Here is a 56934-nt window from a genome sequence, read left to right on the forward strand (position 1 = left end):
TCACCCGGATTTCGGAAAAAGCGGTGTTGGATGCGATGTTTGTTCGAACCGCGCTGGAATTGGAATGTCTGCGCGCGGCGAGCGTGCGGCTGACACCAGAGTATTCTGCCCGACTGCACGCCAATCTGGACCAGCAAACCGCGGAGCTGGACGGACCGGATCATGCGGAATTTCACGCTTTGGATGACGCATTCCATGCGCTTCTCTGCGAGATTGCCGGCCAGCCCCAGGTTTGGCGGCTGATCCAGGAACAAAAGGCGCATATGGACCGGGTCCGCTATTTGACGTTGTCGCATATGCGCAAGGCCGAGGTGCTGGCGGATCACATCGCAATTGTCGACGCGCTAGAGGCCGGGGACAGCGCAATGGTTGACGCCCGGTTGCGGATGCATCTGGGCGATATTCGCACGGCCTTGGTCGGAATTCGCAAAGATAATCCGGATTATTTCGAAATCGACGGTTAGGCGGCTTCTGCGCGGGCGGGGCGAATGGCCACACCGGCGGGGGCGGACGGCCCTATGCTGTGCCGCTTCCCGCGCCTTTGTCTGCCATGCGATACCAATCCGCCGCATATTGCGCCAGATCTTCGGCCAGCGTGCGGTCAAGCCGGGGTTCGAAATTCAGTGAGCCAGACACATCTGGGTTGGCGCTGATGGTGTCGGTCCGGGCCAAAAGCGCCGCGCCCTGGCTTGTGCCTGTTGCGCTTTGCATCGCGGCGACATCGCAGCCGGCAATCTCTGCCAAACTTTGGCAATATAATCTGTTGCGCGCAAACGGGCCTTCTACAATCACCGGCCCGCTGTGCCCGATGTTAGAGAGGCACCTGCCGGTGATCAAAGCCAGATAAAGCGCCACCGCCGCGCCGCGCCGCGCGCTGCCGATTGCCGGTTCCGGCCCGATCCAACGTGCGGTTTGGCCGCGAAATGGCCCCGTGTCCGGCACCACCGCGGGCAACAGATGGATGCCAAGCTGCACCACATCCGCCAGATCAGCCTCGGTTGGCGTGGCATAGGCCCCGTCGGTGGCCAGATCATGCTCGCGTCCGCCCATGAAGCGGGCCGACGGCACCGGCGCGCCCAGGGCGTTGACGTTGATCAACACATCCTGCGTCGGGTCAAGCGGCACGGGTTGCGCACCAATGGCCATGGCAATGGTCCAGGTGCCGCTGGAAATCACTGAAAACGGCGCGGTGTTGCCCAGAATATGCGGCAAGAGCGACGCGTTGCTGTCATGCACGCCGCAATAGACCGGGGTCATTTGCGACAACCCGGTGCGGCGGGCCACATCGGGGCGCAGCGGCCCCAGAACATCGCCGGACTGGCGCGCCGGTGCGATCTTGTCTGCAATCCCCAACCGGTCAACCAGCGACGAAAACTGCCCTGAATGCGGGTTCCACAGATCGGTGTGACATCCAAGGGATGTCACATCCGTTGCCACACATCCCGTCAACCGATGGCCCCAGAATTGCGGATAGGTCACAATGTCCTGTGTGCGCGCCCGCAGATCCGGGTCTTTGGTAAATTGCCAAAACAGCTGCGCCCCGACATTCAGACCAGCCGCCAATCGCGGCGCGCCGGTTTCGGAAAACTCCGGGCGTATGGCATCATAGGCCGCTGCCGTTTCGTCCGGGCCGTTGTATTCATAGTCCAGGATCGGCGCCGCCAGATTGCCATCCGCATCCAGCAGCGCAACACAGGCACCATGCGTGGTGATGGAAATCGCATCCACACCATGATCGGCATGAAACGCCGTCAGCGCAGCAAGCAGAAATTCCCAATGCCCGTCGATGTCGAAATGTGGCCAGGGGGCGCCGGACAAAACCTGATTTGGCCGTGTGACCACAGCGATTTCGGTCAGGCCCTCAAGCGCGACCAGCGCCAATTTGGCATTGGTCTTGCCGATATCAATTACCGCAACATGGGTCATGGCATGTGAAACACTGGCACCAGATCGGCCACCAACGGCGCGTTGTCCGGGCCGGTTTCCATGATGTCGGCCATATGGGTCCACCATTTCTGCATGATGTCGGTCGTGGGCAATGCATCCATTCCGTGATCGTCCTTGCGCCACAACACACCAAAAAGAATATCGGTCTCTGGATCGAGATGGATTGAATAATCCGACACCCCCGCCGCGCGCAGCAAAGTCACCAGCTCTGGCCAGATCTCGTCATGGCGTTTGCGGTATTCCGCTGCGCAGCCCGGGTTCAGCCGCATCTTGAAAGCATATTTCTCCATCAGCGCGCCCGCCACATCGCCCAGAGCCGGGGCAGGGCAATCACCCCGATCAACAGAGCACCAATCACGATCGACATCACAATGCCCGGCACGTTCAACAGACCCAGACCAAAGGTCACCAGCCCCATGACAAAGGCGGCAATCACCACACCGGGAATGGTGCCGGATCCGCCAAGGATATTGATCCCGCCCAGCACAACCATGGTCACGACCTCCAATTCCCAACCGAACCCGATAGAGGGCCGGGTGGAGCCAAGCCGCGATGTCAGGCAGATCGCCGCAATCCCGGCCATCAAACCGGTCAGCATGAACAGAATGAACTTGATCCGTGCCACGCGGATCCCGGAAAACAATGCCCCGGTCGGGTTGTTGCCAATGGCATAGATGGCGCGGCCGAAATTGGTCTTGTGCAAGACAACCGCATAGATGACCGCCAACAGCGCGAACAGGACCAGCTCGAACGAAATGACCCAGAACACGTAGCCCTGGCCAAAATATGCGAAATCGATCGGATAGTTGTTATAGACCTGATCACCCAGCACAATGTAGCTGATGCCGCGAAACAGGCTCATCGTGCCGATGGTGACAACGATGGATGGCAAGCCCAGGCGCGTCACCAGAACGCCGTTGAACGCCCCGCACAGCACACCGGTGGCAAGCCCGACAAGGATCAGACCCGGCGTTCCGGCACCTGCTTCGGCGGCGGCGCCCATCGCGGTCGACGCCAGCGCAATGATCGACGCGACAGACAGATCAATTTCACCCGAAATGATCAACAGCGCCATGGCAAAGGCGATCATCGCCTTTTCGGTGAAGTTGAACGTCGCGTCCGAGAGGTTCCAGGCGTTGAGGAAATACGGCGAGGCAAAGCTGTTGGCGATGAATATCGCCACGGCCACCGCCAGCAACAGGGTTTCCCAGCTTTTCAACCGCCGCTCCAGCGGTGATTTCAGCCGGTCGGGAATATGGCGTTCCATCGTGCTCATGTCGCATGCTCCGCTGATTTCAGGATAATCCGGCCCTTTTCGCGATTGGCGCGTGCGTTCAGGGCGACCGCAATGATGATGGCGCTGCCGGAAATTGCCAGCTGCCAGAAGGGCGAGATATTGACCACCGGCAGCGCGTTCTTGATCACGCCAAGGAACAAGGCCCCCAGCACCGCGCCGCCCACCGATCCAATGCCGCCGGCAATCGAAATGCCGCCGATCACACAGGCCGCAACCACATCCAATTCAAACCCGCCGGCAATATCGACATAGGCCACCGCATAGCGCGACACCCAAAGATATCCGGTCAATCCCGCCAGCGCCCCCGACAGGGTAAAGGCCCAGAATTGCGTGCGCCCGACATTGATCCCGGTATAGGTCGCAGCATGGGGATTGCCGCCCACCGCATAGGCCGCCCGGCCCAGCGTCGTGCGCGACATCACCACGGTGAACACAATCACCGCAAGGATCGCACACCAGCTCAGCATCGGCAGGCCAAGGATTTCAGCGCGCGGAAAGGCCTTGAACGCGGCGCTCATCTCGTGGCTGTTGACCCATTTGCCGTCGGAAATCAAAAAGATGATCCCGCGAAAGATGGTCATCGTGCCCAATGTCACCACAATCGGCGGGATATCCAGTTTCCACACCAAAACCCCGTTCACCATACCCAGGGCGGTTCCCAGCGTGATGGCAATCACCACGATCAACACAACCGGCAGCCCCGGCGCGGCGACATTGATCATCGCCACCACCATGCCGGTCAGCGCCAGATTGGCCGCAACGGACAGGTCGATGCATTTGGTCAGAATCACGATCATCTGGCCAATCGCCAAAAGGATCAGTGGCGATGTATCGTTGAACACCGAGGCCAGATTGGCAGGGGCGACAAAGCCGGGAAACCGCAGTGCGATCAATCCCAGAAGTACCGCAATCGCCCCCAGCAACAGCGCTTCGCGCGAGGTCAGTAATCGTTGCAACATGGCTCTACCTCATATTCCCGCCGCATGGCGGACAAGCGTTTCCGGGCTCAGGTCTTCGCGGTTCAGTTCCGCCGCCATGCGGCCTTCGCGCATGACGATCACCCGGTCCGACATCCCCAGGATCTCTGGAATTTCCGAGCTGACCATAATGACGGCCAGCCCCTCGGCCGCCAATTCCGCCATGAATTCATGCACGGCGGCCTTCGATCCGATATCAATGCCCTTGGTGGGTTCATCCAGAATGATCACCTTGGGCTTGGTGGCCAACCACTTGGCAATCACCACCTTTTGCTGATTGCCCCCCGACAGGTTGCCAACATTGGTGTCCAGTGACGCCGCCCGCAGATCCAGCCGCCGGGTATATTCCCGCGCCAGGGCAAATTCTTCCGCCAATTGCAGGAACCCGTTCCGCGACGTGCGCCCAAGCGAGGGCAATGTGACATTCTGAAAGATCGGCAGGGCGGTAATCGCCCCCTGTTTGCCGCGATCTTCCGGCACATAGACAATGCCATTGGCAACCGCATCCGCAGGCGAGCGGATCTCAACCGCGGTGCCGTCAATCTTGACCTGTCCGGCAGACGGTTTGGTGATGCCAAACAACGCCTGCATGAACTCTGATCGACCCGCGCCGACCAACCCGTAAAACCCAAGGATTTCCCCCTGTTTCAGGGTAAAGCCAATATCGGCAAATTCGGTTGGGTGGCTCATGCCCGCGACATCCAGCACCTCGCGGCCCATCTCATTGTCCCGCGTCGGGAAAATCTGTGCCACATCACGCCCGACCATCATCTTGACCAGATCGGCTTCGCTGACATCGGCAATCTTGCCATCGCTGATGAACTGGCCATCGCGAAACACCGTGTAGCGGTCGGCAATCCGAAAGATTTCGTCGAACTTGTGGCTGATGAACAGGATCGCCTTGCCCTGCGCCTTCAGCTTGTCGACCAGCTCATACAGCTCTTGGATCTCTTTGTGCGACAGGGCGGCAGTGGGTTCATCCATGATGACCACACGCGCATCAATCGACAGCGCACGGGCAATGGCCACCAGATGTTTGTTGGCAATGCCCAGATCGCGCAGCTTGTGACGGGGGTCAATCTCGGCGCCGATCCCGCTCAGGATCTCCGCCGCGCGCCTTTCGATCGTCTGCCAGTCAATCAATCCGAACGCGCCACGCGGCGCATGCCCAAGAAAGATGTTCTCGGCGACCGACAATTCATCAAACAGCACGGTTTCCTGATGGATGGCGGTGATCCCGGCCCGTGCCGCATCTTGGGGCGTGGCAAAGCGGGTCGCCACACCATCGACCAGGATGTCGCCGCCGTCGGGCTGATAGATCCCGGTCAGGGTCTTGACCACGGTGGATTTGCCCGCGCCATTTTCCCCGATAAGGGCGGTGACCTCACCGGGATAAAGCGCCAGTGACACACCATCCAGGGCCTTGACCCCGGGAAAGGTCTTTGTGATCCGATCAAGTGCAAGAACGGGATTATCTGTGCCACCTGCCAGGGCAGGTGACCGCGCCACTGCGTTGCTGGACATACCTGTCTCTTCTTCTGTTTGGAAATATCCTGGGGTGTCTGAGGGGCTAGCCCCTCAGCTCTTTCTGCGCCGGGGGCATCGCCCCCGGCCTGTCGACGCGCGCAAGCGCGGCGAAACTCAGAAGATCGACTTGAAGTCGTCGATGTTCGAGCTGTCGTAGACAAAGGGGTCGGCCATCGCGGCGGAATTTGTCTCGTCCAAGGTGATGGTGCCCATGCGGCCAATCTCGATTTCCGCACCCGGTTCCGCTGTGGCGCCGGACGCCAGGGCATGTGCGATCATTGCCGCCGAATAACCCAGATCAATCGGGTTCCAGATGGCAAAGCTCTTGGATGCGCCGCTCTCGATGGCGCCTGCCATTTCCGACGGCAGGCCCAGACCGGTCACATTGACCTGACCGATTTTGCCCGCGTCTTCAACCGCTTGTGCTGCGGCCACGATCCCGACCGACGTCGGTGCAATGATCGCATCCAGATCGGGATAGGATTGCATAAGGCCCTGAGCCTCGCGATAGGATTTGTCCGCAAGATCATCGCCATAGACCGTGGCAACAACCTCGATACCGGGGTAGTCGCCCATCACCTTGTTCATTTCTTCGATCCAGATGTTCTGAATTCGTCGATGTGGTGGTCGCCGACAGCAGCGCAACTTCACCACCCTCGGGCAGGTGATCCGCCGCCAGTTTGATGATCATATTGCCGATCAGCGGGTTGGACGAGGGGTTCAGGTGAACCTGGCGGCCTGCTTCGGCGACGCCGGAGTCCCACGAGATCACTGTGATGCCGCGCTGCATCGCCTTCTTCAGCGTTGGCACCAGCGCGTCGGTGTCATTGGCTGAAACGGCAATCGCATCAACACCTTGCGCGATCAACGAGTTGATGACCTCAATCTGGCCTTCGGCGGTGGTGTCTGTCGGGCCGGTATAGATGATTTCGACATTGCCCAGCTCGCCTGCGGCCTCTTCCGCACCTTTTGCTGCAGCTTCAAAGAAGCCGATACCAAGCGCCTTGACCACCAGCGCGATGCGCATGTTGTCCTGCGCCATGGCCGATGTGCCCATAAGCGATGCACCAAGGCTGAGGCCGACGGCCAGTTTGGTAAAGTTACGACGTTTCATGATGGTTTCCTCCCAAAGAACATGAAGTATGAGGCGGTTTACGAGGCCGCTTCGTCCTCGTCCTGCGCCGCGCCCGATTGCGCGACGATCAGTTTGATGTCGGCGGCCTCCAGCATGGCGGCGGCCTTGTCGGTGATGCCCTCATCGGTGATCACCGTGTCGATCCGGGCCAGCGGGCAAAGCACCAGGCTGGAACGGTTCGCGAATTTCGTGCTGTCGACCAAAACCACCAGCTCATCGGCCTGACCGATCAGCTTTTGCTCGGCCTGAATTAGCAGCGGGTCGGCCTCCATCAGCCCGATGGGCCCAAGGCCCTGCGCCCCCATGAACATCCGCTTGGCATAGAAATTGCGGGTCACGTCATTGTCGAAGGGCGACAGAATGATGTTCTGTTCGCGGTAAATCGCACCGCCCGACAGCATGATGGTGTTTTTGGAATGCTTGAGCAGATGCTCGGCAATCGGAAAGCTGTTGGTGAAAATCTGGCAGCGCCGCGAGGCCAGCGGATGCACCATCTGGAACGTCGTTGTGCCACCGTTGATGATGATCAACTCGCCGTCCTGGCACAGGTCTACCGCCGCACGGGCAATCGCCTGTTTCTGCTTGCTTTGCATCGTCTGATTGACGGAAAACGGCCGCCCGGCGAGGCCGACGAATTGTGGCGGGCTGATCGCCTCGGCACCACCGCGCACACGGCGCAGCTTCTTCTGCATATGCAGGGCGGCGATGTCGCGGCGGATCGTGGCCTCGGAGGCCTCGGTCAGGTTGCACAGGTCCACCACCGTCACCATCGGCCGGTCTTGTACTGCGGATAGAATGATCCTGTGGCGTTCCGTTTCGTGCATGTCGTCCTCCCTTGGTTTCACAACATTGTTCAAAATCGCCAGCTGTGTCAATCATAAATCGTCAAAAGCAATCATGCTGCACTGCACTATGATTGAATATGATCGTTTATGATTGACAATTGCGCGCACCAAGGGCAGTGTCCAGCGCAAGTCAACATGCAGGACGCACCGCGTCATATGGGAGGACACCATGCTGAAAACCGTTGAAACTCAGTTGCTTGAAAACCGCTGGAGCGAGGCCGAAGCCGCAGGCATGAGCGAGTTGGAGCTGCTGCTCTATCGCTCGAACATTCTGGGCGCTGACAAACGCGTGACCAATTATGGCGGCGGCAATACCTCGGCCAAGGTGATGGAGGTTGATCCGCTCACCGGTAAAGAGGTCGAGGTGCTTTGGGTCAAAGGTTCGGGCGGCGATATCGGCTCGATCAAGATGGATGGTTTCGCGACGCTGTATATGGAGAAGCTCGAAGCGCTGAAGGGGCTGTACCGTGGTGTGGACTTTGAGGATGAAATGGTCGGCTATCTGCCGCATTGCACCTACAAGCTGAACCCGCGCGCGGCCTCGATCGACACGCCGTTGCATGCCTATGTGCCGCGCAAACATGTCGACCACGTGCATGCCGACGCGATTATCGCCATCGCGGCGTCGAAAAATTCCAAGGAACTGACGCAAGAGATCTTCGGTGACAGCATCGGTTGGTTGCCGTGGAAAAAGCCAGGCTATGAACTGGGTTTGTGGCTGGGCAAATTCTGCGAGGACAACCCCGAGGCCGATGGCGTCGTGCTGGAAAGCCACGGGTTGTTCACCTGGGGCGACACCGCGAAATCCTGCTATGACAAGACAATCGAGGTGATCAATACCGCCACCAAATGGCTGGGCGAAAAGACCGACGGTGTCGCGGCCTTTGGCGGTGCGCAACATCAGAGCCTGTCCGAGGGTGAGCGCCGTGCCGTGGCCGCCCGGTTGATGCCCGCCATTCGCGGATTTGTTTCCGGCAACCAACATATGGTCGGCCATTTCAACGACAGCGACGCGGTGCTGGAATTCGTCAACGCCAAAGGGATGGCGCCGCTGGCCGCACTTGGCACATCCTGCCCCGACCACTTCCTGCGCACCAAGATTCGCCCGCTGGTGGTGAATTTCGACCCGGCAAAAGGCAATATTGATGAGGTGATGGCCGGTCTGCCCGACCAGATCGCCGCCTATCGCGACGATTACAAAGCCTATTATGATCGCTGCAAAAAAGACGACAGCCCCGCCCTGCGTGACCCCAATGCGGTGGTCTATCTGGTGCCAGGCGTCGGCATGATCACCTTCGCCAAGGACAAGGCGACGGCGCGGATCTCGGGCGAGTTTTATGTCAACGCGATCAACGTGATGCGCGGCGCGTCTTCGGTCAGCGAATATGTCGGCCTGCCAGAGCAAGAGGCGTTTGACATCGAATACTGGCTTCTGGAAGAGGCCAAGCTGCAACGTATGCCGAAACCGAAATCTCTGGCTGGTCGGGTGGCGCTTGTTACCGGCGGCGCTGGCGGGATTGGCGCGGCCACGGCGGAACGGTACCTGCGCGAAGGCGCCTGTGTCATGCTGGCCGACATCAATGACGATGCGCTGGCCGCCACCGAAAAGAACCTGACCGGGCGCTTTGGGGCGGATGTGGTGCGCACCGTCAATATGAATGTGACCGACGAAACCGCAGTGGCACAGGCCTATGCCGAGGTGTCGGTGGAATTCGGCGGCGTTGATATCCTTGTGTCCAATGCCGGCATCGCCTCTTCCGCGCCGGTGGAAGACACCACATTGGCGCTGTGGAACAAGAACATGGAAATCCTGTCCACCGGTTATTTCCTGGTCTCGCGCGAGGCGTTCAAGCTGATGCGGGTGCAGGACATGGGGGGCGCGATTGTGTTCGTGGCGTCGAAAAACGGTCTGGCGGCATCGCCCAACGCCAGCGCCTATTGCACGGCGAAGGCATCGGAAATCCATCTGGCGCGTTGTTTGGCGCTGGAAGGGGCCGAGGCCGGTATCCGGGTCAATGTGGTCAATCCTGATGCGGTGTTGCGCGGATCGAAGATCTGGGAAGGTGAATGGCTGGAACAACGGCAGGCACCTATGGCACCGACAAGGAAGGGCTGGAGGAAATGTATCGCAATCGGTCGATGCTGAAACGCTCTGTCCTGCCGGAAGATATTGCCGAAGCGGCCTATTTCCTGGCGTCGGATCTGTCGGCGAAATCGACCGGCAATATCCTCAACGTCGATGCCGGCAATGTGCAGGCCTTCACGCGTTAAGACGACACTTTCGAAAAGTTATGGCCCGGTCACAGATACCGGGCCACACGCCAAGGGAGGACACCATGGCAGATACCTATACCCCCGCAAAACAAGCCTTTGCCGATTGGGGCGTCGATACGGAAGCCGCGCTTGACCGTTTGAAAACCATCCCGATTTCAATGCATTGCTGGCAGGGCGATGATGTGGTCGGATTTGAACAGCAAACCGGATCTTCTGGCGGTGGCATTCAGGCGACGGGCAACCACCCCGGTCGGGCCCGCACGCCAGACGAGCTGCGCGCAGATCTGGATTTTGCCTATTCGATGATCCCCGGATCGCATCGGCTGAACCTGCATGCCATGTATCTGGATACCGACGAGACCCCGGATCGGGACGAAATCGAATACAAGCATTTCGCATCCTGGGTCGATTGGGCCAAAAGCGGCGGCATCGGGCTGGATTTCAATCCAACCTTTTTTGCCCATGAAAAAGCCGACGACAATCTGACATTGGCCCATCCCGATGCCGGTATTCGCGCGTTTTGGATCGAACATGGCAAACGGTCGCGTGATATTGCGGCGCGCTTTGGTCAGGAGCTGGGGACCGCTTCGGTCAACAATATCTGGGTGCCTGATGGCTATAAGGATACGCCAATTGATCGGATGGCGGCGCGGGCGCGGCTTAAATCCTCGCTTGAAACCATGTTCGCCCCGGCACAGGACCGCGCCCATATGCTGGACGCCGTTGAAAGCAAGCTGTTCGGTATCGGGGTCGAGGCCTGTACCGTGGGCAGCCATGAATTCTACATGGGTTATGCGATCCGCAAGGGCACGTTGCTTTGTCTGGATATGGGGCATTTCCATCCGACCGAAAACATCGCGGACAAGCTTTCGGCCGTCGCTTTGTCGCTGGATAAGATCCTGTTGCATGTGTCGCGCCCGATGCGGTGGGACAGCGATCATGTGATTTTGCTGAATGACGACATTCAGGCGATGGCCAACGAATTGGTCAGTGCCGATCTGTTGGCGCGCACCCATATCGGGCTGGATTTCTTTGACGCCACCATCAGCCGCACGGCGGCCTGGGTGATTGGCACGCGCAATATGCAGCGGGCTTTGCTGCGGGCGTTGTTGATGCCGATGGATCGGCTGAAGTCCGCAGAAGCGGCGATGGACAATACCGCGCGTTTCACCCTGACAGAAGAGTTCAAGGACCTGCCGTTTGGCGCGGTCTGGGCGGAATTCTGTGCCCGTGCCGACATGCCGGTTGGTCTGGATCTGATCCGGGAGCTGGACAGCTATCAGGCAGGGGTCGCCGGTCGCGGATAGGCGCGCCGCGCTGCTGGAAACCGGCGGCCCACGTCGGTTGAAAGGAATCTTGGCCCTTTTGCAAAGCGCAATTGGGCCAGATTCACGCATTGTATCAGGTGCTTGGCCTTGGATGTTGCCGGTCCTGCCAGTGCCGCAGGTCAAAATGCCCAGACCCGAGCCGTCAAAATGTTTGACAGCTGTGGATCGCCCCCATAACCTACTAATTGGTAGCTAATGGAGGAGGAGACCATGACAGCACTGACCAAATTCGCGTGTCTTGCGGCGATTGCCGCACTTGCCACGCCGGCCATTGCAGAAGATTACAGCTGGAAACCGGATCGCCCGATCAACATCATCGTTCCATGGTCGGCGGGGGGGTCTACCGATCAGGTGACCCGCGTTGTTGCACCCATTCTGGAAGAGGCGCTTGGGACCGAAGTTGTGGTCGTGAACCAGCCGGGCGCATCCGGGTCAACCGGCACCAAGGCCGCGCTGGATGCGCCGCGTGACGGGTATACCTGGACCGCGAACGCCATTGCCAACAATGCCACCTATGCCGTGACCGGTCTGGTGGAAAACACATCAATCGACGATTACGCCATCTATCTGCACGTGGCCAATGTGCCGCTTGTTAGCGTGAACGTCGATGCGCCCTATCAAAGCTTTCCCGAACTGCTGGAGGCCATGGAAAGTGGCTCTGTGACGGTGGGCACCGCTGGCATCAACTCTTCCGGTGGGATGGCGCTTGCCGCGATCAAGGAAAGCGCCGAAGGCGAATTGTCTGGCGCGCGCATGATCACCTATGACGGTGGCAACCCCGCCGTGATCGCCGCCGCTAGCGGCGAGGTGCAGGTGACCACGCAATTGGCCGTGGAACAGACTGAAATGATCCGCGCAGGTCGTCTGCGGGCGCTGACCGTCTTGTCCGATACCGCCCTCGTGGTCGAAGGCATCGACCCGGTGCCACCAATCACCGAATTCCTGCCGGATTTCAAAGTTGCGGCAGATTATTTTGGTGTGTTCATCCCCACCGGCGCCCCGCAAGAGGTCTATGACACTGTCGATCAGGTTTGGCAGGATCATGTCATGTCGTCCGACGCGTTGCAGACCTATGCAAATGACCGTGGTGCGGTCTTTGCCCCCAGCTATGGCAAGGCCGCCTATGACAAGGCGATGCCGGTTGTCATCGCCGAGGCCTGTGCACGGGTCACCCGTGGCGAGGCCGTGATGGATCCGTCCGAAATCGGCATCGACTGCCCGGCGGAATAAACGCATTCTTCGGGCGGGGCGGCATGTCCCGCCCGAAGCGCGTAACCAGAGGTAAATGACATGCAAATGGCTTTGGCGGATCGTCTTATGGCGATCGTATTCCTGGCGCTTGGGCTGGCCTTGTTGGTTGGCGGCTACACGATGGAGCGGTTGGAAATCCGCCAGATCCATCCGGCGTCAATCCCCGGATTGGTGCCAATGATCCTTGGGGTGTTGCTCAGCATCTGTGCGGCGCTGTTGTTGATGACATCCTTTCGAAGCGCGGATGCAGACGGGGTCGACCCCGACCTTGTGCTTTCCGGCGGCTCCTGGACCCGGCTTGGCCTGACGGTCGTGGTCTGTACGGTCTATGCGCTGGGGCTTGTTGGGTGGCTGCCGTATTTCTGGGCGACGTTCCTGTTTACATTGACGTTTTCGTTGATCTTTTCCTTTCCGGTCACCGGTGACATCCGGGCGCAGGTGATCTCTGCCGCTGGCAGTCTGGCGCTTGCGGTTGCGGTGGCCCTGGGCACCATGTTGCTGTTCCGGGATCTCTTCTTGGTGAGGTTGCCATGAGCGGACTTTTCGATCTTTTCAACGGTTTCGCGACGCTGCTGACGCCGACGATGTTGTTTCATGCCGCCTGGGCGACCTTGCTGGGCATTGTTGTGGGCTCCTTGCCGGGGTTGACCGCGACGATGGGCGTGGCGTTGATGACGACGTTGACCTATTCGCTCGACTCGACCACCGCGATCCTTGTGTTGATTTGCATGTATGTCGGGGCGATTTATGGCGGGTCGCGCAGCGCAATCCTGTTGAATATTCCCGGCACCCCCGCCAGCGCGGCCACCGCTTTGGACGGCTATCCCTTGGCCAAGGCCGGGCGCGCCGGATATGCCATGGGGCTGGCCACCGCCGGGTCGGCACTGGGAACGCTTGCCGGTGTGGTGATGCTGGTGCTGATCGCGCCGCCACTGGCCGAAGCGGCGTTGAACTTTGGCAGTTTTGAATTCTTTTGGCTGGCGGTGTTCGGCATTCTGATTTCCGGCCAGCTGACGGCAGATACTACACCGCTGAAAGGTTACATTGCCGGGATTCTGGGTCTGGCGGTCGCCATGATCGGATCCGAAGGCATCCACGCCCATGTGCGGTTCAACATGGGCATTTCCGATCTGAATGCCGGTATCGCGCTGATCCCCGCCATGGTCGGGGCCTTTGGGTTTGCCGAGGTGCTGACCGCGATGTGGAACAAGGCCGGCGAACTGGCCACCAAGAAGGACAAAAGCGACCGCACCATTCCGCATATGGTGGATCTGTGGCGGTATAAATTTACCATCGCCAAATCCGGGTTGATCGGCACCATGGTCGGCATCATTCCCGGCGTGGGCGAGGATATTGGCGCCTGGGCCAGCTATGCCACCGCGCGCAAATCTTCGAAAGAAAAGGAAAAGTTCGGCCATGGCAGTTACGAAGGTCTGATTGCCGCGGAAACCGGCAATTCGGCAGTGGTGCCCGGATCTCTGATCCCGGCGATCACGCTGGCGGTGCCGGGTTCGGCCAGTTCTGCGGTGCTGATCGCCGCGCTCTTTATCCATGGTATCCGGCCCGGTCCGCTGATCATGATTGAACAGCCACATTTTGTCGGCCTGATCAGCGCCATGGTGGTGATTGCCACCGTGTTCATGGCGATTTACGGCCTGACCCTGACCAAGGCCTTTGTCCAGGTGTTGCGCGTGCCCTATTCCTATCTGATGCCGGTGGTCTTTGTGCTTTGTGTGATTGGCACCTATGCCCTGAGCCAGCGGATTTTTGACATCTGGATCATGGTGGCCTTTGGCGTGATCGGCTTTGTCCTGCGGCAGATGAAATACCCGATGGCGCCGCTGGTGCTGGGCATTATTCTGGGGGATCTTCTGGACAAAAGCCTGCGGCGCGGATTGACGCTGAGCGATGGCGAGCTGGCACCGTTTTTCGCCCGGCCTGTGTCTGCCGGATTTGTGGCGCTGATTGTGTTGTCGATTGCGATGAATATCCCGGTTGTGCGGCGCGGCGTTCTGGCGCCATTCCGATGGATCGGGGCGCGGTTCAATGCCTGATATGGTGTGCGGCATCATGGTCGCCACCACCACACTGGCAGCACGCGACACGGGCTGATAGGATTGCCGGATCGCAGCACGCCGGATGCGCAAAGAGGATAGATGGCCAAAAACGTTTCCCCGATCCGCAAGAACAAGAAGCGTAACCCGCAAGTGACCCGCGCCGCGATTCTTCAGGCCGCTCTGGAAGAATTCAGCACCGTCGGCCATTCCGGCGCGCGGGTTGATCGCATCGCCGAGCGGGCGGGTGTCAGCAAGCCAATGATCTATGATTACTTTGGCGACAAGAACGCGGTCTATGCCGCCGCCCTGCGCGAGGCCTATGTCCAGATTCGCCACGGTGAAACCGCCCTCGACCTCGACAGGCTTGCGCCCGACGAAGCAATTGGCGCTCTGGTGCATTTCACCATGAACCATTTCTGGAACAACCCCTGGTTCCTGCGGATGTTGAACACCGAAAACATGATGGGCGGCGAAACGATCCGTCAGGTCGATGACCTGGCAGAGATTCAATCGGTGCTGTTGCGCCGGGTCGAGGAAATCCTGCGCCGTGGCCATGCGGCGGGCCTGTTCCAAAAGCAGATTACACCGGTCGAACTCTATATATTCATCGCCTCGGTGTGCTGGTTTCCGATCTCCAACATGCACACTTTGCGCGTGGTGTTTCGCGCGCCAATTGCCGAAGATTGGCTGGAAACCCATGCCAACAAAGCCGCAGACATGATCGTGAGCTATCTGAAAACCAACGACATTTAATCTATTCGGCATGCCCCGGCAGTAGGGCAGTTGCCCCCGCGCCGGGGGCGGAAAATCTTTCGTCTTCATCAGACCCACCCGTCAAAATCACCGATCTTTGGCTTGCGTCGCTTGACAGAAAAATCATAACCTACTAATTAGTAGTTTATGGATCGTCGGGAGGAGGACCACCATGTCGCACGCATTTGCCGACGCCCCACCACGGGGGACATCCCCCGAGGGCAATCACCACTTCAGCCAGACCGCAGGAATAAGGAACCACAGACAATGACCACACAGCGTATTGGCATCATCATGCACGGCGTCACCGGACGGATGGGCATGAATCAGCATTTGATCCGTTCGGTTCTGGCGATCCGGGATCAGGGTGGCATGCTGTTGAAAAACGGCGACCGGTTGGTGCCGGATGTGATCATCGTTGGCCGCAACGAAAAGAAGATCGCCGAACTGGCCGCCAAACATGGCGTTGACCGCTACACCACCGATCTGGATGCGGCGTTGGCCAATCCCGACGACACGATCTTTTTCGATGCCGCCAGCACCCAGATGCGCCCCGGCCTTCTGCGCAAGGCGATTGATGCCGGCAAACATGTCTATTCGGAAAAACCCGTTTCCGAAGGTCTGGAAGAGGCGATTGCCATCGCCAAACACGCCAAGGCCGCAGGTGTGAAAAACGGCATCGTGCATGACAAGCTTGACCTGCCCGGATTGTTGAAGCTGAAGCGCCTGCGCGACAGCGGCTTTTTCGGCAAGATCCTCTCTGTGCGCGGCGAATTCGGCTATTGGGTGTTCGAAGGCGATTGGATGCCGGCCCAGCGCCCGTCGTGGAACTATCGCAAGCAGGACGGCGGCGGCATGGTGTCGGATATGCTCTGCCACTGGCGCTATGTGCTTGATAATGTTGTTGCTCCGGTCAAATCGGTGTCCTGCAACGCCGTCACCCATATCCCCGAACGCTGGGACGAAAACGGCGAACGGTATGACGCCACCGCCGATGATGCGGCTTATGCGACCTTTGAGCTGGAAGGCGACATCATTGCCCAGCTCAACAGCTCGTGGTGCACCCGCGTGCGTCGCGATGACCTTGTGACCTTCCACATCGACGGCACCCATGGCAGCGCCGTGGCCGGTCTGCACACCTGCTATTCCCAGGCACGCGCAAACACGCCCAAGCCGGTCTGGAACCCCGATCAAAAGCAGACAATGAATTTCTTCGATGATTGGGTCGAAGTGCCGGACAACGCGGATTTCGACAATGGTTTCAAGGTGCAATGGGAACAATTCCTGCGCCACGTGGTCGAAGATGCCCCATGGTCCTACACGCTGGAAGAAGGCGCCAAAGGCGTGCAGCTGGCAGAACTGGGCTATCAAAGCTCGCAAGAGCGTCGCTGGCTCGACGTTCCGGCGCTGGACATCTGAGGGGGGAGCGACATGGCACAATTGATCCTTCCCACCCCCGGCGGGGGCACCGCCTCGCTTGATCTGACCGCAGGCCCGGTTCCCGCACCGGGCGGCGGCTGGACCCGCACGGCCTATGCCGCGGCGCATGTGGTCGCCGATCCGCTGGCGGATCTGGACCCCGGCGATGGTGTGGCCGTCGATTGGGACCGCACGCTGGCCTTCCGGCAGCACCTCTGGTCGTTGGGTCTTGGCGTGGCCGAGGCGATGGACACCGCTCAGCGCGGCATGGGCCTTGACTGGGCCACGTCGCTGGAGCTGATCCAGCGCAGCATGGACGTTGCCCCCGACGGCGCGCTGATCGCCAGCGGCGCCGGGACCGACCATCTGGTCCCCGGCCCGGATGTCACCATCGACGACGTGATCGCCGCCTATGAAATGCAGTGCGAGGCGGTCGAAGCCACCGGCAGCCGGGTTATCCTGATGGCCAGCCGGGCGCTGGTACAGGCTGCGAAATCGCCCGACGATTATGCCCGCGTCTATGGCCGCGTGCTGTCGGGATTGAAGCAACCGGCGATCCTGCACTGGCTGGGCGAGATGTTCGACCCGGCGCTGGCGGGATATTGGGGCAATGCCGATCATATGACCGCGATGGAGACCTGTCTTTCGGTCATCGCCGACAATGCTGACAAGGTCGACGGCATCAAGATTTCGCTGCTTTCGGCGGAAAAGGAAATCGCCATGCGCCGCGGCCTTCCGGCGGGTGTGGTGATGTATACCGGCGACGATTTCAACTATCCTGAGCTGATCAAAGGCGACGAACAGGGGTTTTCCCATGCGCTGCTGGGAATTTTTGATCCCATCGCCGGGGCCGCCTGTCGCGCGTTGAACGCCCTCGCCGAAGGCGACAATACGGCCTATCACGCCGCCTTTGACACCACGGTGCCGCTCAGCCGCCATATCTTCAAGGCGCCAACGCGGTTCTATAAGACCGGGGTGGTGTTCATGGCCTATCTGATGGGGCATCAGGATCATTTCACCATGGTCGGCGGTCAGGAAAGTGCCCGCTCGACCCTGCATCTGGCCGAGGCGATCCGCCTTGCCAATGCCGCGCAATTGTTCACCGACCCGGACGAAGTGGTCCGCCGCGCAACGCCGGTCTTTCAGGCACGCGGGGTATCGGTATGAGAACGCTGAGCGCCGCAGATCTGTCGCTGAACACCGCAACGGTGTCAAAGCAATGGACCCTCGAAGAATGTATCGAGGGCTGTGTCCGCCACGGCATCGGTGGCATTTCCCCTGGCGGGACAAGCTACAGGAATGTGGTGTGGACCGTGCCGCCAAGCTGATCCACGACGCGGGGCTGGGGGTTTCCGGCCTGTGTCGTGGCGGGTGGTACACGGCTGAGGGCGCTTTGACGCAAAAGGTCATCGACGACAACAAACGCGCCGTGGATGAGGCCGCCGCCATTGGCGCCGAATGCCTCGTCATGGTGGTGGGTGGTCTGCCCGAAGGGTCCAAGGATATCGTCGCCGCGCGCGATATTGTCACCGAAGGGCTGGGCAAGACGTTGGAATATGCCCGCACCGTCGGGGTAAAGATCGGCATCGAGCCGCTACACCCGATGTATGCCGCTGACCGTGCCTGTGTGAACACCACCGGGCAGGCGCTGGATATCTGCGACCAATTGGGCGACGGTATCGGCGTGGCGTTGGACGTCTATCACATCTGGTGGGATCCGGCGATTGCGGCCCAGATAAAACGCGCGGGCAAGGACCGGTTGTTGGCCTTTCACGTCTGCGACTGGATGAACCCGACGCAGGACATGCTGACCGATCGCGGCATGATGGGGGACGGCGTGATCGACATCCCCGCCTTTCGCCAAATGGTCGAAGCCGAAGGTTTCGACGGCTTGGTCGAGGTCGAGATCTTTTCAGCGGATAACTGGTGGACCAAACCCGCCGATGATGTGCTGAGCGCGATGAAATCGGCCCTGCCGGTGATCTAGGGGCTGATCTGCGAATATTGGCGGCACTGGACCATGTTGTTGGGTCCGGTGCCGCCCTTTGTTTTTCAAGATCTGGCAGGATCTGATCGCCACGCACCGCTTTTTCCGGCCATTGGCCGTGTCGGGCGCGCGGTGCGGACCCTAGCGCAACCCGTTGCGCGCGATTTCATAGGCCAGATCCTGAACCGCACGCGCCAGCGCAGCGGCGATGCTGGCCGCGCCCAATTCGCCTTAAATCGGCACCTCAAGATCGAACAGTTTCGCGCGGTTGCGACCGTTTTCGGAGGTCACGAAATACTGGCCGGACAGACGGAATATGCCATCGGTGCCTGCCAGCATATCCTCAACCCGCAGCTCGACGGTTGCCTGTGGCAAGTCTTCGAACGGCCAAGGTTCCGAGGCGACGCGCGCGCCGCTGATTTGCGTCAGATGCCGGGTCATTTCCAGCGTGATCGCGCGGGTGGGATCATCGGCCCAGAATATGCCTTCGCTTTTGCTGAGCAGGCCGAATTCATTGACAATGAACACCTCCTCTGCGCCGCCATAGGTCGGCAACGACACTTCGCGCAGCGCCACAGAGCCAAAAGCAATGCGCTGTTTCTGCTGCACTTCTGCCACCGGGATCGTGACCCGCTGTTCGACTGTGGATGCACATGCGGCCATAACCGCAAGCAGGCTAAGGGCAGCAATGGGTCGGATTTTCAACATGGGCTTCATCGTCCTGTGAGCAGAGAATTCGGATTGCGTTCAATCGCTTTGGCCAGCGATGCAACGGCTTTGGCAGCTTTTTGTATTTCGGCCAGCGCCAGTCGGGCTTCGCGGCCCAAACCGCCATTGGCCTCATACCCTTCCAATGTGGTCAGGGCCTGTGCGACGACACCCTGCATCTGTTTGATCAATGCCGGCAATGCCTTGCCGCCTTCGGCGAAAGTATCCGCGGCCTTGCTGGCGGACACAAGTGTCGTTTCGGCGTTCTCGATGATCTTGCTGTTGCCCAGCTTGGTCAACAACGCGCTCAGATCGGCCAATGCGACATTCAATTGACCGGGCAGGGCCTTGGTTTCATCCGACGCCAGCAGGGTTTCGGTGGTCGCCAGAAGTGCGCTCAGATCGTTGCCGATCGCCTCGATCCCCAGCTTTTCGACATTGGCGGCAATGGCATTCATCCGGGTGATCAGATCGGGCACGCCGGCCACGGAACTGTTTACGGATTGCGCGGCGGTGGTCGCCTCGGCCAGGGCGGCGGTCAGCTGCGCGGCGACGGCGGCCTCGTTGAATTGCGTGATCAGCTTGTCCAACTCGGTTACGGTGGCCCCCAATTCGGCGGCAATGCCCGCAGATCTTCGGAATTGACCAGACCACGGGCATCGCTGAGCAGATTGTTCACATTGCCCGGCACCGCCCGGGTGTCATCACTGCTGATCAAGGCGCTGGCATTGGCCATCAGGTTTATGGCCTGTTGCATCACCTCTTCCACCGGCAGGGCGTTGATGCGTTCGAACACGCCTTCGGCGGTGGCCGACACATCGGCGATTTCATTTTCGGTGGTGGGGATGATCGGATAGCCTTCTTCGTTGTCCGACAATTCGGCGGCGGTGCCATCCGCCACTTCGACCAGCTCGACCTTCAATCCCCCGGTAAGGATGGACGCGGTGGCAAGCCGTGCCCGCAACCCATTGCTGACCCGTGTGCGGAAATAGTCAAGAACCGCATCGTCGCCCGCGCCATCAGCCAGCCCAAGCCGCCCTTGACGGATGGCCAAAGAGACCGCCAACCGCACGCGATGATCGCCGAACCGTTCGTCATCAATCAGACCATTGATTGCCGAAACCCGCCCAATGCGAAACCCGTTCAATTCCACCGGCGCATCCACCGCCAGACCGGCGATATTGTCATCAAACACCGCTGACAGGCTGAAGATGTCGCCATCCTCTGGCGCAAACAGGCTGGCCCGCGCCGAGGCTTCTTCGGAAAAGACGGTAAAGACATCGCCCGAAGCGGCCGGATCACCGCCGGAAATCATGGTCTCGAAGGTGACGCCACCAGACACCAGCGATGCAACCGAGGAAAAATCCAAAGCCGCGCCACCGGGCCCGAAAGAGAAAGAGAACCCCGACGCATCCCAAAACCGGGTGGCGGAATTGATAAGCTTGTCATGCGGGGCAAAAATCACCGCCTGAACCTCGGCGGTGGACCCATCGGCGGAAATGGTCGGGCTGCCCAGCCGCCCGACGGAAATGCCGCGAAACAGGATCGGCGCATTGGCGGTCAACGTCGCATCCCCGGTGGCCCGCAACAAAAGCCGCAAACCGCCTTCGCCGCTGCGATCCAGCGGGGCATCGGCGAGGCCGGCGAACTCTTCGGTCAGCCCCTCTGCCGTATTGTCCCAGAACCCTTCGATATAGACACCGGACAACACCGTGCTGAGCCCCGAGACCCCCTGCGCGGTTACCTGCGGGCGCACGACCCAGAACTGGGCGCCGGCGTCGACGTAATCCGCCACTTCCTTGTCCAGCCGCACCGTGACCTCGACCCGGCCAAGACCGTCGGTAAATCCGACATCTTCGACCACGCCAACCGTCACGTCGCGATAGCGCAATTCGGTTGCGCCTTTTTGCACGCCGGACGCATTTTCAAAGCTGATGTAAATCACCGGACCTTTGTCCAGGTAATTCTGCACGGCAATGCCCACCACCGCAGCCAAGGCAATGACCGGGACAAACCAGATAAAGGAAATGCCCTTGAACACTCCCTTGCGCGCGGCCTTGATCGGCGCTTTGGGCGGTTGGGTGTCGGAATTCGTCACGCAGAGCGTTCCTTTTCTAAGCTGGTTTGTGATGGGCCGGTTGCGGCCGGGCTGTCGGTATCATGGTTGTTTTCGCTGTCCCAGATCAGTCTAGGATCAAGACTTTGGGCTGACAGCATCGTAAAGACGACCGAAAGCGCAAAAAACAGGCTCGCCCGTCCCGGTGTCATCGAGGCAAGGGTCTGAAATTGGACCAATGCCGAAAGAATGGCCACCACAAAGACGTCGATCATCGACCAGCGGCCAATATATTCGACGATTTCGAACAGGATCAGACGGTAATGCGCGCTGATGCTGCTTTTGCGCTGAATGCCGAAGGCCAGCACCGCAATGATCATGAATTTCGACACCGGAATCAACACGCTGGCGATCAGGATGATCGCGGCCACGCCAAATGCGCCGTGATGGGCCAATTCCACCGCCCCTTCGACAATTGTGGCGTTCGACACATTGCCCAGCGTGCGGGTTTCCAACATCGGATAAAGATTGGCCGGGATATAACAGATCAGCCCGACAAACCACCAGGCCCAGACCTTTTGCAGCGAAGCTGTATCGCGCGAGGCAAGCGTGCTGCCGCATCGGTCGCAGATCGTGCTGCCCATCGGGGACACCCGAGTGCAGCGGGTACAGGCCACCAGCCCCATGTTACGCGCGCTTGTCATTGGTCCAGCGACCGCCAGATCGAATAACGGCACATCAGACTTTCGGCGAAAACCACCAAAAGGACCATGGCGGCGAACATCCAGGCCGCCAGCCAAAAGCGACATCCGCCAGATCAGCCAGTTTGACCAGGGCCACCGCACATCCCAGCGCAAAGATTTCCGCCATCGCCCAGGGCGTCAGCGCCTCGGCCATGCGAAAGGCGGGTTTGGCATATCGTGCCAGCGCCAGATCGCGGATCACCGGCAACAGCACATAGATCAACAACACCAGGCGCACCGCCGGAATGATCACGATGAACATCAACACCGCCACCGCCAATGCGGTCAACGCCCCGGAAAAGGCAAATGCGGTTTCCAGAATAGAGGCGCTGTGGGTCTGGCCACCGACAGAGATCGACAGAAACGGATAGACGGTTGCCCCGGCGATCAGGATAAGAACGCTGGCGGCAAGAGCAATGATCTGCTTGCCAGCCTTGCGCCGCGGCGCAATCAGCACCGTGTGACAGCGATGGCAATAGGCCCGTTCATTCGATGTCACTTCCGGCACGGAATAGACGAAATCGCATTTCGGGCAGGCCATCCATTTATCCAGATCAGATTGATCCAAACGCTTCATCCTTTCATCGGACCATATGTCCGGGCATCATGTTGCATCTAGCGGAAAACCGCCGTCATGCAATGCCTGTGCAAGAGTTTAAAGCGTCAGGAAAAATCGGCAATGGCCGGGGTTAAGCGGTCAAGCGCCGATCGGAGCCGGAAATTGTCGCACTATGTTTCAAGAGTCGATGCGCGGCGTGCCCTTGCGTGGTGCGGTCTCGGACGGGTCGGTCCATGTCACCCGCAGGCTGACCTGTGATTTGCCGTCTTCGACCTCGCCTTTGATGCGGACATTCATCAGATCGGCAGTCTTCAGAACCAGGGTGTCATCGTCGTCACCCAGCACCATTTCGCCTTTGGAAAACCCCTTGGCCAAGGCGGTGAGCAGGGCCTTGATTGTTTTCGCATTCTGAAGGGATTCATGCGAAAATCGCTTGTTCGAACTGCCCATGTGATGTCTCCCGGCTCTGTCTGGTGCTCAGATCATGCGTTCAGGCGCAAAATGTTTGGCCCGCGGATAATCCCGGCTTAACCCGATCACATCTCCGGTCGGAAAGATCAAGGTTGCACCGGCGCCGATCCCCTCCAGCCCTTCCAGCCTGCGCGAGGTCCGGTCGAGGGTGATATCGCCCTCAAGATGCAGCACACCGCGTTTGGCCAACAGGCGCTGACCCCGGTGATTGTTGACATGGCCCTGCACAACCATGTGGATGCCCGTCTGTGTCAGGGCGCTGACCCCGGTGTCGGTCAATTGGCAATCCGATTTGCGGTATTTGGTGCGCACAAGATTGGCCAAGGGCCCGAAATAAAACCCAAGCGAGGCCTGTTCCGCCTCTGCGCGGTACCGGGCGTTTACCGCATCGGTGCCCTTGCTCGCCAACAAGGCGCACATGCTGTCACACAGGCCGGCATGCACAAACAGCAAGGAACCGCTGCGCGTCACCACATCCATGGCGTCAAAAAACCAGGCATAGGCGCCAGCGGGTTCGAAAAACACCTCGTGGCATTTCAATGCCGCGGCCAGGATCTCGCGATAGCTCATGCCGCTGGCGGTGCAATGGGTGTCGAATTTTTTCAGCTTTTCCAGAAGCTTGCTTGTCTCTTTGCGGATCACTTTGGGGCGCACCTGACCTTTGGCCGCCACCGCAAAACGGTCCGGCCAATCCGCGCGCGGCGTCAATCGGGCCTTGCAGGCCGCTTCATCCGGCAATTGTGCCAGATCGGAGGTTGTCACGAACCGGTCCAGCACCTCGCGCAGGATTGGCAGGATCTTGCGCCCCATCCGCACAAACAGATGTTCGCGCAGGGCATCGCGGGGCCCGCGCAGCGCCGCCACCGCCATGCGCATTCGCAGATCGTGATTGCCCGCCAGAATATGCACATCCGCGCCAGTGTGGCGCAGCGCATTCAACGCATCCAGAAGCGCCAGATTGCTTGGCCCCTTGTCGAGACTGTCCCCGCCCAGAATGATCCGGGCCTGGGTGCCGAATTCGGTCAGAACGATCCGCCCGATGTCCCGCCGGATGACGCCCGCCGCGATCAGGGACCGCAGGAAACCTTCGGCATCGGCATGTGGATCAGAGACAAACACCACCGGACGGTCCGGCCAATGCCAGCCGCCATTATGCCCCACACGGGCCAGACAATCGGCGATCTGGCGCTGCGCGCGACGATCCAGCCAGGGCTCTGTGTCGCGCGGCAGATCGGCAAGACAAAATCGGTGTCAAAAACGGACGGCAAAAGATGCGCCGCAGGGTGCATGGGCAAGGGAGGGGATTCCAAGGTCGGCCTTTCCGTCAGTCGTCACCAGAGATGTCGCTGCGGTCAGTCCATCGCCTCTTCCTTGGGCGCACGCACTTTCCACTCTCCGGTCAAGTGACGCCAGTTACCATGCGGCCCATGACAGAATAGTAACGGTTGGGCATGAAACATCGACAAACGGGCAATATCTTCGCGCGCCAGCACCCCAAGGTGATGAAAGGCATGGCGAAAGGATGCCCCATGGCCGACGTGGATTGTCAGCAGGCCGGGTGTCACCGTCGATTGCAGGTGCCCGGCGACCCGCGCCCCGGCCTGCATCAGGGATTCCGCACCTTCCAGCGGCAGACAATAGTCGCTGTCGGATTTCCACCCGGCGGGCGGCGGCCCATATCGGGGGTCATCGCGCAGCACGGCTTCGATCTCGGCCAGGGTTAGATTGGCTGCCGACCCGACCCCGCGTTCGGCAAGATCAGAGGTTTCCGTGATCCGTTCCACCCCGATGCCGCAATCCTGCAACGTGATCAGGATTTCCGACGCGGTTTGCCAGGCCCGCAATTGGCGCGACGCATGGATGACGGGGGCAACGGTCAGGTTATGGGCCGCGATCATCTCTGCCAGGGCAAGCGCCCCGGCGCGGGCCTGGGCCTTGCCCTGGCTGGTCAGGGCAAAGGGTTGCCGTGCGGACGGCGCGCCGCTGCGTTGTTCGTAAGCGCCATGCCGCAGGATCGCGACAAATCCGGTGTCAGCCATCAAAAATCTGCCGTCCAAATTGCGCCAGCGCATCAAAATCGACCCGGCCCGACACTTCGCAGACCCGGACACCGCGCAGAGCGGACAAATAGGGTTCCGGCACCGGCATCGCGCCGTTGGGTTCAAACCGGCCATCCGGGTGCTGATAAAACGATCCGGGGCTTTTGACGATCGCGCCAAGCAGATCCGGCCGCCGCGTCAGATCCACTTCGGCGACATCGGTTGGCGCATCGCTGTCGCGGCTCCAGTTCAACACCCAGAAATCCGTCAGGGGCGCATTATATTGGATACGGTTCGGGCCATAGATGTCCGGGATCACCAGATCATGTTTTTGCTCCAGATCCCACAGCACATCGGCGGGCAGCGCAAGCACCTGGGCGCGTTCCCCGTCCGACAACATCCCGGACAGACGCGGATTGCCCAAAATGGTGCCGGGGTTGATGCGCGGATGTTTCGGGATGCCAAGGGCTTGGGGGGGATGTCCGGCCTTTACCAGAAGCCGGTCGTTGGACACAAACCGGGTGCTGTCGAAATCCAGCATGCGCAGGATCGAGGTCGATTTGCCGCCCCCCGACAGACCCGAGATTGCCAGGGTGCCCGCGCCGTCCGTCACCGCCGCCGCATGGCACAATTGCCACCCATCGCGAAGACAATGGCTTAGGATCTGGGTGTTGATGAAATTGATCACTGTGCTGGAATTTTCGGCCAGCGGCCCCATGGCGATAGCCCAATCCGCGTTTTGCACAAAGGTCACACCGCTGCGGACCTTTTTGATCAATCGACCGTCCGGCAAGTCGCAAACTGCATCCTTGCGGCCGGATTTTCCGGTCTCGCGCTGCCAATCATTCCACTCTGGTTCCGGGGTCAACATTTGATCGGGCAGCAAATGCACCACGATTTCCCCCGGTTCCGGCGTCAGCGCATCCGCGTAATAGGCAACCAGTTCACTGCGCAACGCGCCGGGGCAAAACACGGTGATGCCAACCGGCCCAACCCGAAGTGAAAACGGCTCTGCGCCCTGGGCAGGGGAGAGGTCAAGTTGCGCGACGATGTCTTGTATCGTGGTCATTGGCTGACCTCTTGGATTACATGGTCCGCGACCAGCGCCGCCGCGTCGATGCCACAGCCCTTTTGCGCGCCGCTATAGCCGCCAAAGGCCGAGACCTCGAATACAATTGGCCCGTCCGGGGTCAGGGCGATATCAACGGTGGTAAAGGTCAAACCAAACGGCGCCTGCGCCTTGCGGCCCAATTCGATCAGCTCGGGCGTCGGATCAAACGCCGCATATTTGCCGCCGGAATGGATTGTCGTGTTCCAACTGTCCGTCTGGCTGACACGGGCATAGGTGCAGACATATTCGTTGTTCAGAAACACCATGCCCAGATCATGCCCCGACAGATCGGCCTTTTGCTGGATATACATCACCGGATTGGCGGCTTTGAACGTCGCGATCTGCTCTGCCGCATCCGGGGCGTCATGATCCAGCAGGATCATTCCGCGGGCCTTGGTCGAAAACAGTGGTTTGAACACCGCCGAGCCGTAACGCAGCAATGCCGCCTGCGCGGCCTCGACATCTTCGGTGATGGTTGTGGCGGGCATTGGCACATCGGCATTGGTCAGGGTCACCGTACAGGCCAGCCGATCCATCAGCCGCAGCACGCTTTCGGCAGAGCTGAAAATGCGCACGCCGCGCGCCTCGGCCACGCGCAACATTTCCAGCCGATCCAGCGCGTCGGGGCTGTAGTCTTCGGAAATCTTCTTCAGGATCAGCCCATCCAGACCACAGAGATCCACGCCATCGCAAATCAATGTGCCTGCCGCCAGATCCAGCGTCACAGATCCCATGTCGATCACACAGCGAAACCCGGTGCGCGCCTCCAGCGCGTCGGCCAGGGCCTCGGTCGACCATTTTCCGGGGGTCCCGATGACCCCGATTTTCTTAGTCACTAAACAGCATCCTTATCGGCAGTTTGAAGCGCGCCTCGCGGCCCACGGGCACGGCCAACGCACAGTCAAGAATATAGCGGGCGCGCAGCATCATGCGTTTGGCATGGCCGCGATCCACCACAAAGCGGGTCGAACTGGCAAAGGACCGCGCAAGCCCCAGCGCCAGACGATATTCAAATGTCGGGTCCTTGTGGCGGCGGGCGAATTTGGCCGCCATGTCATGCATGTCTGCGGCCACATTTGCAATCCGCGCACGCGTGCCCGCATCCAGCACCTGAAGCCGGTAGTTCGACACCATGAACACCGACACGTCCTGAACGTAATCCATATAACGCGACCGGTGCAGGTCGATAAAACGGATCTTTTTGTCCGCCCCGTCATAAATCACATTGTCGAGGTTGAAATCGCCATGAATATAGACCGAAAACGGCGCTTTGACCGTCTTTTCCCGGGCGGCGGCGGCGGTGATCAGGGCATCGAAACTTTCGATCGCCAGACCATTGATGCCAAGCCGCCCATGGCCGTATTTCGGGTGCAGACGATAGACATCCTGCATCCGCTTGGCCAGTTGCTCCATCGCGGCCATTTCGGCCGGCTCGTCTGTCCGGGTCTGCCGCCAAATGTCGCGCACGGTCTTGTGCAGGGCGTTCTGCGCCTCTGCCAGACCTGCATCACTGCCGCCCAGCACGATATCCTCAAAGGTTTCGCCCTGGAGATGTTCGATCAAAAGCGCCGCCGAGTTGCCGCGTTTTTCATAGGAAAATATCTCGGGCGCCAGACCGGGGTAGACCGAATTCCAGCTTTTCACGCCAACCCGCTCTTCCTTGACCTTGCGCCGATCCCCGTCCTTGAACACCACAGCGACAGAGTCGCCCTTGGCGTTGCGCATGGTGGCGCTGGAAATTGCGCTGCCGGACCGGGTTTCGGCCAGCGGCTGCAATTTGACCTCTTCGTCTTTGCCAGCCCCGGCCAGAACACTGCGCAGGGTGAAATAACGTTCAAATTGAACCGGTTGACCGATGTTGATCGACAGGATCGCCTCGCTTATCGCCTGAACCGCTTCGCCCATACGATAGATTTCGTTCAGAACCAAAAGACCATGCGCCAGGTCGGCGGCATGTTTGGTGCCCTGCATGTCGCGGGTATAGGTGCGGAACAATTGATCATGCAGCACGACAAGTTCGGCCCGTGCGGTGCCGATCTTGACCGCCAGTTTGCTATCCCGGGTGTCAAGCGCATCAGGGACCAGCGCCACCGAGGCCCGGACCAGTTTCACCGGCGCAACATAGGCATCGGCGCGCAAAAGTTTCTGGCGCTCGACGCCTTCGGCATGTTCGACAGCGCGCCGGCCCAGCCGGGAAATCAGGTCCAGATTGCGGGCGATGGTATCCACCGCCTGAAGCTGCATTTGCCGCGCGCTGCCCTCTTTGGTGCGCATCATGCCAGCCAAACAGCCCTTGCGCACCCGCGACGACAAATTGTGGGAATACCCGGCGCGCCCGATCAAGTGATGGGCGGTCTCGCTGCGCGGCGCATCGAAATAGGCGGTCAACCGCGACAGTTGGCCATCCATTTCCGCCAGCAGAAACGACATGTTTTCTTCGACGACATCGGGCAGCTTCATGACAAAGCCCCAAGGGCACCAGAAAAGTGTTGCCAAACAGGCCCGGATCGCGCCGTAAATTGATCAGATCTGGCCCTGCAAAAGACAAGATGCAGCGGCAGACATATGTGGTAATCGGATTTCATGCGGCCTTATGGCTGCGAAGTATAACAATTCAAAGACAGAAATTGCCGTGCCTCAATCAGTCGGAACATAACTGCCATGACGTCTATTCGGATTACGCGTGACCTGCGACTGCCTGATGATCTGCGGGTGGCCCGGGCGCGCAGTGCGCCACATTTGGGGCCGCGTGTGCTTTTCTTTAGCGGCGGCAGCGCGCTGAATGACATTTCCCGCCAGTTGAAACGGCTGACGTTCAATTCGATGCATCTGATCACACCGTTTGACAGCGGCGGCAGTTCCCAGGCGCTGCGGCTGGCGTTTGACATGCCTGCGGTCGGGGATCTGCGCAGCCGGCTGATGGCGCTGGCGGATGAAACCGTATTGGGCCAGCCGGATGTGTTTGCGCTGTTCAGCCACCGTTTGTCCAAAACCGCGCCACAGGCCGAATTGCGCCAGCAGATCGACCAGATGACCTCGGGCAAACATCCGATGATCGCCGCTGTCGCAAAACCGATGCGGCAATTGATCCAGACGCATTTGCGCAGTTTTTGCGATCATGTGCCCGCCGATTTCGATTATCGCAACGCCAGCATAGGCAATCTGATCCTTGCGGGCGGGTATCTCGACAATGGCCGCGCGTTAGAGCCGGTTCTGTTCCTGATGTCGAAAATGGTGGATGTGCGCGGTCTTGTGCGCGCGGTGGTGGATGAAAACCTGCAACTGGGCGTCGATCTGGCGGATGGTCGTCGCATTCTCAGCCAGCGATTGATCAGCGGCAAGGAAGTTGCGGCGCTCAAAAGTCCGATCACGCGTATTTTTCTGAACGATGGCCGCGAAGAGATCGCCCCGAACAAAGTGCCGCTGCCCAAGCGCAATCGCAGGCTGATCGAGCGGGCCGATGTGATCTGCTATCCGCCCGGCAGTCTTTATTCCAGTGTGATTGTCAACTTGCTGCCCGCCGGGGTGGGCCGTGCGGTTGCGCAGCGCCGGGTGCCCAAGGTCTATCTGCCAAGCCTGGGCCCCGATCCCGAGGCAATTGGCCATTCCCTGGCTGAACAGGTCGATGCGATCCTGACGCCCCTGCGCGCCGATGCCGGGGACGACACCCCGGCCAATCACCTGATGACCCATGTGCTCTGCGATACGTCCTGGTCGGAAAAAGCATGCGCCACCGTCACCAAACGCCATGGTATTGCCTGTCACCGCATGGACCTGCGACAGGGCAAAAGCGACCGCTATGACCCGGAAAAGATTGCGGAAATGCTGGTGTCACTGGACTAAATGGGCTGTGCCACCGGCGACATGCCTCTTTGCAAGGTCATGCCGCCGATGGTGTGCGGGATCGGAACCTGTGCCCTTGAAAACCGGGCAGGGTGCGGATTGCTCCGCCCCGACCCGTCACTCGTTACAACTCTAGATAGGCTTGCAAGGCGGCTTCGACGCCTTTTGACCAAATCAGGGTCAACCATTTACGAAAATCACTGCGGAACTGCGCGTTGTCAGCCAAAGCGCCATATAGTTCGCGCTGTGCCAGCCAATGATCCGGGTCTGATTTGGCCAGTTTGGCCGTCGCGGTCAAACGCGCCCAGATCGGATCATTTGGCTCGATCACGCTGCCATCTTCGCGGGTGCCCGCGCACATCCGTGCCCAAAGCGCCTGTGACAATGCCAGCCCGGAAACCGGCGTGCCCGCCGCCAATGCATCGCGGATACCCGGCAACACCGCCCCGGTGTGGCGCGACGACCCGTCAAAGGCGACCCGGCGCACGGTGTCATAGATCTTGGGGTTGGCAAACCGCCCGCTGATCAGATCGACATAGGCCGCCGGCGTCATGCCCGGCACGTCATGCACATGCGGCGCGATTTCGGTCAATGCGACCTTTTCCAGATAGGCCCGGATGCCGTCATGCGCCATGGTGTCGGCGATGGTTTCAATCCCGAGGATCTCTGCCGGGGCGGCGATAAGCTGATGACCGCCGTTCAGCATCCGCAGCTTCATCGCCTCGTAGTCGTGCACCTTGTCAGACAGGGTAGCGCCAACCGTTTCCCAGGCCGGGCGACCATTGCAGAAATCATCTTCGATCACCCATTGGCGGAAATTTTCGTGGGTGACGGGCGCGGCGTCCTCGACCCCGATGCCGCGCGCCAGCTCCAGCTCCTTTGGGCCGGTCGCGGGCACGATGCAATCGACCATGGAATTGGGAAAGCTGGAGTTTTCTTCGATCCAGGAAGCAAGATCGGCATCCATCAATCGGGCCAGCCCGATCACGGTTTCCCGCAGCTTGACGCCATTGCCCGGCAGATTGTCACAGCTTTGACAGGTAAAGGCCGCATGACCCGCGTCACGGCGCGCGCGCAGGGCGGCAATCATCGCGCCAAACGCGGTCCGCGGTGTGCCGGGATTGGCGACATCATGTTGAATATCGTCCTGACTGGCGTCGAATTTCTTGGTCGCGGGATCAAGATAATAGCCGCCTTCGGTCACGGTCAGCGCCACAATGCGAATGGCCGGATCGGACATCTGCGCTATCAGCGGGCCATTTCCGTCGACAATTGGCACATAGTCGATCATTGACCCGACAACCTCGGCCGAGGTGCCTTTGGGATCAAGTTCGATCAATGTGGTCAGGTAATCCTGGGCTGCAAGGCGCGCGCGTTGAGCTTCGTCAAAGCTGCGCACACCGGCGCCAATGATGGCCCAGTCCTGCGCTTTTCCGGCCTGCATCAGCTGATGCAAATACCAAGCCTGATGCGCGCGGTGGAAATTTCCGAGACCAATATGCACAATGCCCGGCGTCAGCTTGGACCGGTCATACGTCGGGCGCGCAATGGCTGCGGGCAGGTCATTCAGGGTCGCGTCGGACAATTTCATCTCTGGTCCCTTTCCGGTCAGCTCTGCACGCTGGCCGCCATCGACATGGGGCAAATAGGAAACAACACTTGGTCTGGTCCGGCGGGACCGGACAGAGGGTGCCGTGGATTTCATGGCGGATGGGATGCACCCTGGCCGTCAGGGCCGGGGCGCATCCCCTGCAAAGGTTGGATCAGCTAATCCGAAGCCCATCGGCCCCGAATTTATGCAAATGCTGCATCTGCGGTGTCAGATAGACGGTATCCCCATGTTTTACCGCCACTTCCCCCCCGGCCCGCACAGTCAGCGGATCGCAACCTTCGATGCCATGGATGTGGATGAACGTGTCGCTGCCCAGATGTTCGGCCACACCAACCGTGCCTTGCCACTGGCCTTCGGTTGTCGAGACATCCAGATGCTCCGGGCGAATGCCGATGGTATGGGCATTGTGTTTCGCCGCTTCGCTGCCTTCGATCAGGTTCATCTTGGGCGATCCGATAAAGCCAGCCACGAATTTGTTGCGCGGTTCGCGATACAACTCCAGCGGAGAGCCGACCTGTTCGATCACACCGGCCTGAAGCACCACAATCTTGTCGGCCATGGTCATCGCTTCAACCTGGTCGTGGGTGACATAGATCATCGTGGTTTTCAGACGCTTGTGCATCTCCGAAATCTCTAGCCGCATCCCGACCCGCAAAGCCGCGTCGAGGTTTGACAGAGGTTCGTCGAACAGGAACGCCGAAGGTTCACGCACAATCGCACGGCCAATTGCCACACGCTGACGTTGCCCACCCGAAAGCTGACCCGGGCGCCGATCAAGATAATCGGTCAGGTTCAGCGCCTTGGCGGCGGCGTCGATCCGGCGGGTCTGTTCGGCTTCGTCCATGCCGGCCATCTTCATCGGGAATGCGATGTTCTTGCGCACCGACATATGCGGATAAAGCGCATAGGATTGGAACACCATCGCAAGACCGCGTTTGGCCGGGGGCAGGTTGGTCGCATCCTGGCCGTCGATGTCGATCTGACCGGATGTGATATCCTCCAGCCCGGCAATCAGACGCAGAAGGGTGGATTTACCACAACCCGAAGGGCCGACGAAAACCGTGAACTCGCCTTCGTGGATGGTCAGATCAAGCGGCGGGATGACGTTGACATCGCCAAAGCTCTTGGTGACTTGGTTCAGTTGAATTTGTCCCATAATCTCTGGTCCTTATTTCACAGCGCCGAAGGTCAGGCCGCTGACGAGTTGTTTCTGGCTGAACCAGCCAAGAATGAGGATCGGCGCAATTGCCATGGTGGATGCCGCGCTGAGTTTGGCGTAGAACAGGCCCTCGGGGCTGGAGTAGCTGGCGATGAACGCGGTCAGGGGGGCCGCTTTGGCCGCTGTCAGGTTCAGGGTCCAGAAAGCTTCGTTCCAGGCGAGGATAAAGTTCAGCAACATGGTCGAGGCGATGCCCGGGATGGCCATTGGCGTCAGAATGAACAGGATCTTATCCTTCAGACCGGCACCGTCCATCCGACCCGCTTCGAGGATTTCACCGGGGATTTCCTTGAAGTAGGTGTAAAGCATCCAGACAATGATCGGCAGGTTCATCAACATCAGCACGATGATCAGACCGGTGCGGCTGTCCAGCAGGCCAAGTTTGATGAAGATCAGGTAGATCGGGTAAAGCACCCCCACCGCCGGCAACATCTTGGTCGACAACATCCAAAGCAGGATGTCCTTGGTTTTCTTTGATGGCACAAAGGCCATGGACCAGGCGGCGGGGATCGCAATGATCAGCCCCAGGATGGTTGATCCGCCCGCGATGATGATCGAGTTCATCAGAAACCGACCATAGTTCGACCGGTCCAGAACGTCGCTGTAGTTTTGCAACGTCCAGTCAAAGGCAAACAGGACGGGTGGATCGGAAATTGCCTGTGCTTCGGTTTTGAAGCTGGTCAGGATGGTCCACAGGATCGGAAAGAAGATCAGCAGACCCACAGCCCAGGCAGCGGCGGTATTGATCGCTTTGCGTTGATTGGTAACGGCACGTGCCATGATTAATATCTCCTCACGCGTCCAGGTTCTTGCCGACGATGCGCATCAGGAAGATGGCAACGATATTGGCCAGAATGATTGCATAGACACCACCCGCAGACCCAAGTCCGACGTTCTGGCTTTCCAACACGCGCTGGAAGATCAGATATGTCAGCGTCCGAGATCCAAATGCACCACCTGTGGTCACAAAGATTTCGGCAAAGATCGACAGCAGGAAGATCGTCTCGATCAGGATCACAATGGTGATCGCGCGGCTGAGGTGCGGCAGAATAATGTAGTAAAACCGTTTCAGAACCGGTGCGCCGTCCATTTCCGAGGCTTCAAGCTGTTCACCGTCCAGCGATTGGATCGCAGTCAACAGGATAAGCGTGGCAAACGGCAACCATTGCCAGCTGACAATTGTAATGATCGAAAACATCGACGCATCGCTAAGCCATTCGACCGGTTGAGCCCCAAAGAATTTCCAAAGATGCGCGAAAAGCCCGTTCACAGGATCCATGAACATGTTCTTCCACACCAGTGCCGACACGGTCGGCATGACAAAGAAGGGTGCAATCACCAGGATACGGACAACGCCCTGGCCCCACATCGGCTGGTTGAGCAGGATGCCCAGAAGCACACCGAACACGACGGTGATCAACAATGTGCCGCCAACGATGACAAGGGTGGCCTGGACACTCGGCCAGAAGGCCGAAGAGGTGACGAACCGGACATAGTTGTCAAATCCGGCCCATCCAAGATCGCCACCGCGCAGGGGCAGGTATTTCTTGAATGAGAAATAGAGCGTCATGATAAGGGGAACGAGCATCCATCCAAGGAGTAGAATGACTGCGGGTGCCATCATCATGCGTGCTGCGGATCGGGAGTGTTGGGTCGCCATGACGCAATTCCCTCTTCTCACGCTAAGTGCATGTGGAACACGGATAAAACTGGTAATGAATAAAGGGGAAGGGGGACCGAGGGACAGCTTGCGCCGCCCCCCGGCTTGGGAGGAGCCTTAGTAACCTGCGGCTTCCATCTCTTCTGTGGTGATCGCCTGTGCTTTTTCCAGGGCTTCTTCTGCAGTTTGTTGACCTGCAACAGCTGCCGAGAATTCCTGAGCAACCTGGCCTGCGATACCTGCAAATTCCGGGATCGCGGCGAATTGCACACCGATATAGGGAACGGGTTCTACGGTTGGGTTGTTCGGATCAGCCGACTGGATGCTTTCCAGTGTGATCTCTGCAAAGGGAACCTTCTTGTATTCGTCGTTCTCATAGAGCGACACACGGGCACCAGGAGGCACGTTTGCCCAACCTTCGTTTGCGGCGACGAGTTCAATGTATTCCTTGGATGTGGACCATTCGATGAACTCTTTGGCAGCGGCTTCTTTCTTGGTGCCGGCCGGGATGGCAAGCGCCCATGCCCAGAGCCAGTTGCCGTTCTTGGAAACGCCTTCTTTGTGCGGTGCCAGTGCGAAACCGACCTTGTCGGCGACAACCGAGGTCATCAGGGTTGGTCAGCTTGGAGGCCGCAACAGTTGCGTCGATCCACATGCCGCATTTGCCCTGGTTGAACAGTGTCAGGCTTTCGTTAAAGCTGTTGCCCGAGGAACCCGGAGGGCCTGCTTGCTCCAGCAGATCGAGGTAGAATGTCAGCGCTTCTTTCCACTCGGGCGAGTCGAACTGGGCATTCCAGTCTTCGTCGAACCAACGCGCACCAAAGGAGTTGGCCAGCGCCGTGATGAAGGCCATGTTGTCGCCCCAACCGGCTTTGCCGCGCAGGCAGGCGCCGTAGATTTCGTTGTCACGATCGGTCATCGCAACAGCCGCTTCACGGATCTGTGCCCATGTTGGCGAATGCGGCATTTCAAGACCGGCAGCTTCCATCAGATCGGTGCGATAGAACACCATCGAGGATTCACCGTAGAAAGGTGCGGCATACATGGTGCCGTCAACCGACAGACCATTGCGCATCGCAGGCAGGATATCGTCGATGTCGTAATCAGCCGACAGGTCATTCAGCGGAATGAGCCAGTCCTGAGCACCCCAGATCGGTGTTTCATACATGCCGATGGTCATGACGTCGAACTGGCCACCCTTGGTGGTGATGTCCTGGGTCAGACGCTGGCGCAGGGTGTTTTCTTCCAGAATGACCCAGTCAACTTCGTGACCGGTCTTGGCGGTGAAATCCGCGGTCAGGCCCTGCATGCGGACCATGTCGCCGTTGTTCACTGTTGCCACTGTGATTGTTTCGGCATTGGCTGCGGTCGCTGCGACCGACACCAGTGCTGACGCCGCAAAAAGTGCGCTCGTAAGTTTCATCCAATATCCTCCCTTGGTTTCTGGATGTCCTGAAACAGGGATACCCGGAATCACAGATTCGTGTCAATTGAAAATTTTACGCGCGTAAGGTTTTAAGTTTCCGCAGTGCAGCAAATTTTCTGCATCGCAGAAAGTTTACGCTAACTCGCGCATGACAAGCTGCCCTTCAAATAGCGTATCGACACGCTGATCGCTTGGGCCCACATCGCCGTCACGGTCCAGCACCTCGAACAGTGCCTCGATGCTGCGTTCGGAGATGGAGGCATAGCTTTGGGCAATTGTCGTCAGGGGCGGGCAGGTAAAACGCGCAAAGGGATGATCATCCATTCCGGCAATGCGCAGCGCACAGCCCTGGCCGCGCCCGACGCGCATGCCTTTTTCATATGCGGCCGCAATCAGGCCAAGGGCCAAACGGTCGTTGCTGCACAAAACGGTGTTGGAGACCAGTTTGCGCTGCTCGATGGCCCGCAACCCGCCACGATAGCCGATTTCCTCAAAATCCCAGCCCTCTCCCTCGGCCTGGATGATCACCGGTTCGTGGCCCAGCATTTCCATCGTATCGGTAAATCCCTTGCGGCGGCGGCGGGCGTTCGGGTTGGCAGGATTTGCCATTTCAAAAAACACCGGCGGCTCGCCGCTGCGACAGAGGTAATCCACCATCATGCGTACAAATTGAGAATTATCCGAGCCAACAAAGGCTTCTCCGACGTTCTCCAGATAGCTGTCAAACAGGACCGTTGGCACCTCGGCGCAGAACAACTCGATATGTTTCAGGTCGGATGACCGCCCCAAAGCCGCCAAAAGCACGCGGCCGGTTTCAGGGATCGCAGGGAATCCAGGATCGCCCTTTCCTGCTCTGGCGCGCCATGAGAGCTGAACAAAAGCGGAAAGAACCCGGCCGCCATACAGCGGCGTTCAATACTGCGGGCGATCTCGGCAAAGAAGGGATCGGCGAGATAGGGCACAACAACCCCGACATTCTTGGTCAGCCGCCGGTTTTGGTTCATCGCAAAGATATTGGGGCGGTAATCATATTTCTCCAGCGCGCGCTCGATCCGTTCCCGGGTCGAGTTGCGGACAAATCCGGGTTGTTGAAATATTTTGACACCGTGGGCCGGGAAATTCCGCTAACTTCCGCGAATTCCTCCATATTCTTGATTTTGCGTCCATTCATGTGTCGAGACCCCGGGCTTTTCCGTTTTTGCGTTTATTTTCAATGTTCAGGCTCTCACCCACATCATGGCGTCGGGCAAAGAAAAACTTTACGCGCGGCATGGTAAATTTTACGGTAATCGCTCTTACCGACAAAAATCAAGCCATGTTTCCAAATTGTTGGCCCAAGATCTGCGCAAATGTGGCGATGCGACCGCCACATAAGGTCCGAAGCGCATGTTTTTTGATCACCCGCCCCCGGCGGCGCATTGTGACTGCGCCGCGCGGCTTCAGGGCGGCTTTTGCGACCTAGGTCGTGCCGGGGTCTGGTGCGAAACGCGCCCGTGTTCGATTGGCGAAGGCAACCAGCGTCAACATCACCGGCACCTCTACCAGAACCCCCACCACCGTCGCCAACGCGGCCCCGGAATTCAGGCCAAACAGGCTGATCGCAACTGCAACCGCCAGTTCAAAGAAATTCGAGGTGCCAATCAGGGCACAGGGCGCCGCGATCCGATGTGGCACCTTCATTGCAAAGGCCGCCGCATAGGCTACCGCAAAGATGCCATAGCTTTGCAGGATAATCGGCACGGCAATCAGCAAGATGATCAGTGGTTTCGCGACAATCACCTGCCCCTGAAGGCCAAACAGGATCATGACCGTCACAATCAAACCGACCACGGAATAGGGTTTCACCCGCGCCTGAAACCGGTCAATTGCCGCCTCGGACCCCAGACGATTGCGTGTCACCAAGCCCGCCGCCAGCGGCAGGGCGATAAACAACAGCACCGACATCACCAACGTCGACCACGGCACGGTGATGTCCGTAACCCCCAGCAATACTGCGACAATCGGCGCATAGGCCACCACCATGATCAGATCGTTCACCGACACCTGCAACAGGGTATAGGTCTCGTCGCCGCGCGTCAGTTGTGACCAGACAAAGACCATCGCGGTACAGGGCGCCGCCCCCAACAGGATCAGACCGGCGATGTATTGCAACGCATCTTCCTGCGGAATCCAGGGGGCAAAGACATATTGAAAGAAGACCACCGCCAGAGCGGCCATGGAAAACGGCTTGATCAGCCAATTCACAACCAGCGTGATCACCAACCCACGCGGCTGTTTGGCCACATCCCGCAGCGATCGCGGGTCCACGCCGACCATCATCGGATAGACCATCGCCCAAATCAGCACCGCAACCACCAGATTGACGCTGGCGACCTCGGCCGCCGCCACCGCGCCGATCAATCCCGGCGCGAGATTGCCCAGCAAAATCCCTCCCGCCATGGCCAAAGCAACCCAAAGGGACAGGTATTTTTCGAAAATATTCATTTGGGGGCCTCTTGATGTCTGATCGGCGAAGACGCGGCTCTGCGCGCTTATTCGTTATTTCACGGATATTTAAAATATAGAGGGAGAGTCAAGACATCCACCCGGTAAATTCGCAAATACCAGCGCCCCGGCTGTGCGGCATGGATATGAAACTGATGTGATACTGGTGCGATCCTGTTGCGATACTGGCCAAGTTAAGCGCAAAAAGACAAAAGCCGCGCAGGAAAACCCGCGCGGCATAGACGGTCAAAGCCGACAGGCGGACATCACCAGGCGGTGAAGCCCCCATCCAGCACCAGATTGGCCCCGGTCATATAGCTTGACGCGCCAGAGCCCAGGAATTGCACAATCGGGCCAAATTCTTCGATGTCGGCCTGACGGTTCATCGGCACCCGCTGAAGAAACGCGTCGATGAATTCCTTGTCAAACGACCCGGTTTTGACCCCGCCAAAGGTCACCAGATTCACCCGCACCCCTTTGGTGGCCCAATATGTGGCCAGATAGCGTGTCATGTTCAGCAAACCGGATTTTGACGCCGCATAAGAGATCGCCTTGACGAACGGTTTGCCGTCGCGTTCCTCGCGATAGGAATAGAGCGCCTGATTGGGCGACACCATGCCATACATCGAGCCCACCATGATGATAGAGCCGCGCCCGGCCTCGGCCATTTTGGCCCCCACCACCTGGGATGTCAGCATGACACCGGTCAGATTTGTGTCGATCACGTCATCCCAATATTTTTTGGGATAGATCTCGAACGGGGCGTTCTGGTCGGCGTCGCCATCGGGTTTGCTGTCGATGCCGGCATTGTTGACCAGAATATCCGGCACACCCCAGGCCGCGATCAGCGCATCAGTGGCAGCAATCAGGCTGTCCTGATCGCGCACATCCGCCACAAACACCCGCACGCGGTCGCCAAGGCCGGGGAATTGCGCCTCGATCTCTTCGGCTGTGCGGCTGCGGCGGGCAAAAATCGCGACCTTGGCGCCAGGCGCCGGCCAGCTGTTTGGTGAATTGCGTGCCAAGCTGGCCCAACCCACCTGTCACGATGGCAACCTTGTCGGTCACGTCAAAGAAATCCTTCATGGCTCTTGTCCTTTATTTGTTCACTACGTTTTTGGGGGGCATGGGCGATGGGGTGATCTCTGCGCCAATGTGACGGCGGCGCAGCGCCTTCCAGATGGTCAACAGCAACACCGCACAGACAAACAGACCCAGACCACAGGCAACCGGGCGTTCAAAAAACGCCAAGAGGTCGCCGCGCGCGATCTGCATCGACATGATGAAATTGCGTTCCAGCACCGGCCCCAGCACAAGCCCGAGGATCACCGGCGCAATCGGAAAACCGTTGCGCTCCATGAGATAGCCGACAAGACCGGCAACCAGCATGATGCCGACGCCAAACAACGTGTTGTTGATGGCAAAAGACCCCAGAAAGCAGCAGACAAGGATCATCGGCACAATCACCGATTTCGGCACCGCAAGCACAAGCCGCGCACCGCGGATCGCCAGATGGCCCAGCGGGAAAAGCAACAGGTTGGCGATGAAAAACGACATGATGATTGCCGTGGGCATCACCGGGTTTTCGACAAACAACCGCGGCCCCGGCGCCAGACCCTTCATATAGAGCACGCCAACCGCGATGGCGGTCACCGCATCACCGGGAATGCCAAACACCAACGCCGGAATCCAGGCGCTGGACAGGCCGGAATTATTGGCCGATGTCGCCTCGATCAGACCTTCGGGGTGGCCGGTGCCGAATTTTTCCGGCGTCTTGGAAAACCGCCGCGACACACCATAGGCAATCCACGCCGCAAGATCGCCGCCCACACCCGGCAACGCCCCCAATGACGCGCCAAGCGCGGTGCCGCGCAGCAGGCTGAGCGGATAGCGGCGCAGCAGGCCGAAAACGCCCTGGAACGGGCGGGAAATCTTTGGTTTGTCGTCGCGGTTCAGGATCGCCACATCGGCCCGACCCGCCGCCGACAGGCCGCGCAAAATCTCGGAAAAGGCAAACATGCCAATCATCACCGGGATAAAGCTGATGCCGCCGCTCAATTCGATCGACCCAAGGGTGAAACGCGGCTGGCCAGAGGTAACATCCAGCCCAACGGTGGAAATCAACAGCCCGATGGCCAGCGAAACCCCGCCCTTGGCCGGATTGTCGCCCGACACCACCGCACAGGTCAAAAGCCCCAGCACCGCCAGCCAGAAGAATTCAAAGCTGGAAAAATTCAGCGACAATTGCGCCAACAGCGGCCCGGTGATCAACAACACACAGGCCCCGATCAACCCGCCGGTGGCAGAAAAGAAAAACCCGATCGACAGCGCCCGCCCGGCCTGACCGCGCCGGGTCATTGCATAGCTTTCCTCGGTATAGGCGGCCGAGGCCGGGGTGCCGGGAATGCGCAGCAAGGCACCGGGAATATCGCCGGCGGTGATCGCCATCGCGGTCGAAGACACAATCAGCGCAATCGCCGGAAGCGGCGCCATGTAAAAGGTCAGCGGCACCAAAAGCGCCGTCGCCATGGTTGCGGTCAACCCCGGCAGCGCGCCGATAAACAGCCCATAGACCGCCCCGCCAAGAATCGCCACCAGCACATCGAATTGCAACACCAGCCCCAGACCGGCCCAAAGGGTCTCTGCGCTCATGGCAAAAGCCCCCCAAGCGGGCCAACCGGCAAGGACACCCGCAAGATCCCGGAAAAGACGAAATACAATACAAAGACAAACACCGGCGCAACGGTGACAATCACCGGCCAGCGCGCGCCCATCAGCGCCATCATCACCGCCATGAACCCAATGCCAAACAGCGGAAAGCCCAAAGGCTCAAACGCCAGAATGCCGATCACCAGACCAACAAGCGACCAAAGCGCCGCAACGCCATCCCGCAGACGGGTGTGCCAATCGCTGACATCAATCAGCCGCGCGCGTTGGCGCAATCCGCTGATCCCGATGATCACGCCAAAAACCGCCAACGCCACACCGATGGCGGTCGGCAGCAAATCCGCGCCAAACCGCACCCCCGGCACACTGGGGAGCTTTGACGCCCCCCAGATCACAAGTACGCCGAACGCGGCCAGAAACGGCCCGATTAATCTGTCCCCGATCCGCATATGGTCGGCCCTTTCGAAGTTACTTCGCCAGATCAGTTACTTCGCGAGACCAACCGTGGTCAGCGCCGCCGAGAGACCTTCGCTCGACGAGCGCACGGTGTGTTCGAAATCAGCCGCAGTCTGATACGCGACGGAAAAGCCGCGCGATGCCATGAAGGCCCGGAAATCCGCGTCTTCTGTGATCTCTTTCAATGCGCCTTCGACCTTGGTCACAACCTCGTCCGGCACGCCCTTGGGGGCGGCCACACCACGATAGGGCAGGGGCGACCAATCGACGTTGAACACCTCGGTTGTGGTGGCGAGATCGGGGTAATACTGGCTGCGCTCTGACGAAATCAAAGCCACGGTTTTGGCTTCGCCCGCATCGACCAGCGCCTGTGCTTCGGCGGGTGAGGTCGAAACCACATCAATTGCGCCAGCGGCCAGTTGTTGCAGGGCCGGTGCCGAACCGTCCGAGGCCACCCAATTTGCCGCCAAAGGGTCAATCCCCAGCTTGTCCAGCAATCCGACCCAGGCCAGATGTGACAGGCCACCACGGTTCGCGCCCGACGCGGCAATTGCGCCCGGATCTTCCTTGACGGCGGCAATCAGGCCGCGTCGCTGTAATCGGCATCTGCCGCGATGTTGATCGCAATCGGATCCGCATTGAACCGCCCGATATAGGCAAGATCATCCGGCGTCGCACCGGCCAGACCCTGCGCGGCATACATGCCGACCTCAATCGTGATCACCCCAAGGGTATAGCCATCGGGATCGGCGGTTGCGATCGCGGAATGCCCGACAAGCCCACCGCCGCCCGTGCGATTTACAACGTTGAACGGTTGGCCGAACTTCTCCTCCAGTTCCGCAGCAACCGCGCGGGCGGTGGCATCGGTGCCGCCCCCGGCGGACCAGGGTACAATGATGGTGACAGCTTTTTCCGGCCATTCGGCCAGGGCGGCGCCTGCGCTGGCGAAGACGATCAATCCGGCGGTCAGCGCCCGGCGGGCAACGCGACTTCCCAGCATATTGACTGTGTGGAACATGGTTTCCTCCCTCTTGCTCCAAAGTGTGCGGCCATTATGTGGTCAGCACACTTGACATATGACTTATGTCATAGGTAGCGTAAACCTCAACACGGCGGGCCGTCAACAGGCTTGTCACAGGTCGCGCCAACCGGGTTAGACTGGCAAAAATAGTAGAGAAGGTATTGGTGATGACCGCACAGCCCATACAACCCGCCGCCCGTGAACGGCTTCATGTGCCGGTGCAAACCTCGCTAGAGGAACGCATCCTGCGCGGTGATTTGAAAATCGGCGACAAACTGGATTCAGAAAGCAAGATCGCCCGCGATTTTGGCATTTCGACCCGGTCTGTGCGCGAAGCAATTCAGGCGCTTGAGACCAAGGGGCTGGTGCAGCGGCGCCATGGCGGCAACACGATGGTGGTGCGCCGGGATGTGAATGAATTCATCGGCTCGCTTGCCGTCACCGTGCGCCAGCAATTGGCCACCGAACCCGGCTATCTGCGTCAATTGACCGATGCCCGCCGCATGATCGAGGTCGAGGTGATTGACCTGCATGTGCAGGCCGAAAACCCGGTGCTTGACGGGGTCGAGGCCGAACTCGCCCGGATGCGATCCGCCCGGGATGCCAATGCGTTTGATGAATTTGTCGAAGCTGATGCCGCCTTTCACCTGGCGCTGGTCCGGGCCTCCGGCAACCGCATTCTGGCGATCATGTATGAAAATTTCGCCAATCTTATCAACGACATGATTCGGGTGTCCAGCCGCGTGCCCACCAAATCCCTGGCCGAAGCCTATGACGAACACGAAGAGATATTTACCCGTATCCGGGATCGTGACGGCCCCGGCGCAAAGGCGCTGATGCGGGCCCAGATCGCGCGCAGCACGGAATATCTACATATCGCCATCAAAAAAGAAATGGAGAGCGACCAGAATGTTTGAATATGATTACAGCGCGGCTGAAAAGGACGCGATGGCGCGGCTGCGCAATTGGTATTCCGGCGACGTGCACGACAGCATGGAGGCGCTGGGCCTTTGGGGTGTGCTTGACGGCATTTCGCTGCTTGGGGTGCTGGACCCCGGACAGGTCGTGGTTGGCCCGGCTGTCACCGTGCAATTTGCACCTTCGGATCGCAAGGGCGAGCCGCAGGATGTCTATCACAATGCCATCGACAATGTGCCGGACGGCGGCATTCTGGTGGTCGAGGCCTCCTGCGCCCCGGGATCATGTTCCGGCGAATTGATGAGCTCCGGCGCCAAGACCGCAGGCGCGGCAGCGACGGTGGTCAACGGCACGGTGCGGGATCTGGCGCAGGTGCGTGGCCTTGGCTATCCGCTGTTTGGCACCGCCCCCAGCCCGGTTGGCGTCACCGGCAAAAAGGAACCGGTGGCCAGTCAGGTGCCGATCGAGATTGGCGGCGTGACGGTCGCACCGGGGGATGTGATTTTTGGCGATATTGATGGTGTCGTGCGCATTTCTCGCAGCACGCTGGTCGCCGTGGCGGATCAGGCCGACAGCCTTGGCCGCGAAGAAGCCGCCGCACGCGACCGCATTCTTGCCGGTGAAAAACTGCAAGCCGTCTGGCCGGTCTAGGGTCAAACCCCGAAAACCGCGCCCATTGGCGCAACTGTGCAAACAACCTGCTTCAGTTGCGCCATAGATCCCTAGGATCCCGGGCGGGTGTCAATCCGGTTGCCGGTTTCCGCGTCAAACAGGTGTAATTTGCTGCGGTCAAACCGCAGGGGCAGGGACATGCCACGGGCCACCGGCGTTTCCGGGCTTAGCCGGACCACCGCCATTGCCCCGGCAATGCGGACCGAAACCATAGTATCGGACCCCAGCGGTTCGAACACTTCGACGGTTGCGGTGACATCCGCCGCGTCTGTGTCGCTGGGGCTGATCGCTTCGGGACGCGCCCCAAGATGCACCTTTGCCCCGTCTGGCGCGTCAATCCCGTCAAACGGCAACACCAACCCCGCCACATCAACACCCGTGCCGGTGTCCGCCTTTCGCACCACACCGTCAAAAATATTCATCTGCGGCGAGCCGATGAATTCAGCAACAAACCGCGTTGCCGGATGTTCATAAAGCTCCAGCGGCGGGCCTTCTTGCAGAATGCGGCCGTCTTTCAGGATGACAACACGATCCGCCAATGTCAGCGCCTCGACCTGATCATGGGTGACATAAAGCGTCGTGCGCCCCAGCAATCCGTGCAGGCGTTTAATTTCCGTCCGCATTTCCACCCGCAGTTTTGCATCAAGATTGGACAGTGGTTCATCAAACAGAAAGGCCGACGGGCGGCGCACGATGGCGCGGCCCATGGCCACGCGCTGACGTTGGCCACCGGAAAGCTCGGCAGGGCGGCGATCAAGGTATTTCTCGATCTGCAACATCTGGGCGGCCTCCGCGATTCGTGTCTTGCGGTCGGCGTCACTGGTTTTGCGCATCTTGAGGCCAAAACCGATGTTGTCGGCGACGCTCATATGCGGATAAAGCGCGTAATCCTGAAACACCATGGCAATGTCGCGGTCGCGGGGTTCGACCGAATTCACCACCTTGTCCCCAATCAACAACCGGCCTCCGGAGATATCCTCCAACCCTGCAACCATCCGTAAAAGCGTGGATTTTCCGCAACCTGACGGCCCGACAAGCGCCACGAATTCACCGTCATTGATCGCCAGATCAATTCCATGGATCGCTTTGACCGCGCCATAGTTCTTTTCAATCTTGTCCAGCGTGATTGTGGCCATATGCCGTTCCTCCCGTTTTGGCATTCGCCCGAATTGGGGCTTGCCACTCTGTGATTTCTTGTATTATCGTTATTGATAACAATAGTTGAGCGCAAGAGGAACGATATGGCTGCGGAGAATTTTCCCAAGACACCGCCGATAAAACTGGCGCGGGCCACAAGCCAGCGGCGGTCCTTCCATATCTACACCAGTCTGCAACGCGAGATTGTTCTTGGCATGCTCGCGCCACGGTCGACCTTGCTGGAGCTCGAGCTGGCCAACCGGTTCGAGGTCAGCCAGGGCACAGTGCGCGAAGCCCTGTTGCTGTTGCAGGAAGAGGGGCTGGTCCATCGCCAGCCGCATCGCGGCACCACAGTGTCCGATTGCCGCGCCGAAGACGCCGAGGAATTGATCCGCCTGCGCCATGACATCGAATGTCGCGGCGTCAAACGCGCCATTGCCCGCGATGGCGGCGCCTTAGTCGACCGTATGGCCGCCCATCTGAAAGAGATGCAGGCCGCGGCAGATGCCGGTGATGAATACCTGTTGTCGGTGCATGACCGGGCGTTTCATGTCGACCTGTTTTCCTGTGCCGATCTGCCGCCGGTTCAACCGGTTCTGGCCCGCACGCTGGTGTATGCCCATCGTTACAAGATCCTGCATCCCGACCAGAACCGCGATCTGAAGGAAACCGCCAACCGCCATATTGCCATTATTGACGCGCTGGCGACGGCGGATGCCGATCTGGCCGCGGCGGAACTGTCACGTCACATCACCACAATTGTCGATTTTGGCCCGAATATTCTGGCGGAGGGACTATAACAATGCCTTCATCCCCTTCAAATGACATGCAAAAGATCCTGGATCGTTTGGCGATCGAAGATGCCGGTCTGGCCGATCCGACCTTGCTGCCCGCCCCCGATGGGCGCGCCCAGGCCGAAGCGGCAAATGCCCGCTGGAACGTGAATCTGCCGCCGATGGCGGCAACACGCGACGTGCAGATTGCCGGGCCTGCTGGTGATATCGACTGTCGTATTCTGACCCCCGACGGGCCAACACGCGGCACCATCCTGTTCATTCATGGCGGCGGCTGGGCCTATTGTTCGATGGCGACCCATGAACGCTGCGCGCGGGTCTTGGCGCAAGAGGCGCAGGCCAATGTGGTCATGTTCGACTACCGTCTTGCGCCGGAACACCCGTTTCCCGGCGGGCTGGATGATTGCCGCGCCGTTTGGACGGCGTTGGCACAGGGACAGGGGCAGGGGCAAGGGCAGGGACCATTTGCCGATCTGACGGGCCCGTTGGCGATTTCTGGCGACAGCGCGGGGGGCAATCTGGCGATGGCCTTGATGTTGGACATGATCCAGAACGACGGACCAAAGCCCGATTGCGGCCTGTTGTTCTATGGCGTCTATGATGCCGATTTCACCTCGCCCTCTTATATTGATTGCGCGATGGGGCCGGGTCTGACCCAAGAGAAAATGCGGCGTTATTGGGATTGGTATGCACCGCAAAGCGCCCGTGACATGCCGCTTGTGTCACCATTGCGCGCCGATGATGCCACGCTGCGGGCGCTGCCGCCGCTCTTTTTGAACGCGGCAGAGATCGACCCGCTGCGGTCCGACAGCGAACGCATGTTCGCGCGGCTGTCCGGTTTGGGCAGGCAGGACAGATTTCACCTGCATGGCGGCGTGGTGCACGGGTTTTTACAGATGAGCAACGCCCTGGAAGAGGCACGGCTGGCGCTGCGTCATGCCGGCGAAATGTTCCAAATACTGACAGGATCAAGGCCCGACAAGGGTCAGGACCCAGGAGACGACCAAAAACAATAAAACAGATCAAAAACAAAGTCATACATACCTTAGGGAGGAGACACTATGACATTTGCAACCAAGAAAACGACGCCCCGGCGCATGACGCTTGCGGCGGCGATGTTGGCCGGGACGGCCCTGGCGGGCGCGGTCCAGGCGGCAGAGGTAAACTTCTGGTATCATTTCGACAATGCCGACAATCCGATGTCCGCACTGGTTGAAAAGTTCGAAGCCGAAAACCCCGGCATCACCATCAACGCCGAAAACGTGCCGTGGAACAGCTATTATGACCAACTTTATACCTCGATCGTGGCGGGGACCGGTCCCGATGCGGCCTTGGTCAAACTAAATGCCCAGCCGCGCTTGATCGAGATGGGTGCGCTTGCGCCGCTGGACGATTGGCTGGCGGAATGGGACGGCAAGGCCGAAGTGCAGGACAACCTGTTTACCCTGACCGCCGCCGCCGATGGCGCGCAATATTATCTGCCTGTGCAATATGTGATCCTGTATCTCTATTATCGCACCGATATGTTTGCAGAACTTGGCCTGACGCCGCCGGCCACCTGTGATGAATTCCGCGAGGCCGCCAAGGCGCTAACGCGTGACACCGATGGCGACGGCCAAACAGATGTCTATGGGTTTGGCTTTCGCGGCGGCAAAGGCGGCCATGACCATTGGGCCAGCCTGACGGTTTCGCGTGACGGCGCCGGCTTTGGCCCGGGAGAGCTGACATCCGAGGCGGGCGTTGCGGGCACACAATTCGTGCTCGACCTGTTCCAGAAGGACAAGGTATTCCCGCCTTCGGCCCCCAATGACGGCTTCAAGGAAATCATTGGCGCGTTTCAGGGCGGCCAGACGGCAATGACCATCCACCACATCGGGTCCTCCGCTGGCATGGTCGAGGCCCTGGGCGACAAGGTTGCGGCAACGCCGGTGCCGGAATGCGGCGGCGGTCACTGGACCTCGTTCGGGGATGAAAGCACGGCGGTGTTTTCCGACGCGCAGGACAAAGAAGCGGCCTGGAAATGGATCAGCTTCCTGTCCAGCCCGGGCAACAACGCGGAATTCAACAAAGCGACCGGGCAATTGCCGGTGACCAAATCCGACAGCGCAAGCTGGGATGGCCATGACAAGGTCTTTGTCGATGCCACCGTGGCGTCGCTGCCCTATGCGCAGCTTTTGCCCAACACCAGCGAAACGGCGGATTTTGCCAACACCGTTTGGCCCGTCGCAATGCAGCGCGCATTGATCGGTGAGATCACCGCCGCGGAAATGAACGCGGAAATCGACGCGCTTTATAACGACTGATCCCGTTTCGGCGGGCTGCCCCGGTGGCCCGCCGACCCCCTGAACCGGAAGTATCCCCAATGTCCGTCACCTCTGTGCCGCCGGTGCCCTTGTCGCGCCGTGTGCTCCCTCTTGTCATGTTGTCACCCGCCGTATTGGTGACCCTGGCCATCGTGTTCCTGCCCATGGTTCAGGCCCTGTGGATGAGCCTGCATGACTATGTCCTGTTTCGCCCGAAAAACTTTGATTTCGTTGGGCTGAAAAATTTCATCGCCGTCTGGCAGGATCCAGTGTTCTGGACGTCGTTGCGCCATACGGTGATCTGGATTGCCATCACCGTGCCCGCACAGATGCTGTTGGGACTGGCCACAGCGTTGTTGTTGAACCAGAATTTCCCCTGGCGGGGTTTGGCGCGGGCGCTGGTGATCATTCCCTGGGCCTTGCCCTCTGTGGTGATCGCGCTGATGTGGGTCTGGATTTATGATTCCAACTTTGGCGTGCTGAACGAGCTGATGTTGCGGTTCAACATGATTTCCGCCGCGATCCCCTGGTTGGCCAACCCTGACACGGCGCTCTATGCCATCATCCTGACCTTGACCTGGCAGGGGTTTCCCTTCTTTGCGGTGATGATCCTGGCCGGGCTGCAATCCATCCCGCAAAGCTATTACGAGGCCGCCTCGATCGACGGCGCATCGCAGTTTCGCCAGTTCTGGCACATCACCCTGCCGGGGCTTTCGGGTGTGTTGATGACCGCGACATTGTTGCGGGTGATCTGGGTCGCGAATTCGATTGACGTGATCTACGTGATGACCGGCGGCGGACCGGGCTATTCCACCTATACCTTGCCGCTTTATGCGCTGGTCAAGGCGCGCACCGGGTTGGATTACGGCTATGGCTCGGCGTTGGCGGTCAGCTTTACCATCCTGCTTCTGGGGTTCGTGATCCTCTATCTGCGCCGCGCCGGAAGGAACATCGCATGATGGTACGCAACACATCGCTGACCCGCCGGATCCTGACCGTCGATCTGCCGGTTCTGTTGATCCTGATCTTTACCCTGTCACCCTATCTGTGGATGGCACTGACCTCGGTCACGCAGGAAAGCAAGCTGTTCACCGAAGGCCCGTCGCTGGCCGGGGCGACGCTGGAAAACTATTTGCGGCTGTTTCGCACCGTCGGCTTTGGTGCCAATTTGCTGGACAGCTTCATTGTGGCCGGGGGCACAGTGATTGTCGGGCTCGCCCTGTCGGTCCCTGCGGCCTATGCGTTTTCGCGGTTCCGCTTCAAGGGGCGGCGGCTGTTGATGCTGCAATTCCTGGTGATCAACATGTTTCCGCTGGTCTTGTTGATCCTGCCCCTGTTCATCCTGATGAAAACACTGGGGCTGGTGGACACCTATTTCGCCCTGATCATCGCCAATTCGACCGTCGCCATCCCGTTTTCGGTCTGGATGATGACCAGCTATATCGACGGCATTCCCCGGTCGCTGGACGAGGCGGCGATGACCGATGGTTGCACCCGGTTTGGCGCATTGTTCCGGGTGGTGCTGCCGCTGTGCACCCCCGGCATCATCGCCACCGGTGTTTATATCTTCATCACCGCCTGGAACGAATACCTCTATGCGCTGACCCTGGGCGGGCGCAGCGTGAAACCGATCACCGTGGCCATTCAGACCCTGATTGGCGAATATCAGGTCGAATGGGGCCTTCTGACAGCGGGCGGCATCGTCGGCGCCATGCCGGCCACCCTCCTCTTTCTCTTCATACAAAAACGCCTGATCGCGGGCATGACCCAAGGCGCGGTCAAAGGATAAGGACGTAAGTTTTGAACAACCCTATCGGCATTATTTCCATGCAATTTGTACGGCCATTTACCGGTCAACACCTGCATCTGTTCCAAGAGATCAAGTCCATGGGCTTTGACTTTATCGAGCTTCTGGTGCCTGAACCAGAAGACGGCATTGACCTCGGGCAGGCCAGATCCGCCTTGGCTGACGCGGGGCTTGGCGTGGTGCTGGCGGCGCGGGTCACGCCGCAGCGCTCGATTGCCTCCGAAGACCCCGGCGCACGTCAGGGCGGGCTGGACTATCTGAAATCCTGTATCGACAGCGCGGATGCGGTCGGTGCGACCATCATTGGCGGGCCATTATACGGGGAACCGATGGTGTTTGCCGGGCGGCCACCGCTGCCACGCAGCGCCGATGACATGCGCGCCCGCGCGGATCGCATGATCGCCGGGCCTGGCCGAGGTCGCGCCGCTGGCCCGTGCCGCAGGTCAGGTGTTCGCGGTCGAGCCATTGAACCGGTTTGAAACCGATATGCTGAACACCACGCAACAGGGTATTGCGCTGGTGGATGCGGTGGGCGACGCGGGCCTTGGTCTGATGCTTGATACCTTTCATATGAATATGGAGGATCAATCCATCGCGGATGCCATCCGTCTTGCGGGCAAGCGCATCGTGCATTTTCAGGCCAATGAAAACCATCGCGGTTTCCCCGGCACCGGCAATATGGATTGGCCCGCGATCATGCGGGCGCTGCATCAGGTCGGCTATTTCGGCCCGGTGTCTTTGGAACCCTTCCGCCGCGACGATCAACGTCTGGCGCTGCCAATTGCCCATTGGCGCGCCCCGGCCGAAGATGAAACGCCCAAGCTGAAGGCCGGACATGCGCTGATCCGTGCCGCGCTGGATTTTGCGGAGTATGCGCAATGACCGCCCCCGAAAAGATGTTGAATATCGGCTGGATTGGCTGTGGACGGCATGCGACCTGGATGTTGCTGCCGCAAATCGGACGGGCGGGCATGCGGATTGCGGCGCTTTGTGATCGCGACCCGGATGCGCTGGCGGCTACGGCGGGGCATTATGGGGTGACCAGCACCTATACCGATTGGCAAGAGATGCTGAAGCAGCCGGGATTGGATGCGGTGTGCATGGCGGTTGGCCCGGAGGTGCATTACGCCGCCACCCTGGCGGCGATGGAATTGGGCCTTCCGGTGTTCATGGAAAAACCCCCCGGCGCAACACATGCCCAGGCAGTCGCACTGCAAGAGGCGTCTGATCGGCGCGGCGTGCCGATTTTCGTCGGCTTCATGAAACGCTATTCCACCGGCAACCGTATCGCCCAGAATATCCTGCGCGGCGATGCGTTTGGCCCGATTTTGGGCCTGACCGGCAGCTATATGACCGCGCCGACCTATTTCGAGGGCGCGGTGGATTACACCGGGTTCTACCTGCATCATTGTGTGCACTACATGGATCTGATGCCCTGGCTGGCGGGCGCGCCGATCGCGGAAATGACGGTGCGGCGCAACGCGCCTGCGGCGGGGCGTATCCTGTTCCATATGGGGTTCACTTGCGAAAATGGCGTGATCGGCAATGTGGTCATGGGCACGGTGCAATCGCGCGGCACGCCGATGGAACAGGTCACGGTGATGGGCGATCACAACCGGGTCGAGGTCGACAATGTGATCCATGTCGCCTGGCACCGCGATCCGCCGTTCAAGGTGGATGATCCGGCGGCCACCCTGGACAGCAGCTGTGACAGCATGGTGTGGCAACCCAATTTCACCGCCGCCGCCAATGAGGACCACAAAGGATATGCCGCCTTGATGACAGATGTCGCCAAGGGGCTGCGCGGCGCGCCGACCGCAGCACCGCGTATTGCCGATGGTGTTGTGGCCATGGCAAATTTGGAACGGATGATTGCCGGGTTGGAAAGCGGCTAGACCGGGCGGGGCGCGGGGGTCAATTGCAACAGCACATCCCGCACCCGGGCAATATCCGCGGCCCGCGACAGGGTCGGTGCATGGCCGCAATCCGCAAACACTGTATGGCCCGGCGTCGGGCCACGGGCCAGCATGCGCTGTAAAATGCCGGCGGTCAGCAAATCAGAGCGCGCGCCGGCAAAGACATGACAGCCGGTCTTGATCCGATCCCAGCGATCCCAGGTCGTCAATTCCTCTGGCGCCTGGGTCAACTGGCGGATGATTGCCGGGTCGTAATGCAACGTCAGCCGCCCGCTGTCACAACGCCGCAAGGACGTGCGCGCCATCCGGCTCCAGAACGCATCAGAGGCCGGGCCAAACGGCGCATAGGCACTGCGCAGCCATGTTTCGGCCTGGGCATAGCCGTCAAATCCTGGCGGGTTGCCGACATAAGACAGGATGCGTTCAATCGCGGTCTCGGGCACTTCGGGGCCAATGTCATTGATCACCAAAGAGATCAGTCGATCACTATGCGCGCCAGAGGCCATTCGCATGCCGATCTGTCCGCCCATCGAGGTGCCAAGCCACGCCGCCCGGCCAATGCCAAAATGATCCAGCAGATCCGAAGCGATCCCGGCATAATATTCGATCCGGTATTCCGCATCGGGATCGGTGGACCAGCTGGACCGGCCCCGCCCGATCATATCGGGGCACAGCACATGATAGTGATCCGACAGGGCAGCGGCGATTTCGTCAAAATCCCGCCCGGTGCGCGCCAGACCATGCATCATCATCAGCGCCGGCGCGCCGGGTGTGCCCCATTCGGTCACATGAATTTCGTGATCCATCACCGGCACAAATGTGAAGCGGGGGCCGTTCATGTGCGCATCCCGCGTGTCATCAATGTGCCCGCAATGCCGCGTGGAAAGAAATAGACCAGCAGGATAAAGATGATGCCCAGCCAGAACAGCCAGCGATCCGGGGCCAGCAGCTCAGGCAGCAGCGGAATGCCGGCCACCGCTTCAGAGGCCGCGCCCATCAGATCGCGCAGGTAATATTGCGCCATGACCAACAACACCGCACCAATCACCGCGCCCCACATCGTGCCCATGCCGCCGATCACCACCATCAACAGGATGTCGATCATGATTGAAAACGACAGCGCCGTATCCGGCCCGGTGTATTTCAGCCAGATCGCATAGACCGACCCGGCAAGCGACGCCATGACCGCCGAAAGACAAAAGACGAAGGTCCGATAGGCCACAACGCGATAACCAATGGCCTCGGCGCGGGCCTCATTCTCGCGGATCGCCTTTAACACCGTGCCCAGCGGCGACACCGTGACCCGCAACAGGATCAGGAACAGCACCAGCGAAGTCGTAAAGACAAAGTAATAAGCCGCCAGCTTGCCGTTCAGGCGCACCCCGAACCAGCGCAGCACCTTGCCATCCTCGTCGACCATCAGCTTGGTCGCGGTTTTGAAAATATCCGGCGCACGATAGGTGATGCCATCCTCGCCGCCGGTGATCTGGCTGAGCTGCGAGGCCAGCACCAGCACAACCGAGGCCGTCGCCAATGTGATCATGGCGAAAAAGATCGCCTTGACCCGAAGCGAGATCAACCCAATCACCGTCGCCACCACAAGCGAGACCAAAACACCGCCCAGCGTGCCAATGGCCACCGCATCCCAGCCCGGCCCCATCTGGCGCAGGGCAATCGCCGCGCCGTAACAGCCGAAACCGAAAAACATGGTGTGGGCAAAGCTGACAATTCCGGTATAGCCAAGCAGCAGATCGTAACTCGCCACCAGGACGATAAAGATGCAGATCCGTGCCGCCACTTCCAACGCGCGAATGTCCTGAAACAGGAAGGGCGCGAACAACAACAGCCCAGCAATGACCAGCATCGCGGTTTTGACGGTCAGGGTGCCGTAGCTTTGTTTCATTCCGGTGGTTTTCATATCTGCCTCACTTCACCGCAGGCCGCAGGCCGCTGGGCCGCCACATCAGGATCGCCATCATCAGGATCATGTTCGACGCCAGCGCCAGTTTCGGCGCGAGGTATCCGACATAATTCGCCGTCAGCCCGACGATGATCGCCCCCAGCAACGTGCCTTCGATCGAGCCCAGTCCGCCGATAATCACCACGATAAACACCACAATCATCATCTCGCCCCCAGCGCCGGGGTGATCAGCGTTTCATACCCCGCCCACATCGCGCCGCCCAATGCGGCGAGGGCAGAGCCCAACATGAACACCCCGATAAAAAGACGGTTGATCTTGAAGCCAAGCGCCTCGACCATCTCGCGGTTTTCGACACCGGCGCGGATCAAAAGCCCGATGCGGGTGCGGTTGAGCAGGACCATCAGGCCAAGGAACACCACCGCCCCAAGGGCAAAGGCAAAGAGGCGGTAGATCTCGATGCTGACATCGCCGATGATCCAGGCACCTTCCAGAAATGCCGGGCGCGGCACGGTGAATGGCGTGCCACCCCAGACCGCAAGGATGACCTGTTCCGACACAATCAACGCGCCCATGGTGATCAGGATCTGGCGCAGGTGGTCGCGGTAAACCGGGCGAATGATCACGGTTTCAAAGAACAACCCCGCCGCCAATCCGAATGTGATCGCCCCGACCAGCGCAAGCGCCAGCGCGGCCGAGGCCAGTATCACGCCGCCATCCAGCCAGCCGCCCAACGCGGCAAGGATCGACGCTGCGATAAAAGCGCCAAAGCTGATGAACGCCGAATGGCCAAAATTCAGCACATCCATCAACCCGAACACCAGGCTGAGACCCGACGCCATGAGAAACACCATCATCCCCATCGCAAGGCCGGCAACCGTCAGCGTGACCCAGGATGAGGGCGCGCCGATCAGCACAAATGCGATTGCCGCCAGCGCCACCGGCAACAGGTTGACCCCGCCAAAGCGGTGCAAAATCTCGCCGAATTTGTCCATTTGGTTCCTCATGCGCTCAAGCCCAGCAATGCGCCCTGCAAATCGGCATCGGCGGCGAAATCGGCCATGGTGCCACTGTGCACCACGCGACCATCGTCGATCACCGCCATATCGCGGCCAAGGCTTTTGGCGAAATTGAAATTCTGCTCCACCAACAGGATCGTGGTGGTTTGGGCGATCTCGCGAAATGCTTCGCCCATGGCGGCAACGATGGACGGGGCCAACCCCTTGGTCGGTTCATCAATCAGGATCAGCGCCCGGGGCTCGACAATGGCGCGCGCCACCGACAACATCTGTTTCTGTCCGCCCGACAGCGACCAGGCCTGTTTGGTCCAGAACTTTTCCAGCGCCGGAAACAGATCATAGATGCGACGCAGACGGGCGGGATCGAACCGCCCTTTGGCCGTGGCCAGGATCAGGTTTTCCTCAACCGTCAGGCCGCCGAATATCCCCATGTTTTCGGGGACATAGGCAATGCCCAGCCGGGCAATGTCGGCAGTGGCCAATCCGGCAATGTCGCGGCCCTGAAACATCACCGACCCCGGCGAAGGTTGCCAAAGCCCCATGATCGAGCGCAGGGTCGTCGTCTTGCCTGCGCCATTGCGCCCCAAGAGGATGAAAACCCCGCCCTCCGGCACCTCAAAGCTGACGCCATGCAGCACATGATACTGGCCGATCTGGGTTTTCATATCGCGGATGGACAGCAGGCTCATGCGGTGTGCTCCGTTGCGGTGCCAAGATAGACATCGCGCACGATCTGGCTTTGCATCACCTCGGTCGGCGGTCCATCGGCCAGCAATTCGCCGTTGTGCAGCACGATGATCCGGTCGGCCAGCGCGCGCACCACATCCATCTTGTGTTCGACCAGCAGCACCGTTTTCGCCGGGTCTTGTTTGATTTCGGCAATCAGCTCCAGCACGGCGGGCGCCTGATCCAGCGACATGCCGGCGGTGGGTTCATCAAACATATAGATATCCGGCTCCATCGCCATCAACAGCGCAACCTCAAGCTTGCGTTGGTCACCATGCGGCAGGGCGGCGGCAATCATCTCGGCCCGGTCGGTCAGATGTGCAGCCTCAAGGAAATGCACCGCCTTTTCCGTCAGATGCGTCAGCTTGCGCGCCGCACGAAACACCCCCCAACCGTCACCGGCACGCGCCTGCACCGCAAGACGGATGTTTTCCAAAACGGTGAGCTGCGGAAACAGATTGGTAAGCTGAAAGGCCCGCCCAACCCCCAGATGCGCGCGGGCAGAGGGTGACATACGGGTGATGTCGACTTCCCCCTTGATCACCCGGCCCGCGCTGGCGGTCAACTGGCCGGAAATCAGGTTGAAATAGGTGGTCTTGCCCGCGCCATTCGGGCCGACAATTACCGTGGTTTCGCCGGGGTGAAAGTCACAGGTCACGGCATTGACCGCAACATGACCGCCAAACCGAATGGTCAGGTCACGCGTCGAAAGAGATGCGGGGGGCATGGGATCCATCCTGAAAGAAGTGTCCGGCCCGCGAAAAGCGCGCAGGCCGGTGTCAGCTTACTGGCTGTTGTCGCGTCCGATGGGGATGTCCATCTCGTCGGCTTCGATGATCCGCACCAGATCG

General features: G+C 59.6%; 56 protein-coding genes and 4 pseudogenes (1 of these 60 only partly in view). 22 read left to right on the forward strand and 38 right to left on the reverse strand.

The features are described from left to right. Nucleotides 1-464: GntR family transcriptional regulator (locus tag AC0L4F_RS19300; RefSeq protein ID WP_244691019.1), on the forward strand; the 464-nt coding region annotated here is incomplete at its 5' end. 52 nt (nt 465-516) lie between these two features. Here the strand turns inward: AC0L4F_RS19300 and AC0L4F_RS19305 are convergent. From AC0L4F_RS19305 to AC0L4F_RS19335, 7 genes and pseudogenes are all read right to left on the reverse strand, one after another. Next, complete coding sequence (locus AC0L4F_RS19305; protein WP_244691020.1) at nt 517-1926, reverse strand: FGGY-family carbohydrate kinase; 1410 nt, start codon at nt 1924-1926, stop codon at nt 517-519. After that, nucleotides 1923-2237, reverse strand: coding sequence for an L-rhamnose mutarotase (gene rhaM, locus AC0L4F_RS19310; protein ID WP_244691021.1), 315 nt, complete (start codon nt 2235-2237; stop codon nt 1923-1925). Before rhaM ends, AC0L4F_RS19305 begins: the two co-directional genes overlap by 4 nt. Continuing rightward, nucleotides 2237-3223, reverse strand: a complete 987-nt coding sequence (locus tag AC0L4F_RS19315) for an ABC transporter permease (protein WP_244691022.1) — start codon at nt 3221-3223, stop codon at nt 2237-2239. Before AC0L4F_RS19315 ends, rhaM begins: the two co-directional genes overlap by 1 nt. Next, nucleotides 3220-4203 (reverse strand): ABC transporter permease, encoded by a 984-nt coding sequence (locus tag AC0L4F_RS19320; protein WP_244691023.1) that lies wholly within the window; start codon nt 4201-4203, stop codon nt 3220-3222. Before AC0L4F_RS19320 ends, AC0L4F_RS19315 begins: the two co-directional genes overlap by 4 nt. Nucleotides 4204-4212: 9 nt before the next feature. Beyond that, a complete protein-coding gene (locus AC0L4F_RS19325; protein ID WP_244691024.1) occupies nt 4213-5745 on the reverse strand; it encodes a sugar ABC transporter ATP-binding protein in 1533 nt (510 codons plus the stop codon). 117 nt (nt 5746-5862) lie between these two features. Continuing rightward, nucleotides 5863-6805 (reverse strand): annotated as a pseudogene (rhaS, locus tag AC0L4F_RS19330) (rhamnose ABC transporter substrate-binding protein). Nucleotides 6806-6900: 95 nt separating this feature from the next. Continuing rightward, on the reverse strand, nt 6901-7707 hold the full coding sequence (locus tag AC0L4F_RS19335; RefSeq protein WP_244691025.1) for a DeoR/GlpR family DNA-binding transcription regulator: 807 nt from the start codon (nt 7705-7707) through the stop codon (nt 6901-6903). Nucleotides 7708-7897: 190 nt separating this feature from the next. On the opposite strand from AC0L4F_RS19335, the pseudogene AC0L4F_RS19340 reads away from it, so the two are divergent. The 10 genes and pseudogenes from AC0L4F_RS19340 (at nt 7898) to AC0L4F_RS19385 (ending at nt 18797) form a co-directional block, all read left to right on the forward strand. Further along, a pseudogene (locus tag AC0L4F_RS19340) lies at nt 7898-9999 on the forward strand (bifunctional rhamnulose-1-phosphate aldolase/short-chain dehydrogenase). Nucleotides 10000-10064: 65 nt separating this feature from the next. After that, nucleotides 10065-11309, forward strand: coding sequence for an L-rhamnose isomerase (locus AC0L4F_RS19345; protein WP_244691026.1), 1245 nt, complete (start codon nt 10065-10067; stop codon nt 11307-11309). Nucleotides 11310-11540: 231 nt separating this feature from the next. Beyond that, entirely contained in the window at nt 11541-12560 is a 1020-nt protein-coding gene (locus tag AC0L4F_RS19350; RefSeq protein WP_244691027.1) for a tripartite tricarboxylate transporter substrate binding protein, read from the forward strand. An 87-nt stretch (nt 12561-12647) separates the two neighbouring features. After that, nucleotides 12648-13115: a tripartite tricarboxylate transporter TctB family protein gene (locus AC0L4F_RS19355; RefSeq protein WP_244691028.1), complete on the forward strand. Its 468-nt coding sequence runs from the start codon at nt 12648-12650 to the stop codon at nt 13113-13115. Then, a complete protein-coding gene (locus AC0L4F_RS19360) occupies nt 13112-14635 on the forward strand; it encodes a tripartite tricarboxylate transporter permease (protein ID WP_244691029.1) in 1524 nt (507 codons plus the stop codon). Before AC0L4F_RS19355 ends, AC0L4F_RS19360 begins: the two co-directional genes overlap by 4 nt. A 102-nt stretch (nt 14636-14737) precedes the next feature. After that, nucleotides 14738-15391 carry a TetR/AcrR family transcriptional regulator gene (locus AC0L4F_RS19365; protein WP_244691030.1) on the forward strand — a complete coding sequence of 218 codons (654 nt, stop codon included), beginning with the start codon at nt 14738-14740 and terminating at the stop codon, nt 15389-15391. Nucleotides 15392-15658: 267 nt separating this feature from the next. Further along, the gene (locus tag AC0L4F_RS19370; RefSeq protein WP_244691031.1) at nt 15659-16810 is read left to right on the forward strand and encodes a Gfo/Idh/MocA family protein; all 1152 of its coding nucleotides are present in this window, start codon (nt 15659-15661) and stop codon (nt 16808-16810) included. 12 nt (nt 16811-16822) lie between these two features. Further along, nucleotides 16823-17977: a dihydrodipicolinate synthase family protein gene (locus AC0L4F_RS19375; protein WP_244691032.1), complete on the forward strand. Its 1155-nt coding sequence runs from the start codon at nt 16823-16825 to the stop codon at nt 17975-17977. Beyond that, the gene (locus tag AC0L4F_RS19380; RefSeq protein WP_244691033.1) at nt 17974-18138 is read left to right on the forward strand and encodes a hypothetical protein; all 165 of its coding nucleotides are present in this window, start codon (nt 17974-17976) and stop codon (nt 18136-18138) included. The genes AC0L4F_RS19375 and AC0L4F_RS19380 overlap by 4 nt, the downstream gene beginning before the upstream one ends. Then, the gene (locus AC0L4F_RS19385) at nt 18117-18797 is read left to right on the forward strand and encodes a sugar phosphate isomerase/epimerase family protein (RefSeq protein WP_244691034.1); all 681 of its coding nucleotides are present in this window, start codon (nt 18117-18119) and stop codon (nt 18795-18797) included. The genes AC0L4F_RS19380 and AC0L4F_RS19385 overlap by 22 nt, the downstream gene beginning before the upstream one ends. 231 nt (nt 18798-19028) lie before the next feature. Here AC0L4F_RS19385 and AC0L4F_RS19390 read toward each other — a convergent pair whose 3' ends face one another. From AC0L4F_RS19390 to AC0L4F_RS19440, 11 genes are all read right to left on the reverse strand, one after another. Then, nucleotides 19029-19505: a PqiC family protein gene (locus AC0L4F_RS19390; protein ID WP_244691035.1), complete on the reverse strand. Its 477-nt coding sequence runs from the start codon at nt 19503-19505 to the stop codon at nt 19029-19031. Nucleotides 19506-19510: 5 nt separating this feature from the next. Next, entirely contained in the window at nt 19511-20116 is a 606-nt protein-coding gene (locus tag AC0L4F_RS19395; RefSeq protein WP_244691036.1) for an MlaD/PqiB family protein, read from the reverse strand. Further along, nucleotides 20101-21603 carry a PqiB family protein gene (locus AC0L4F_RS19400; protein WP_244691037.1) on the reverse strand — a complete coding sequence of 501 codons (1503 nt, stop codon included), beginning with the start codon at nt 21601-21603 and terminating at the stop codon, nt 20101-20103. The genes AC0L4F_RS19395 and AC0L4F_RS19400 overlap by 16 nt, the downstream gene beginning before the upstream one ends. Then, nucleotides 21600-22265: a paraquat-inducible protein A gene (locus tag AC0L4F_RS19405; protein ID WP_244691038.1), complete on the reverse strand. Its 666-nt coding sequence runs from the start codon at nt 22263-22265 to the stop codon at nt 21600-21602. Before AC0L4F_RS19405 ends, AC0L4F_RS19400 begins: the two co-directional genes overlap by 4 nt. 34 nt (nt 22266-22299) lie before the next feature. Continuing rightward, complete coding sequence (locus AC0L4F_RS19410; RefSeq protein WP_348524134.1) at nt 22300-22872, reverse strand: paraquat-inducible protein A; 573 nt, start codon at nt 22870-22872, stop codon at nt 22300-22302. 168 nt (nt 22873-23040) lie between these two features. After that, nucleotides 23041-23313: an amphi-Trp domain-containing protein gene (locus AC0L4F_RS19415; RefSeq protein WP_244691039.1), complete on the reverse strand. Its 273-nt coding sequence runs from the start codon at nt 23311-23313 to the stop codon at nt 23041-23043. A 27-nt stretch (nt 23314-23340) separates the two neighbouring features. Next, nucleotides 23341-24453: a metallophosphoesterase family protein gene (locus tag AC0L4F_RS19420; protein WP_244691040.1), complete on the reverse strand. Its 1113-nt coding sequence runs from the start codon at nt 24451-24453 to the stop codon at nt 23341-23343. A 233-nt stretch (nt 24454-24686) separates the two neighbouring features. Continuing rightward, entirely contained in the window at nt 24687-25373 is a 687-nt protein-coding gene (locus AC0L4F_RS19425; RefSeq protein WP_244691041.1) for a histidine phosphatase family protein, read from the reverse strand. Then, a complete protein-coding gene (locus AC0L4F_RS19430; protein ID WP_244691042.1) occupies nt 25366-26442 on the reverse strand; it encodes an HprK-related kinase B in 1077 nt (358 codons plus the stop codon). The genes AC0L4F_RS19425 and AC0L4F_RS19430 overlap by 8 nt, the downstream gene beginning before the upstream one ends. Beyond that, on the reverse strand, nt 26439-27320 hold the full coding sequence (locus AC0L4F_RS19435) for a GAK system ATP-grasp enzyme (RefSeq protein ID WP_244691043.1): 882 nt from the start codon (nt 27318-27320) through the stop codon (nt 26439-26441). The genes AC0L4F_RS19430 and AC0L4F_RS19435 overlap by 4 nt, the downstream gene beginning before the upstream one ends. Beyond that, complete coding sequence (locus AC0L4F_RS19440) at nt 27313-28944, reverse strand: phosphotransferase (protein WP_244691044.1); 1632 nt, start codon at nt 28942-28944, stop codon at nt 27313-27315. The genes AC0L4F_RS19435 and AC0L4F_RS19440 overlap by 8 nt, the downstream gene beginning before the upstream one ends. A gap of 201 nt (nt 28945-29145) precedes the next feature. Here AC0L4F_RS19440 and AC0L4F_RS19445 point away from each other — a divergent pair, with 201 nt between their 5' ends. Then, nucleotides 29146-30327, forward strand: coding sequence for a GAK system CofD-like protein (locus tag AC0L4F_RS19445; protein WP_244691045.1), 1182 nt, complete (start codon nt 29146-29148; stop codon nt 30325-30327). A gap of 124 nt (nt 30328-30451) precedes the next feature. On the opposite strand, the gene AC0L4F_RS19450 is transcribed toward AC0L4F_RS19445, so the two are convergent. The 12 genes and pseudogenes from AC0L4F_RS19450 to AC0L4F_RS19505 all read right to left on the reverse strand — a co-directional run bounded on the left by AC0L4F_RS19450 (nt 30452) and on the right by AC0L4F_RS19505 (nt 42869). Further along, nucleotides 30452-31918, reverse strand: a complete 1467-nt coding sequence (locus AC0L4F_RS19450) for a mannitol dehydrogenase family protein (protein ID WP_244691046.1) — start codon at nt 31916-31918, stop codon at nt 30452-30454. 172 nt (nt 31919-32090) lie between these two features. Further along, nucleotides 32091-33095, reverse strand: coding sequence for an ABC transporter ATP-binding protein (locus tag AC0L4F_RS19455; protein ID WP_244691047.1), 1005 nt, complete (start codon nt 33093-33095; stop codon nt 32091-32093). A 12-nt stretch (nt 33096-33107) separates the two neighbouring features. Further along, nucleotides 33108-33938: a carbohydrate ABC transporter permease gene (locus AC0L4F_RS19460; RefSeq protein WP_244691048.1), complete on the reverse strand. Its 831-nt coding sequence runs from the start codon at nt 33936-33938 to the stop codon at nt 33108-33110. Between the two features lie 13 nt (nt 33939-33951). Then, on the reverse strand, nt 33952-34818 hold the full coding sequence (locus AC0L4F_RS19465) for a carbohydrate ABC transporter permease (protein ID WP_244691049.1): 867 nt from the start codon (nt 34816-34818) through the stop codon (nt 33952-33954). 117 nt (nt 34819-34935) lie between these two features. Then, a pseudogene (locus AC0L4F_RS19470) lies at nt 34936-36241 on the reverse strand (ABC transporter substrate-binding protein). 135 nt (nt 36242-36376) lie between these two features. Further along, nucleotides 36377-37415, reverse strand: a pseudogene (locus AC0L4F_RS19475) (LacI family DNA-binding transcriptional regulator). A 287-nt stretch (nt 37416-37702) separates the two neighbouring features. Then, nucleotides 37703-38728: an ACR3 family arsenite efflux transporter gene (gene arsB / locus AC0L4F_RS19480; protein ID WP_244691050.1), complete on the reverse strand. Its 1026-nt coding sequence runs from the start codon at nt 38726-38728 to the stop codon at nt 37703-37705. 266 nt (nt 38729-38994) lie between these two features. After that, the gene (locus tag AC0L4F_RS19485; protein WP_244691051.1) at nt 38995-39753 is read right to left on the reverse strand and encodes an SDR family NAD(P)-dependent oxidoreductase; all 759 of its coding nucleotides are present in this window, start codon (nt 39751-39753) and stop codon (nt 38995-38997) included. A gap of 73 nt (nt 39754-39826) precedes the next feature. Beyond that, complete coding sequence (locus tag AC0L4F_RS19490) at nt 39827-41380, reverse strand: tripartite tricarboxylate transporter permease (protein ID WP_244691052.1); 1554 nt, start codon at nt 41378-41380, stop codon at nt 39827-39829. Continuing rightward, complete coding sequence (locus AC0L4F_RS19495) at nt 41377-41844, reverse strand: tripartite tricarboxylate transporter TctB family protein (RefSeq protein WP_244691053.1); 468 nt, start codon at nt 41842-41844, stop codon at nt 41377-41379. The genes AC0L4F_RS19490 and AC0L4F_RS19495 overlap by 4 nt, the downstream gene beginning before the upstream one ends. Before the next feature lie 36 nt (nt 41845-41880). Continuing rightward, the gene (locus AC0L4F_RS19500; protein WP_280520698.1) at nt 41881-42435 is read right to left on the reverse strand and encodes a tripartite tricarboxylate transporter substrate-binding protein; all 555 of its coding nucleotides are present in this window, start codon (nt 42433-42435) and stop codon (nt 41881-41883) included. Beyond that, the gene (locus tag AC0L4F_RS19505; RefSeq protein ID WP_280520687.1) at nt 42432-42869 is read right to left on the reverse strand and encodes a Bug family tripartite tricarboxylate transporter substrate binding protein; all 438 of its coding nucleotides are present in this window, start codon (nt 42867-42869) and stop codon (nt 42432-42434) included. The genes AC0L4F_RS19500 and AC0L4F_RS19505 overlap by 4 nt, the downstream gene beginning before the upstream one ends. Before the next feature lie 170 nt (nt 42870-43039). Between AC0L4F_RS19505 and AC0L4F_RS19510 the strand changes: the two genes are divergently transcribed. Together AC0L4F_RS19510 and AC0L4F_RS19515 are read left to right on the forward strand one after the other, a co-directional pair. Then, entirely contained in the window at nt 43040-43789 is a 750-nt protein-coding gene (locus AC0L4F_RS19510) for a FadR/GntR family transcriptional regulator (RefSeq protein WP_244691054.1), read from the forward strand. Next, nucleotides 43782-44441: an RraA family protein gene (locus tag AC0L4F_RS19515; RefSeq protein ID WP_244691055.1), complete on the forward strand. Its 660-nt coding sequence runs from the start codon at nt 43782-43784 to the stop codon at nt 44439-44441. Before AC0L4F_RS19510 ends, AC0L4F_RS19515 begins: the two co-directional genes overlap by 8 nt. A 71-nt stretch (nt 44442-44512) precedes the next feature. Here the strand turns inward: AC0L4F_RS19515 and AC0L4F_RS19520 are convergent, their stop codons facing one another. Further along, the gene (locus AC0L4F_RS19520; protein ID WP_244691056.1) at nt 44513-45598 is read right to left on the reverse strand and encodes an ABC transporter ATP-binding protein; all 1086 of its coding nucleotides are present in this window, start codon (nt 45596-45598) and stop codon (nt 44513-44515) included. Between the two features lie 105 nt (nt 45599-45703). On the opposite strand from AC0L4F_RS19520, the gene AC0L4F_RS19525 reads away from it, so the two are divergent. Genes AC0L4F_RS19525 through AC0L4F_RS19560 form a run of 8 tightly spaced genes read left to right on the forward strand, consistent with a single transcriptional unit; the run spans nt 45704 to nt 52398 of the window. Next, nucleotides 45704-46399 carry a GntR family transcriptional regulator gene (locus AC0L4F_RS19525; protein ID WP_244691057.1) on the forward strand — a complete coding sequence of 232 codons (696 nt, stop codon included), beginning with the start codon at nt 45704-45706 and terminating at the stop codon, nt 46397-46399. 2 nt (nt 46400-46401) lie between these two features. Beyond that, nucleotides 46402-47409 (forward strand): alpha/beta hydrolase, encoded by a 1008-nt coding sequence (locus AC0L4F_RS19530; protein ID WP_244691058.1) that lies wholly within the window; start codon nt 46402-46404, stop codon nt 47407-47409. A 45-nt stretch (nt 47410-47454) separates the two neighbouring features. Beyond that, nucleotides 47455-48696, forward strand: coding sequence for an ABC transporter substrate-binding protein (locus AC0L4F_RS19535; protein WP_244691059.1), 1242 nt, complete (start codon nt 47455-47457; stop codon nt 48694-48696). A gap of 59 nt (nt 48697-48755) precedes the next feature. Continuing rightward, complete coding sequence (locus tag AC0L4F_RS19540; protein ID WP_244691060.1) at nt 48756-49655, forward strand: carbohydrate ABC transporter permease; 900 nt, start codon at nt 48756-48758, stop codon at nt 49653-49655. Continuing rightward, on the forward strand, nt 49652-50485 hold the full coding sequence (locus tag AC0L4F_RS19545) for a carbohydrate ABC transporter permease (RefSeq protein WP_244691061.1): 834 nt from the start codon (nt 49652-49654) through the stop codon (nt 50483-50485). The genes AC0L4F_RS19540 and AC0L4F_RS19545 overlap by 4 nt, the downstream gene beginning before the upstream one ends. Before the next feature lie 11 nt (nt 50486-50496). Next, nucleotides 50497-50982, forward strand: coding sequence for a sugar phosphate isomerase/epimerase family protein (locus AC0L4F_RS19550; RefSeq protein ID WP_280520688.1), 486 nt, complete (start codon nt 50497-50499; stop codon nt 50980-50982). Next, nucleotides 50969-51385 carry a TIM barrel protein gene (locus tag AC0L4F_RS19555; protein WP_280520689.1) on the forward strand — a complete coding sequence of 139 codons (417 nt, stop codon included), beginning with the start codon at nt 50969-50971 and terminating at the stop codon, nt 51383-51385. The genes AC0L4F_RS19550 and AC0L4F_RS19555 overlap by 14 nt, the downstream gene beginning before the upstream one ends. Beyond that, complete coding sequence (locus AC0L4F_RS19560) at nt 51382-52398, forward strand: Gfo/Idh/MocA family protein (RefSeq protein WP_244691062.1); 1017 nt, start codon at nt 51382-51384, stop codon at nt 52396-52398. Before AC0L4F_RS19555 ends, AC0L4F_RS19560 begins: the two co-directional genes overlap by 4 nt. Here AC0L4F_RS19560 and AC0L4F_RS19565 read toward each other — a convergent pair. The 7 genes in view from AC0L4F_RS19565 to AC0L4F_RS19595 are tightly spaced (at most 57 nt apart) and all read right to left on the reverse strand, a layout consistent with a single transcriptional unit that may run on beyond the window. Next, on the reverse strand, nt 52395-53258 hold the full coding sequence (locus tag AC0L4F_RS19565; RefSeq protein WP_244691063.1) for an alpha/beta fold hydrolase: 864 nt from the start codon (nt 53256-53258) through the stop codon (nt 52395-52397). The genes AC0L4F_RS19560 and AC0L4F_RS19565 overlap by 4 nt on opposite strands. After that, nucleotides 53255-54337 carry a branched-chain amino acid ABC transporter permease gene (locus tag AC0L4F_RS19570; RefSeq protein ID WP_244691064.1) on the reverse strand — a complete coding sequence of 361 codons (1083 nt, stop codon included), beginning with the start codon at nt 54335-54337 and terminating at the stop codon, nt 53255-53257. The genes AC0L4F_RS19565 and AC0L4F_RS19570 overlap by 4 nt, the downstream gene beginning before the upstream one ends. 7 nt (nt 54338-54344) lie before the next feature. Then, nucleotides 54345-54545 carry a hypothetical protein gene (locus AC0L4F_RS19575; protein ID WP_244691065.1) on the reverse strand — a complete coding sequence of 67 codons (201 nt, stop codon included), beginning with the start codon at nt 54543-54545 and terminating at the stop codon, nt 54345-54347. Continuing rightward, the gene (locus tag AC0L4F_RS19580) at nt 54542-55333 is read right to left on the reverse strand and encodes a branched-chain amino acid ABC transporter permease (protein ID WP_244691066.1); all 792 of its coding nucleotides are present in this window, start codon (nt 55331-55333) and stop codon (nt 54542-54544) included. The genes AC0L4F_RS19575 and AC0L4F_RS19580 overlap by 4 nt, the downstream gene beginning before the upstream one ends. An 8-nt stretch (nt 55334-55341) precedes the next feature. Further along, complete coding sequence (locus AC0L4F_RS19585; RefSeq protein ID WP_244691067.1) at nt 55342-56046, reverse strand: ABC transporter ATP-binding protein; 705 nt, start codon at nt 56044-56046, stop codon at nt 55342-55344. Further along, on the reverse strand, nt 56043-56810 hold the full coding sequence (locus tag AC0L4F_RS19590; RefSeq protein ID WP_244691068.1) for an ABC transporter ATP-binding protein: 768 nt from the start codon (nt 56808-56810) through the stop codon (nt 56043-56045). Before AC0L4F_RS19590 ends, AC0L4F_RS19585 begins: the two co-directional genes overlap by 4 nt. Nucleotides 56811-56867: 57 nt before the next feature. Next, nucleotides 56868-56934, reverse strand: partial view of a substrate-binding domain-containing protein gene (locus AC0L4F_RS19595; RefSeq protein WP_244691069.1) — the final stretch only. It continues 1136 nt past the right edge of the window; only the last 67 of its 1203 coding nucleotides appear in the window; its start codon lies beyond the right edge, outside the window; the stop codon is at nt 56868-56870.

It is taken from the genome of Marinovum sp. J2-8 (genome assembly GCF_055808435.1).

What these genes read in the sequence shown, in the direction of transcription:
- AC0L4F_RS19305 (WP_244691020.1), bottom strand. Translation starts at nt 1,926, where the DNA reads ATGACCCATGTTGCGGTAATTGATATCGGCAAGACCAATGCCAAATTG.
- rhaM (WP_244691021.1), bottom strand. Translation starts at nt 2,237, where the DNA reads ATGGAGAAATATGCTTTCAAGATGCGGCTGAACCCGGGCTGCGCAGCG.
- AC0L4F_RS19315 (WP_244691022.1), bottom strand. Translation starts at nt 3,223, where the DNA reads ATGAGCACGATGGAACGCCATATTCCCGACCGGCTGAAATCACCGCTG.
- AC0L4F_RS19320 (WP_244691023.1), bottom strand. Translation starts at nt 4,203, where the DNA reads ATGTTGCAACGATTACTGACCTCGCGCGAAGCGCTGTTGCTGGGGGCG.
- AC0L4F_RS19325 (WP_244691024.1), bottom strand. Translation starts at nt 5,745, where the DNA reads ATGTCCAGCAACGCAGTGGCGCGGTCACCTGCCCTGGCAGGTGGCACA.
- AC0L4F_RS19335 (WP_244691025.1), bottom strand. Translation starts at nt 7,707, where the DNA reads ATGCACGAAACGGAACGCCACAGGATCATTCTATCCGCAGTACAAGAC.
- AC0L4F_RS19345 (WP_244691026.1), top strand. Translation starts at nt 10,065, where the DNA reads ATGGCAGATACCTATACCCCCGCAAAACAAGCCTTTGCCGATTGGGGC.
- AC0L4F_RS19350 (WP_244691027.1), top strand. Translation starts at nt 11,541, where the DNA reads ATGACAGCACTGACCAAATTCGCGTGTCTTGCGGCGATTGCCGCACTT.
- AC0L4F_RS19355 (WP_244691028.1), top strand. Translation starts at nt 12,648, where the DNA reads ATGGCGATCGTATTCCTGGCGCTTGGGCTGGCCTTGTTGGTTGGCGGC.
- AC0L4F_RS19360 (WP_244691029.1), top strand. Translation starts at nt 13,112, where the DNA reads ATGAGCGGACTTTTCGATCTTTTCAACGGTTTCGCGACGCTGCTGACG.
- AC0L4F_RS19365 (WP_244691030.1), top strand. Translation starts at nt 14,738, where the DNA reads ATGGCCAAAAACGTTTCCCCGATCCGCAAGAACAAGAAGCGTAACCCG.
- AC0L4F_RS19370 (WP_244691031.1), top strand. Translation starts at nt 15,659, where the DNA reads ATGACCACACAGCGTATTGGCATCATCATGCACGGCGTCACCGGACGG.
- AC0L4F_RS19375 (WP_244691032.1), top strand. Translation starts at nt 16,823, where the DNA reads ATGGCACAATTGATCCTTCCCACCCCCGGCGGGGGCACCGCCTCGCTT.
- AC0L4F_RS19380 (WP_244691033.1), top strand. Translation starts at nt 17,974, where the DNA reads ATGAGAACGCTGAGCGCCGCAGATCTGTCGCTGAACACCGCAACGGTG.
- AC0L4F_RS19390 (WP_244691035.1), bottom strand. Translation starts at nt 19,505, where the DNA reads ATGTTGAAAATCCGACCCATTGCTGCCCTTAGCCTGCTTGCGGTTATG.
- AC0L4F_RS19405 (WP_244691038.1), bottom strand. Translation starts at nt 22,265, where the DNA reads ATGACAAGCGCGCGTAACATGGGGCTGGTGGCCTGTACCCGCTGCACT.
- AC0L4F_RS19415 (WP_244691039.1), bottom strand. Translation starts at nt 23,313, where the DNA reads ATGGGCAGTTCGAACAAGCGATTTTCGCATGAATCCCTTCAGAATGCG.
- AC0L4F_RS19425 (WP_244691041.1), bottom strand. Translation starts at nt 25,373, where the DNA reads ATGGCTGACACCGGATTTGTCGCGATCCTGCGGCATGGCGCTTACGAA.
- AC0L4F_RS19430 (WP_244691042.1), bottom strand. Translation starts at nt 26,442, where the DNA reads ATGACCACGATACAAGACATCGTCGCGCAACTTGACCTCTCCCCTGCC.
- AC0L4F_RS19440 (WP_244691044.1), bottom strand. Translation starts at nt 28,944, where the DNA reads ATGAAGCTGCCCGATGTCGTCGAAGAAAACATGTCGTTTCTGCTGGCG.
- AC0L4F_RS19445 (WP_244691045.1), top strand. Translation starts at nt 29,146, where the DNA reads ATGACGTCTATTCGGATTACGCGTGACCTGCGACTGCCTGATGATCTG.
- AC0L4F_RS19450 (WP_244691046.1), bottom strand. Translation starts at nt 31,918, where the DNA reads ATGAAATTGTCCGACGCGACCCTGAATGACCTGCCCGCAGCCATTGCG.
- AC0L4F_RS19455 (WP_244691047.1), bottom strand. Translation starts at nt 33,095, where the DNA reads ATGGGACAAATTCAACTGAACCAAGTCACCAAGAGCTTTGGCGATGTC.
- AC0L4F_RS19460 (WP_244691048.1), bottom strand. Translation starts at nt 33,938, where the DNA reads ATGGCACGTGCCGTTACCAATCAACGCAAAGCGATCAATACCGCCGCT.
- AC0L4F_RS19465 (WP_244691049.1), bottom strand. Translation starts at nt 34,818, where the DNA reads ATGGCGACCCAACACTCCCGATCCGCAGCACGCATGATGATGGCACCC.
- arsB (WP_244691050.1), bottom strand. Translation starts at nt 38,728, where the DNA reads ATGAATATTTTCGAAAAATACCTGTCCCTTTGGGTTGCTTTGGCCATG.
- AC0L4F_RS19490 (WP_244691052.1), bottom strand. Translation starts at nt 41,380, where the DNA reads ATGAGCGCAGAGACCCTTTGGGCCGGTCTGGGGCTGGTGTTGCAATTC.
- AC0L4F_RS19495 (WP_244691053.1), bottom strand. Translation starts at nt 41,844, where the DNA reads ATGCGGATCGGGGACAGATTAATCGGGCCGTTTCTGGCCGCGTTCGGC.
- AC0L4F_RS19505 (WP_280520687.1), bottom strand. Translation starts at nt 42,869, where the DNA reads ATGTTCCACACAGTCAATATGCTGGGAAGTCGCGTTGCCCGCCGGGCG.
- AC0L4F_RS19510 (WP_244691054.1), top strand. Translation starts at nt 43,040, where the DNA reads ATGACCGCACAGCCCATACAACCCGCCGCCCGTGAACGGCTTCATGTG.
- AC0L4F_RS19515 (WP_244691055.1), top strand. Translation starts at nt 43,782, where the DNA reads ATGTTTGAATATGATTACAGCGCGGCTGAAAAGGACGCGATGGCGCGG.
- AC0L4F_RS19520 (WP_244691056.1), bottom strand. Translation starts at nt 45,598, where the DNA reads ATGGCCACAATCACGCTGGACAAGATTGAAAAGAACTATGGCGCGGTC.
- AC0L4F_RS19525 (WP_244691057.1), top strand. Translation starts at nt 45,704, where the DNA reads ATGGCTGCGGAGAATTTTCCCAAGACACCGCCGATAAAACTGGCGCGG.
- AC0L4F_RS19530 (WP_244691058.1), top strand. Translation starts at nt 46,402, where the DNA reads ATGCCTTCATCCCCTTCAAATGACATGCAAAAGATCCTGGATCGTTTG.
- AC0L4F_RS19535 (WP_244691059.1), top strand. Translation starts at nt 47,455, where the DNA reads ATGACATTTGCAACCAAGAAAACGACGCCCCGGCGCATGACGCTTGCG.
- AC0L4F_RS19540 (WP_244691060.1), top strand. Translation starts at nt 48,756, where the DNA reads ATGTCCGTCACCTCTGTGCCGCCGGTGCCCTTGTCGCGCCGTGTGCTC.
- AC0L4F_RS19545 (WP_244691061.1), top strand. Translation starts at nt 49,652, where the DNA reads ATGATGGTACGCAACACATCGCTGACCCGCCGGATCCTGACCGTCGAT.
- AC0L4F_RS19560 (WP_244691062.1), top strand. Translation starts at nt 51,382, where the DNA reads ATGACCGCCCCCGAAAAGATGTTGAATATCGGCTGGATTGGCTGTGGA.
- AC0L4F_RS19565 (WP_244691063.1), bottom strand. Translation starts at nt 53,258, where the DNA reads ATGAACGGCCCCCGCTTCACATTTGTGCCGGTGATGGATCACGAAATT.
- AC0L4F_RS19570 (WP_244691064.1), bottom strand. Translation starts at nt 54,337, where the DNA reads ATGAAAACCACCGGAATGAAACAAAGCTACGGCACCCTGACCGTCAAA.
- AC0L4F_RS19575 (WP_244691065.1), bottom strand. Translation starts at nt 54,545, where the DNA reads ATGATGATTGTGGTGTTTATCGTGGTGATTATCGGCGGACTGGGCTCG.
- AC0L4F_RS19580 (WP_244691066.1), bottom strand. Translation starts at nt 55,333, where the DNA reads ATGGACAAATTCGGCGAGATTTTGCACCGCTTTGGCGGGGTCAACCTG.
- AC0L4F_RS19585 (WP_244691067.1), bottom strand. Translation starts at nt 56,046, where the DNA reads ATGAGCCTGCTGTCCATCCGCGATATGAAAACCCAGATCGGCCAGTAT.
- AC0L4F_RS19590 (WP_244691068.1), bottom strand. Translation starts at nt 56,810, where the DNA reads ATGCCCCCCGCATCTCTTTCGACGCGTGACCTGACCATTCGGTTTGGC.